This is a genomic window from Kribbella deserti (genome assembly GCF_042434725.1).
In the GTDB taxonomy this organism is placed as follows: domain Bacteria; phylum Actinomycetota; class Actinomycetes; order Propionibacteriales; family Kribbellaceae; genus Kribbella; species Kribbella deserti.
The window spans coordinates 114,697-170,879 of record NZ_JBHLTC010000002.1 but is presented as its reverse complement, the minus strand read 5'-3'; the positions used below and the strand labels follow the sequence as shown (position 1 = coordinate 170,879).

Below are 56,183 nucleotides of genomic sequence, written 5' to 3'. Positions count from 1 at the left end.
ATCAGAGCAGAGACGTTCGGCAAACGTCCTCTCATGCTGCGAATCGGGCGTTCTCGATCAACGCATACGCACGTACTTGCCCCCCAGCCTGTCCAGTCCCGCCGGGCCGCGAACGTCGGCGGCGCGGTGCGGGTCGGTGACCGGGTTTTGGGCTGACTACCGGGCTTTGGGATGGCCACTGCCGAGTTGTTTGACCGCTACCCGGTTGCAGCCGGGTAGTCGCACCAAAACCAGGTAGTCGTACGAAACCTCGGCAGCTGGTCCCTCCAACACCCTGCCGCCCGGGAAGCTGACGCACTGCCGCGCCCCTCAGACCCCGCCCGAGCCGTCGGGCGGGAGTTGGTGGCTGGTGCGCGCGGGTGATTTCCTGGCGGGTATGCATCTTGAGCAGTTCGCGTTGATCGTGGACGACTACGACACCGCTATCGAGTTCTTCGTTGCGGCCCTGGGGTTCGAGTTGGTGGAGGACTCACCGTCGCTCACCAACGACGGGCGCCCGAAGCGCTGGGTTGTCGTCCGTCCGCCGGGCGCGACCACCGCGATGCTGCTTGCCAAGGCCGACGGGGAGCGACAGGCCCGCGCGGTCGGAGAACAGTTCGCGGGCCGGGTAGGGCTGTTTCTGCGAGTGGACGATTTTCAGGTCAGCTACCACCGCATGCGCGACTGGGGAGTTGAGTTCGTCACCGAGCCGCGGCAGGAGCCGTATGGAGAGGTGGCGGTCTTCGTCGACATCGCCGGCAACCGCTGGGACCTGCTCGGCCCCAAACCACAGCCGTAGAGCCCGTCCGACCCAGCCCAGTGACCCTGGGCTGGGTGGTCGGGCAACAACTTCCTTCTCTGGGGTACCGCCTCTGGCGTACCAGTTGACTCACGGGCGGTCGAGCGCGATGACCTCGCGGACCGCCTCGGCGACGGCGCGGAAGTCCTTGCGCAGGATGGCGCCGTGATTGCTCGGGACCTTCGCGCTCACCTTGATGTACTCGTTGCGGGCGGTTACCTCCGTGAGGCCGGCGCGAATCCGTTCCTGTTCATCGCCCTTACTACCAAGGGAAGTGCCCGAGGCAACGACGTACCGCACGGGCACGGTGATGGCGTCCAGTACCGGACCGAGCTCGGCGACGGTGGCCAGCTTGCCGAGTTCGATATTGCTGTCGGCCATCTCGTCGGGGGTCATCCGCGGCAGCAGACCCGTCGGACGCAGCAGCGGCATGAGCCACCGCATCCGCCGGAACATCTTCCGGATCCGCAGTTCCATGGCGTCGTCGAGCCAGTCGAAGGGCTGCGCGCCGTCAACCAGCACCGCGCCGACGGTACGGTCCGGGTTCCGGTTGGCCCAGTGCGCCGCGACGTTCGCGCCGTACGACCAGCCGACCAGCACCGCCCGGTCCACTCCCCTGGCCGCGAGTACGGCGTCGACGTCTCGCACGGCCGCCTCGAACGAGTAGTCCGCCGAGCGCTTCGACTTCCGGCCGCGGGCCCGTTCGTCGTACGTGATGTGGCGCAGATCGGGGCCTAGTTCACCGATGACCCGTCGCCAGTATCCCTGGGTGGCGAACTGGCCGTTGAGGTAGACAACCGGGAGGCCCGGACCGCCGGTGTCCGTGACGGCGAGGGCGGTGTCGTCGACCTCCACCATGCCGGTCCACTTCGAGTCTGTCGTGGCGGCGTTGTTGTTCGTCATCTGGTCCTCTTCCTGCTGCGCTTGGGATTGCGGGATGGGCGGCGGGCTGCGGTTACAGGCTGCGGGCGGTGATGTCGCCGTACTCCGTGGTGGCGTGGATGGCCAGGGCCGCGTTGGCGCCGTCGGCGTTGTTGAGGCTGTTGCTGATCCGGCCGAAGCTGGTCTTGGCGTCGAGGGTGGCCGAGGCTCCGTGGGCGGCGGTGACGCTGACGTTGCCCAATTGAGTGCGCAGTACGACGCTGCCGGTGGTGGCCTCGGCGATGGTGATGTCGCCCTTCTGGGTGCTGATCTCGGCGGCACCGGCGAGGCGGCCGATCGTGACGTCGCCGGCGTCGGCGCTCAGCCGCACGCTCGCGGCCTCGTCGATCTTGATCTCGCCGTTCGCGCCGTCGCAGACCACTTCACCGAGCCGCCCGACACCACGGAACTCGGCGGCACCAGCCTTGGCCTCGACCTGCGAACCCGCGGGCAGTTGCACCGTGACCTCGATCGAGCCGGACGCGCCGAAGATCTGGTTCTTCTGCGCCGGACCCGTGATCGTCACGACCCCGTCGGTGAACTCGACCGTGGTCTGCTCGGCGGCCTTGGTGTCGCGGTCCTTGGTGAGGTCGGCGGGCCGGACCTCGACCACGGTGTCGGCCCGGTCGGCGGCGATGACCTGAATCCGGCCGGCGGCGATGTTCACGACGGCGGTGACGGCGGCGGGGGTGTCGAACTTCTGCATGATGTGCTCCTGTTTGAGTGTTTGTGGCGTTGGTTTCTGACAACGGAAACGCTACGTTGCGTTCGCACTTCCACGCAACCACTTCATTGCGCTGAACTGACAAATACGCAGGTCAGAGCGCATATTTCATTGCAACGTGCCTGATGCTAACGCAACGCAATAGATCCATCTCGTTGCATTGGAATGGCTGCGAACGCTACGACTGGACGTGAAAGCGGCCAGCCGCGACGACGCTCGGCCGCTGCTGTAGCGGCGACGGCGGGCGTGAGCAAAGGCGGCTTGCTCTACCACTTCGACAAGCAAGTCACCGCCGACCGGGGACGTATGCAGCGGTTGGGAAGGCGCGCAGGTCGGTTACGCAATCCGCGGCGCCTTGCGGCGTCCGGCTGGGCGACGAGCCGTTGCACTGGGGACACCTTGTGGGGGCCGAGCGCCTCAAACGGCGTCCTGGCAGGGTTATAAGCCCTGCCAGGACGCGGTTGCCCCTGCTAGGTGGCGAGACCACCCCTGCCAGGAAGCCGTTGCCCCTGCTAGGTGGCGACTAACCCTGCTAGCAAGCGGCTATCCGAAGGCGGTTGAAGGCCTTGGTAGCGGTCAGTGTGGGGAGGGCATCGGCGATGGACTTGGCGCAGCCTTCGGGGCTGGTGGTTGTGGTGTCTACGGCGATGTCGTGGTCGGCGTGGTCGAAGATCGACACCTGGGAGGTCGCCAGCCCGACCGGACGATCGCCCCGCGCGCGCTCGCGTCGTACCAGCTCGTCGGGTGAGCAATGGACGTGGACCAGCGTCACGTCGTACCCGTCGAGAACGTCGAGCAGATCGCGGAGGCGCCAACGTTCGCTGAGCGGGTAGTCCATGATGACGTCGTTGCCGACCGAGGCCAGTGCCGCGACGGCTCGGTGATACCCCAGCCGGGTCTTGCGCAACATCTCGGCGATCTCGGCATCGGTCAGTACGCGCGTGTGCTCGGTGGATCGCAGCGCACCCAGCGCGTCCACCGGCACGAAGAACCAAGGATCCGCCAGCAGCGGCAGCAACGCCCGTCCGATCGAGCTCTTGCCGGAACTGGACGCACCGTTGAGCAGAATCACCCGGCCGCGCCGTACTGGTTCGGTCATTCGACGACTCTAGCCAAGCCGATGGCGGTGGCCGGTTTTGCCCCGTATTCCGGGATCCGTAGCGATACGTAGTGCCCAGATACCTACCCATCTACGGATTGTTCTGGCAGATGGCGACGCCGACGATAGGGCCCAACCGCTGAGGCGCCCGCCAACTTCCGTCTCAGTGGTCCCGCCCACGACGGCTCAACGCGCGCGGCCGATCCCGACGCCCCTGCAGGGTCGGTCGCGCGCGCCGCCCGCCACTTCGCAGCTCCGGCCGGGCAGCCGTCGACTCCCCACCAGAGAGGCAGCACGATGACGAAGAGGTTCTTCCGGACATCGGCCGTGGTCGCCGTGGCCAGCGCGATCGCGATGTTCGCCGCACCGTCCACCTACGCGGCATACCCGGCGAACGAGGAAGGCCGGGCCGTGGTTCAACTGGCCCAGGTCGGCCATGACGACGACTCGCACGCCACCGAAGCGCATCCGACCGAGGCGATCGGCAAGCGGAAGGCAGCACCGGCGCCGACCCGGCTGGCCGGCTGGGACACGCCCACCGCGCGCAGCTACTACCTGACGTCCTCCTGCCGGAACTGGGCGTCGACGATCCGCCAAGGCGCTGCCGCCTGGAACCGGCTCACCGAAGGCGGTGGCACCCCGGTCGAATGCCGCAACGGCTACATCACCGACTGCGGTGGCGGTACCCGGGTGGTCGGCTGCAACTGGGGCCGTGGCCAGCGCATCGCGTTGTACATGGGTGGTGTCACGGATGGCGCGCTGCTCGCGGCGCACGAGTTCGGCCACGACTGGTACGGCCACTCGACGTACCGCTGCGCCGGCTGGAGCAGTCCCGCCCACGTCATGGCCCCGTCCATCTGCAACTAGCCCAACCGGGCGACCACCAGCAACACGTTGACACCGAAGGCCCTGCCGACCATGGCCGGCAGGGCCTTCGGCGCGTGTGCGTCAGCCCGGCGAGCCGGTGTAAGGGAACCGCGGCCCGGATAGAGTTTTGGGTATGAGAGTGGGTGAGGTGCGGGAGGTTCGGTTTACGACGCAGCCGCAGGCGAAGGCGGCGAAGTTCGCCGGCATTGAGGTGGCGCTGATCAGCCTCGCCCTGATGGCGATGCCGATCTTTGTGCCGATGCCGTGGTGGTCGATCCCGCTGATGATTCTGGGCGGGCTGTTCATGCTCGCGTTCGCCGCGCACCTGCGCTTCGGTGAGCCCGCGAGCGCGGCGGATACGACCCGGCTGGAGACCGAGGGACTTCTCGCGCGGGCCGAGATCACCGACTTCAGCGAGATCCCGGACGAGGGCATTCTCTACTCGATCTCGTACCGCCTGTACGTCGATGGGTTCGAGCCGATCGACGTACGCCACCGGTGCTGCAACGAGGTTTGCGTGCAGGCGGTCGACCGCCACGCCCGGGGCGAATCGGTCGCGCAGACAGCCTTCGTTTCAGCCGTCAACGGCGACTGGATGATCTCCCATCGCCGCTGAGCCTTCGCTGCAGCCGCGTCAAGCGTCTCGTTGCGTGAAGGCCGCCGCCGCTGCCAGGTGCGCGATCGCGAGCCACGCGAACAGTACGGCCGCTCCCCGCAAGAGATCCGGGCTGTCGTCGTACAGCCGCATTCCGGCTCGGCTCGGGAGGTAGTCGGCCCACCGGGTGATCGTGACCAGGACCGGCGGAACGACCATAGCGAGTGCAAGCGTGGCCACCATCGCGGCGATGAGCTGCCGAATGATGGTGGCCAGCGCCGCCGCGAACAACCCGATGAGCACCAGGTACGCCGCGGCGCCAACGAAAGTGCCCAGACCGGCCGGTCCCACCTCGGCCGGTCCCACGTCGGCCGGTTTGGCGCTCCGGGCTGCGACGTACGACGCGGCCACGGTGACCGCTGCCGCTACGGCGGCCACCGCGAGGTAGGTGACCGCCTTGCCCGCAAGCAGAAGAAGGCGGTTCGGCACGCTCACCAGCGAGGTGTGGATCTGGCTGCCGTCGTACTCGCTGGCGACGCTGAGCACGCCCAGCAGCACAAACCCGAGCTGCGCGTACTGGACACTCGCCCGGACCGCCTCCGCCGCGGTGGCATTGCCGGGCGGAGCAATGACCTGGAGCATCGCCACCCCCGCCGTGCCGAGGACGGTCAGTCCGATCGTGAGGGTCACCGCCCGCAGACCGCGCAGCTTGATCAGTTCCGCGGCACAAACGTTGACGACGGTGCTTTCCATCAGGCGTCCCGGCGGTGGAACGTCCAGCCCGCGACGGCGAGGAGTACCGCGGTCCAGCCGGCCATCACCAGACCACCGGCGAGCGGGTCGAGCATGTTCTCGGCGGCATAGTTGTACGCGAATGCCTGGGCGCCCGCGACATCAGGCAGGTATTTCGCCAGCGGTGTGACCTTGGTGAGCAGGTAGGACACGGACACGACCGTCGAGTTGACGATCACGAGGATCAACGGGATCACCCCGCTGCGGGTGACAACCGTGATGGCGAAGGTGATCAGGCCGGTACACACCCCATAGGCGATCGCCCCGGGGATCCGCCAACCGAGGTGGCCCAGCGCCTCGACGTACCCGGTGGCGCGGTCGCCGAGCACGACCTGCGCCACCAGCACCGTCGCCAGCACGACGATCGTCGCGAGGGCTCCGGTCAGGGCCGCGACTACCACGGCCTTGGCCGCGAACAGGCTGCCGCGCTGCGGAACGCTGGTCAGGCTCACGGCGATCTGCCGGCCGGCCCCGGCCTCCTTACTGTTGGGCGTGTACTCGCTGCTCATGATGAACACGGCGAGCACGACGATGCCGACCACGCACGCCGCTGCGACCTCGAAGCCGGCCGTATAGCTGGGCTCCTGACGAGAGGCCGAGTTGGCCGCCATCACGCCGAGACCGGCGATCGCGACGATGCTGAGCCCGATGGTGATGAGCACTGACGGCAGTGTGAGCGCCTTCCGGAACTCCGCCGCGACAGGGTTCACCATTTCCGCGCTCCCGGTTCCTGATTCGCGTCGGTGAGGGCGAAGAACGCGTCCTCCAGTGAGTCATGGCCCGCGGTGATCTGCTCGAGCGGGCCATCCGCGACCACGCGTCCTTCGGTGATGACGACCAGATCCGTAGCCGTACCGGCCATCTCGCTCATCAGGTGGCTCGACAACAGCACGGTACGGCCGTCAGCGGCGTACTCGGTGAGAAAGCGGCGGATCCAGCGAATGCCCTCCGGGTCCAACCCGTTCACCGGTTCGTCCAGTACCAGGAGCTCCGGCTCACCCAGCAAGGCCGTCGCGAGGCCGAGTCGTCGGCCCATGCCCAGCGAGTACTTGCCGATTCGCTTGCCTGCGGCATCGGTCAGTCCAGCCAGTTCAAGCACCTCGTCGATCCGGGACCGGCGAATTCCGTTGCTCTGGGCAACCCAAGACAGATGTGCGCGGGCGGTGCGGGCGCGATGGCCGCCACTTCCGTCCAGCAAGGAACCGACCGTCCGCAAGGGATTTCGCAACGATCGGTACGGACGTCCGTCGATCAGCGCGGTGCCGGCATCGGCCGAGTCGAGGCCGAGCAACACCCGCAAGGTTGAGGATTTCCCCGCGCCGTTGGGCCCGAGGAATCCGGTCACCCGGCCGGGCGCAACGGTGAAGCTGACGTTGTCCACGGCGACCTTCCGGCCGTGGCGCTTGGTCAGCGAGTTGATCTCGATCATGCGCAGTACTGTGCCCGGCCGGAGCCGGCTGCCGCATCGGCCAAAGGTTGACAGTCAGCGGCGAACGAAACCCGACTCGTACGCGAGAATCACCAGCTGGGTGCGATCCCGGACACCCAGCTTCGTGAACAACCGGCTCAGGTACGTCTTGACCGTCGCGCGGCTGAGAAACAACTCGGCGGCGATCTCCTCGTTCGACAGGCCCTGCACGATCGCGCCCACCACGTCGCGTTCCCGCTCGGTGAGTACGTCGAAAACCGCCGGGCCGGTGTCACCGGACTGCGCGGGCGGCAGTGCGAAGTTCGCGATCATTCGCCGGGTCACTTCCGGCGCCAGCATGGCGTTGCCCTCGTGAACGGTATGAATCGCCCGGAGAATTTCCGCGGCCGGCGCGTTCTTGAGCAGGAAGGCCGAGGCGCCACTTCGCAACGCCTCATAAACGTACTCGTCGAGGTCGAAGGTGGTGAGCACGACCACCTTCGTGTCCGGATGCCGCGCGCAGATCAAGCCGGTCGCGACCAGGCCGTCCAGCACCGGCATGCGGATATCCATCAACACCACGGCAGGGCGGAGCCGGTCAACCGCCTCCACGGCCTCGCGACCGTTGCGCGCCTCGCCCACGGCGGACAGCAGCGGGTCATCGTCGATCAACTCGCGCAGCGACGTACGCAGAAAGGTCTGGTCCTCCGCGACCAGCACTCCGATTCTGTCAGTCACCGAGCGACACCTTGCCTTCGATCGGGATCGTTGCCCGCACCCGGAAGCCGCCTTCGGGTCGAGGGCCGGCCTCGAACGTGCCACCGAGCAGGGCGACCCGTTCCTGCAAGCCCACCAGACCATAACCGGGCCCGGTTGCCGGCCCTTCCGGTGGTGGAGTACCGCTGCCGTCGTCGTTGATCTGCACCAGTACGTCGCGATCGCCGCGCGCGACGGAGACCGCGCACCGCGAACCAGGGGTGTGACGGCTGGTGTTGGTCAGGCCTTCCTGCACGATCCGGTAGACCGCCAGGCCGACGGCCGGGGGCAACTCGCCGAGGCCGTCCAGGTCCAGCGTCACCGGCGTTCCCGCGGCCGTCACCCGCTCCGCAAGTCCGGCCAGTTCGGCCACGCCGGGTTGAGGCCGACGCTCAGCGGGCTCGGCGTCGTCCCGGACCGAGCGCAGCGCCGCGTTCAGTTCGCCGAGCGCCTCCCGGCCGGTTCGCTCGATCCACTCCAGCTTCTCGCGCATCCGCGCCGAACCGTCGGCGTCGAGGCGGGCTCCGACCCCAGCGGCGATGGCGATCGTCCCGAGCGAGTGCGAGACGACATCGTGAACCTCCCGAGCCATCCGGAGTCGTTCGGCCGCTACCGCCCGGTCCTTCTCGGCGGAAAGCCTGCGCTCGGCCTCGACCAGCTCCCGCCGGGTGGCGGTGCCGAGGGCCCACGCGCCGGTCAGCACCAGCAAGCTCACGGTCAGGTAGCGAGCAGCGGCCGACCCGTCGGGAGCGCCGAGTACGACGACGGCCACCAGTACGACGCCGAAAGCCGTGGCACCGGCCGACGGGAACCGGTCAGCCGCTCTCTTGACCGCAAGCGGATACAGCGTCCAGGCGGCACCAATGAACGGGTCGTGCGTGATCTGAAGTGCAGCGCCGACGAACGTGACGGTCCCCACCAGGCCGAAGGCGACCTCCGGCGACCACGACCGCAACAACAGGCCGAACGTCACCAGCGCGATCAGGGCCACGTGAACCGGCACGGACCAGCTGGACCGATTGTCCACCGGCAACCAGAACACCACGACGTACACAGCGGTCGCCACCAACGGCAGCCCGCTTACCGCCCGAACCGACTTGAGCACCCCGCCACCTTAAGCATCTGTCCCGGCTGGGCGTCGGGATCTCGTCGAGCACTACTGCGGCGTTCTCTGGCGCCGGCCGGAAGTGGCCATTTGACCGTGTCCTAGGGGCACGGTCTGGAGTGGACTCGTGAACGAACGAGAGAGAGGACCGAAGATGCGTTATCGACGAGTCGCTCGCGCGGGTCTGGCGCTGGTGGTCACGGCTGGACTTGCTGGAACATTGTTTACCGCCGCTCCGGCGATCGCTGAAGAGGCCAGAACCTCCCTTGCCGCTGCCGAGCCCGTGAAGTTGGCCTGGGGCAAGTGCCCGGCGAGCGTGGCACCTGGGACGCCGCAGCTGCAGTGTGCGAAGGTGCCGGTGCCGCTGGACTACGCCGAGCCCAACGGCCGGAAGATCGAGGTCATGATCTCCCGGCTGGCCAGCCCGAAGCCGGCCGAACGGCGCGGTGTTCTGCTGCTCAACCCAGGCGGCCCGGGCGGATCAGGTTTGGCACAGCCCGCTGAACTGGTCGCGTTGGGACTACCGACGATCGTCTCCGCGGCGTACGACCTGATCGGTATGGATCCGCGCGGTGTTGGCCACTCGACCCCCGTGAGCTGCGGCTTCCTGGCCGATGACGAGTACGCCGCCAACATCCCGCCGTACGCCGAGAACTCGGCCGCCGTCGTCAAGCAGGCCAAGATCGCCAAGCGAGTGGCCGAACAGTGCGCGGCAAACGACAAGGACGGGTTACTGCCGCATATTTCGACGGCCAACACCGCCCGCGACATGGACCAGATCCGGATCGCGCTCGGTGAGCAGAAGATCAGCTTCTACGGAGCTTCCTACGGTTCGGCGCTGGGCTCGGCCTATGCCTCGCTGTTCCGCGAGCGGACCGACCGGATCGTGCTGGACAGCAACGCCGGCACCACCTCCTTGGATCGTGCCGCCGTGCGGCGGTTCGGGCTGGGCTTGGAGCTGCGATTCCCGGACTTCGCGAAGTTCGCGGCAAAGCGCCACGCCAGCTACGGCCTCGGCCGGACCACGGCCGAGGTGCGAAGGAACTTCTTCGCCCTTGCCGAACAGCTGAAGCGCAAGCCCGTCGACGGAATCGACGGCGCGACCTTCCGCTTCTACCTGTTCGCCAGCTCCTACGGCGATTCCGCCTTCCCCCTGATGGCCCAGATCTGGCAGTCGCTGGCCAGCTCCGACGACACCGCCGTCCGCCGCCAGCTCGCGGACAACCGGCTCGCGCTGCCTGGGTTGAGCGCAGCCAGTGAAGGCGCGGGGACGTCGCCGTACGACAACACCTTCTCCGCGTTCCTGGCCGTCACCTGCAACGACACGGCCTGGCCCACGGACGTCGCGACGTACCAGCGCGATGTCGCCAAGGATCGCAAGCGCTTCCCGATGTTCGGTGCCGCCAGCGCGAACATCACTCCCTGCGCCTATTGGCCACGGCCGGCCGAACCGCCGGTGCGGATCACGAAGGACGGACCCTCCAACGTCCTGCTCCTGCAGAACCTGCGTGACCCCGCCACCCCGCATCTCGGCGGAGTGCTGCTGCGGGAGGCTTTCGGGGATCGGGCCCGGCTGGTGAGCGTCGAGGAGGGTGGACACGGCGTTTACGTGTACGACGACAACCCCTGCGCGCTCAACCTCACCACGACCTACCTGGTCGACGGCACCATGCCCAGGCGGGACACGTTCTGCTCGGCTTCGAAGCGGTCGGGCCTGAACCTCGACGCGACGGCGCAACGGACGCGAGACGCCGTACTCGCGCGGCTGCATCGATGAACCAGTAGCGTCATCGTTGAGCCAGCAGCGTCATCGTTGAGCCGGTAGCGTCGAAGGCGAACGACGTACGGAAGGGATGAGCCGTGGCGTGGAGTACGCGTCAGGTCGCGGAGCTGGCCGGGACGACCGTGAAGGCTGTGCGGCACTACCACAAGGTCGGCCTGCTTGATGAGCCCGAGCGCGGCACCAACGGGTACAAGCGCTACGGCGTCACCCACCTGGTACGACTGCTGCGGATCCGGCGGCTCTCCGACCTCGGAGTTTCGTTGGCGCAAATCGCGGCGATGGGCGACGCCGACGAGCATCCGCAGGAGGCGTTGCGCCTGCTGGACGCCGAACTCGCCGCCGCGGTCGATCGAATCCAGCGCGTCCGGGCCGAACTGGCCTTGATCCTGCGCCAGAGCCTTCCCACCGATCTACCGGCCGACCTGGCAGCGACAGCGGCCAACTTCTCCGAGGCCGACCGCCAGCTGATGGTGGTGTACAGCCGCGTGGCCGGTCCGGCCGGTCTCGAGGCCTATCGACAGATGCTCGCCGAGTACGAACACGCTGCCGTCGATGCCGAGTTCGACCAGTTGCCGGCCGACGCCGACGAAGAGACCCGGCGCGACCTGACGGAACGGCTCCTCCCGCACATCGTCGACGTACTCGGCAAGCATCCCGACGTACTCAGCACTCAGCAGGAGGCACCCGGCGGGACCCGCCACCTGGCTCATACTCTGGCCACCGCGATGGCCGAGATCTACAACCCGGCACAGCTGGACATCATCATCCGGATCGGAAAGGAATTCGAGCAACGAGACAAGCGATAGCCCTCGTACGGTTCAGGTGGGTGGTTCGCCTGGCGCGCGGTCGTTGAGGATGCGCTGGTAGAGGTTGTTGTCGCCCCAGGATCCGTTGATGTGCAGGTAGTTCCGGGCGAATCCGTACTGCTCGAAGCCGTTCTTGGCGAGGACCCGTTGTGACGCGGTATTGTCGGGTTTTGTGCTTGCCGCGATCCGGTGCAGCAGCAATTCGGTGTCGGCGATCTCGCACACGGCCGCGACGGTGGCGGACGCCAGCCCGCGTCCTACCTCGGCCACGTCGACCCAGTAGCCGAGGTCGCCGCTGCGCCAGGCGCCGCCGACGATGTTCGACAACGTGGCCGTACCGATCACCCGGTCGTCGGCGATCAACACCCACGGCACGAGGTTGTCGCTGGAGCGCAGCTCCCGGAAGCGCGCCGTCTGGAAGTCCGGGTCGTACCACTCCATGTCGCGCTGAGGCTCCCAAGGAGCGCGTTGCTCCCGACTACGCCACTGCGCCTCGCAAAACGACGCGGCGTCACCTGGCTCCACAGGCCTGAGCAGCACGTCAGACGTCAACAACCGAGTCAGATCCACTAATGCATCCTACGATCGCCACCCCCAACAACCTGCCCAGTGTTTACCGGCTCAGGGTCGCGCCGATTGGTCCGGATGCACCCGCTTCCGTTGCCGGTCACCCCTGGCCGCCGTACGGAGGGGCGAGCGAATCCAGACCAATCGACGCAGCGTGGCGGACGTCTGCCGGCGGCGGGGGCCGAGGTCGGGTTTTGCCGTCGAAGTCCGACGTCGAATCGTGCCGCCTGCTCCTGGCGTCGAGTTCCCCCGTCGGGTTCAACATCGGGGTTGCCGCATCTGGTCGCGCCGTATCGGGTCACCACGTCGGGTTGCCGCGTCTGGTCGCGCCGTGTCGGGCTGCTACGTCTGGGTTGCCACATCTGGTCGCGCCGTGTCGGGCTGCTACGTCTGGTCGTGGCGTCGACGTCGAGTGATCGTGTCAGGTTTTGCAGCGTTCTGGCCGGGTGGTTGGCGGCGGACGGGTCGGCTGCCGACTTTTGGTACGACTACCCGGCTGCAACCGGGTAGCGGTCAAACAACTCGGCAGCGGGCACCCCAGAAACCGGTAGTCCGTCCGAAACCCGGTAGCCGCACGAAAACCCGGCATCCGCGCCCATCACACCGCCCCTGCGCGTGGCCAGCCATTGCGCCGGTGGGTTACCACCCCGGAATCCCAGGTGGTAACCCACCGTGCCCGTGGCCAGCCACGTCCCCGATTCCACGTCCAACCATCGCAAACTTCTCCACACCACCCAGGCGCGAGCAGTACCTAACTTTCCCGTGGTCGGACGCAGAATTCTGGGTCCGACCACGGGAAGGTTCTCCACACCCACCCCGGCGCGAGCGGTACCTAAGTTTCCCGTGGTCGGACGCGGAATTCTGCGTCCGACCACGGGAAAGTTTTCCACACCCACCCCGGCGCGAGCGGTACCTAAGTTTTCCGTGGTCGGACGCGGGATTCTGGGTCCGACCACGGGAAGGTTTTCCACGTCTGCTTGGGGGCGGGCGGTGGCTCGGTTTCCCGTGGTCGGGTCGGGGGCGGCGTTCGGTTGTTGGTGTTCTGCGGGGGCGAGGGGGCGGTGCGGGGCGGGTGGTTAGGTGGTGGTGAAGATGGGGTTGGTGTAGAACCAGAGGTCTTGCCAGGGGTCGGCGTTGGCGAGGGTGTCGATGACGGGGCCGTGGGGGTCTATGTGGGCGCCGTACGGGCCGGGGGTGGTGCGGTTGCCGTCGGTACCGCGGAGGCGGAAGTAGCAGGGGCCGTCGATTTTCATTGTGTGGGACAACTTCAGGGTTCCGGTGGTTTGGGTGACGTCCCAGGACTTGATGACGCGGGTGTCCGGTGCGGTCATCGTGTCGCGGTCGGCCACCGGTCCCGTCACCCTGCCCATGATGAGGTCGACCCGGCCGAGGCGTGGGCGCAGTTGCGCGTAGTTGGCGGTTTCGGTGAGCTCGATGTCGACGGACAGCCGGACCGACGAACCACGCCGGACGGTGGCCCGCCCGCCGATCGGGGTACCGGTGAGGTGACCGCCGGTCGGCGTACCGGTGAGGTGACCGCCGGTCGGCGTACCGGTGAGGTGGTCGCCGGTCGGCGTGCCGGTGAGGTGGTCGCCGGTCGGACGGCCCAGGTTGCCGGGGGTGTGCAGGCGGAAGTCGAGGCCGGAGATGAGATCGCCGTGGCAGACCCAGATCCGGCCGGCGCGGATGGCGTCCATGACGTGGCGATGGCCGCGGCCGGTCGTACCGAGCCAGGTCTTGGAGTAGGCGCCGGGCGGCAAGCCGCTGTAGTTGGTGACGGGTCTGCCCGCACCGACCGGATCGGGGAACCGGCCCGTCGTCATGAACGTGCGCCCGGTTTCGTCGTACGGCACCGTGTCGTACGAGCTCTGGTCGAGCTTATCGACCGGGTTGCGCACCCAGTCGCCGCAGGCCTGATGGCCGTCGGAGCTGACGGTGATCCAGAACGGCTTGCCTTCCGCGAGCATGCTGTCCCACACACCGCCCACGGTCGCGGTCATCCAGTCGAACCCGCCGTGCGTGCGGTACGCCTCGGCCGGTAGGCCCGGGAACGAGTACTTGCCCGGCCCTCCGTCGTACAAACCGCGGCCTCGCGCCATGCCGGGCGCGGGGAGACCCGCGGCCTGGTGGCCGGGCGCGCCTTCCATGCCGAGGACGATCTCGGGGGCGGTGTCACGCCAGGCGCGGAGTTCGTGCGGCGAGTCGATTCCCAGCCGGCTGGGGTGATTCGCCAGTACGAGCGCGTCGGGGATTCGCCCGTCACGCACACCGCGTCGCAGGAACCGGATCGCTTCGAGCGCGAGGGCCTCGTTCGCGGGGGTTCCGTCGCGCGTGTTGGTGACCCGGGCGTCGTACCGGCTGACGAACTGCTGCAGGAACGCGGCCTCACCCTTGCCGGGGGCAAGCATCAACGTGGCGTGCTCCGCGCCGGGCACGTTCCACTCCATGCCGAGGAAGACCAGGATGTCGCGGATGTTGGCATTCCGGGCCGCCCGGACGTCGGCGGCCAGCATCGGTACGCCGTACGACGAGAACGCGGTGTTGCCGTGGTCGGTGATCACCATCCAGTCGAGGCCGTGGCCGATCGCCCGCTGGACCTGGTCGTCCACCCGGAACATCGCGTCGTTGCTGTACTGGCTGTGCAGGTGATGATCGCCCGCCAGCCACAAATAGCCGCCCCGCCGCGACCGCCGCTGACCGGCCTCCGCCGTTGCTGACCCGGCTACGGGTGCTGCCGCGGCTGCGGGTGCTGCCGCGGACGCGGGTGCTGCCGCGGCTGCGGGTGCTGCCGCGACGGAAGGCGAACCGAGCACGGCCGCGGCGACGCCCGCGCCGGTCAGGCCCGCACCGCGCAGGAAACTCCGGCGCGGACTGCCGGCCTTGATCGAATTCGTCTGTTCACTCATGGCGTGTAGATCACCCCGAGCTTGTCCACGCCGTCACCCGAACGTCCGGTGAATCCCTTGATCTGCCAGCCCACCGGAGCCGTGAAGGTCACCTTGTCAGCGGTCGGCGTACCGGTCGAAAGGGTTCGGCCCGCGCTGGTGGTGAGCGCCGCCGAGAAGATCCTCGTGCGGCCGTTGTACTGGGCCCGGGTCAAGGTGATCGAGACCAGGCGCTCGTTCGCGTTGAGGATCAGCTCCTGCTCGGTCCCGCCAGTCCCACCGTGTGCCAGGACGGCGCCGTTGGCCAGAGTCAGCCCGATCTGGTCCAGGCGCGCACCGCCGCGCAGGCGAACGGACCGTACGCCGGTGGCGCCGGCCACCTGGTCGACGTCGGTGAACGGATTCCCATGCGGGCCGCCGAACTGGTCGCTCATCCGGATGCCGTCGTTGAGCGTCCAGTTGAACCGGACCAGGTGGGGGTAGTGATCCGACAACGGTTTGCCCGCGCTGTCGAGGAACTTCTGGTTCTCGTTGTTGTACTGGGTCGCGGTGAGGTTGATGAACTTGTTGCCGCGATAAAGCACTTTGTCGACCACCTCGCACGAGTTGGTCACCGCGGCGGGATCGCACACCAGCGCGGGACTGCCGGCGGGCGGCGCCTGGCCACCGCGAATCAGCTGCACCCAGGCGTCGGTCAGACCGGCGCCCGTGATCAGCGTGCGGATGTTGTCCTCGCTGCGCGTGTACCGGGTGTTGGTATCGCCCATGACGATCACGGCATTGCCGGCCGACTTGGTCGCGATGTACTGCGTGAGCTGGCTGATGTTGGCGCGGCGAGCCGCCAGGTCGGCCGTGGCAACGCCTGCGTTCGGGTGCAGGTTGTACATGTCCACGTACACGCCTTCGGCCAGCCGGAGCCGGTTGAGGCTGAACCCCTTGGGCGTAAGGCAGTCCGTGCCGTTGCAGTTCGACCACTTGATCCGGTCGAAGTCGTCGTACGGGAACCGCGACAACGTGTTGAGGCCGTCGCCGAACGCGGCACCACCGCTGGTCGGCGTCCGGTACGGGTGGTTGTCGCCCGCATAGAGAGCGGCGTGATAGTTGAAGTCCTCTTGTACGGCGACCACGTCGTATTCGGCCAACCGGGGACTGATCAGCGGGGTGTTCTTCTCCGGATCGCCAGAGGACAACCCCTCGGGCAGCCCGGCCACGTTGTAGGTCAGGACCGAAAACGAGCTCGCCGCCACCTGGGCCGACGCGGCCGACGCGGCCGGAACCGTTACCGTGCCGGCAGCCAGCAGGACGGCCGACAACCCGGCCAGGAGAATCGATTTATGCATAGGGCATCCCAGTGCTGGAAGGAATGTTAACGCAAACATCCTCACGTTAGCCGTCCTCCCCCGAGCCCACTATGTCTCGCAGGAAAACGCTGGATGTTGTTTCGGTTTCGCCAGGCTGAGCCGGGACGTTTCCCGCGCGGCCTTGCGGTTTGGCATGCTGGCGGTCCGGTCACCGCAGTGAGGGAGAACCGCATGGGTTCGAGCGTCGATGACACCGCCCGCGCCATTGCCGAAGGCAAGCAGCGGCGCGTACGCCGAAGGACTCTCGCGGCACTCACCGTTATGGCGATAGCCATCGTCGTCGCCGTTCTGACGGTCGTTCTCGACTGGGGCTGGGGCGCGTGGATCGCCGCCCTGGTGACCGCCGCGATCGCGCTGCTTGTCGCATCCCTGCGCCACCAGCCCGTACTGCGAGGTGCCGCGGTGGTTGCCGCCGTCGTGCTGGTCGGCGCCGGAGTGCTGGTGGTTCGCATTCCGCCGATCACCTCGGCCGGCTGGGAGCTCGAACCGGCCGCTCGCCTGATCGGGGCCACCGACACGATCGCCGTCACGCTGGCCCCGGCCACCGGCGAGGTGCAAGGCCGGGCGATCACCGATGGCCGCTCGCTGTGGAATACCAGCGTGGGCGGCTCCGGCAGAGTCGAAGCGATGCAGCTCGGAACGGATGCCGTACTGCTCTTCACCGACAGCGGTAGCTCCATGCGAGACAACCTCGCGGCGGTCGTATCGATCACCGACGGCAAGCTGCGCTGGAATCAGCCCGTCGGGCAGCAACGCCCGTTCGCGAACAACGACGGCGTGGTGGTTTTCGCCGGCGACAAAACGACAACTGGGATCGACCTCCAGACCGGCAAGAGCCTTTGGCGGTACGCCGGTGAAGCCACCGCCGGGTCAGGCGGGCGCAGCTCGTACGACCTGGGCCGCTGGATCTCCCGCGCCGACTGGATCGCCGTGAGCGACCCGGCCGGATCGAAGCCGGTCGCGGTGCTCGATGTACGGACTGGCCGGGTGGCCGCCAAGATTGGACCGGCGGGCAACGATTTCGTCATCGCGGGCAAGACCTTCGTCGAGTTCGGCTACCTCAAGAACGGCCGTCGGCTGGCCAAGGGGACTCCGCTCGCAGGCGGTCGATCCTGGCAGGTGGGTTTCGGGCGGTCCGCCAGCCAAGAGGTGCTGGACGTGGTCGACGGCCAGGCGAGAGCGCTGTACGACGCCAGGGCCGTCTACCTCAACGCCGATACCGGCGAGCTGCGGGAGGTTTCCTTCGAGGACCGCTGGTCCGTGAACTGGCGCGACAGCAACGTCGGCGGGCGCCATGTCGCGGTCCTGCAGCGCGACCGCGACAGACAGATCGCGGACCGGGCCGTCGTGGACGCCGCCACCGGCAAGCTGGTGGAGCTTCCCGGCCGCGGCCATCGGACCGCCTTGGAGATCGAGCACTTCTCAGGTGGTACGGCGATTGCGCACGCCACCATCGTTGACGCGGTGGGCGGTGAAAGCCATCGCTACGCGCGGATCACCGACGGCGCCGAACACGGCGAAGTCGCAACCACCGAAGGCAATTTCGCAGTCGCCGGTGACGTCGTTCAGGTAGGCCGGCGGATCGTTGCGCTCGGCAACGACTAACCTTCGGCCAGGCCGGGCAACGACCGTCCTGTTGCCGGTCCGGCGACAGCTCAGCCGGGGTCGTTCGCGTCTTGCCGTCCAGCGCAGGTCTAGTCGTCTTCCCAGGCCATGGCGCTCATCCGCCAGCCGGACGGCGTACGGACGAACTGGGTGGTTTTGCGGCCCGAGCCTTCGAACCATTCACCGGCGCGGGAACCGGACTTGCTGTACTCGCTGGCACGGTGCGCGACCGACCCGAGGATCTCGGTCGCCTCGGCGGTCTCCCATTCGGAGAACTCCGTCAAGGTGCCGTCCGTGAGCATCTTCGCCCGTGGCTCGATGAAGCTGTCGAGGTCGTAGATCACTGGGTTGTTCGCGACGTTGCTGATGATCACGCCGCGCGGAATGAACGTCTCGCGCACCACTTCGACGTTCGGCGTACTGCCGCCGGTGTTGGTGAACGCGCCGAGGAACCTGCGCATCAGCTCGTCGATCTCGGCTTTGGCCTCGAGGTCCTCGGCGAGCCCGGCGTTGGCGTCGTGGGCATCGTTGGCGTGGTTGGCTTCGGGCGGCGATGCGGACACGGGCAGCCTCACCTTCGTCGGTACATAACAAGCGTTCGGTATGTACCGTAGCACCATGGCACCCGCACCCGGAGATCGTGACGCCCGGCGGAAGGACGTCTCCCACGCTGTCTGGCAGGTCCTCGCCGAGAAGGGCTTCGGCGGGCTCACCCTGCGCGCGGTCGCCGCCGCGATGAACGTCTCCACGGGCATGCTCATGCACTACTTCCCGACCAAGCTGGCCTTGATCGCGCACGCGCTCGACCTGCTGGACAAGCGCACGGCGGAACGGCCCCGACGCGTGCGCGCCACCCCGGGCCTGGCGTCCGTACGGGCCATGTTGCTCGACATCCTCCCGCTGACTCCGGACGACACCGCCCGCAACCGGATCTGGGTCAGCTCGTGGGATCTGGCCCTCGCCGATGGTGACCTGGCCGCGGATCAGGCCGAGCGGTACGTTCGGCTGCGCGCGTCGATCCGGCCGCATTTCGAAGACGCGCGCGGTCTTGGCGAAGTGCCCGAAACCGCCGATCCGGTACAGCTCGCCGCCGGCGCGGTCGCGTTCACGCACGGCCTTGTCGTACAGGCGCTCTTCGATCCCGCGCGCTTCCCCAAGCGGGTGCAGACCGCTCTGCTGGACGACTATCTCGGCGCCCTCGCCCGGCCGGCTGATTTGACCGTTCGATCATGATGATCGGTGGGGTGCCGATCGCGGACCGCCTGCGTGCGGCGCGAGCCCTGCCCAAGGAGATGGTGCGGGCGTTTGTGGCCACCATCGATCCGTATCGGACCTTGCCGCCAGAAGAACTCGAAGGCGACATCACACGGATCACCGCGGTCAATATCCGGTTGTTCATCAACCTGCTCGAAACCGGCCAGCTGCCAACGGAACATGACCTGAACGAGATCGCGCTCTCGTCGGTACAGCGCGCCGAAGAAGGCATTCCACTCGATGCGGTGCTGTCGGCGTATCACGTGGGCATCCGTACCGGCTGGGAGGAAGTGACCGAACACGCTGGGCCGGAAGACGTCGCGACTCTTCGGCGTACGACGAGTTTGTTGATGCAGTACCTCCAGTTGATGACCGCGACGGCGACCGCTGCCTACCTGGCGCACCAACAGACCGTCGTCAACGAGCAGCACATCGCCCGGAGCGCTCTGGCCGCCGAACTGCTGCGAGGCGTGGCGTCGGCGGCCACCGCGGAACAGGCCGGTACCAGGCTTGCCGATCGGTACGTTGTGCTCTGCCTGGCGATCGGGCGGCATCCGGACGAGGAGAACGCGGACGTCGATCCAGCGATCGCGGGGCGGCGGAAGGTACGCCGGGTGCTGGCTGAGCTGGAGAAGGCCGCTCCGGCGACACCCCTGTCCGCCTTGCGGCCGGACGGTGGCACCGTGCTGATTCCGGGCTCGGCCGACGGCGCGCAGCTGGAATCGCTACTCACGCGGCTGACTGCGGCGGCGGGGACGGCCATCACTGCGGCGACTCAGCAGACCAGCCGTGACGATATTGCTGCGGCGGCGGAACAGCTGCCGCAGGTGCTCGAACTGGTTCAGGCGACCGGGCGGCCTCCGGGGCTGTACCGGCTGGCCGATGTGCTGCTGGAGTATCAGCTCACGCGTCCCGGTCAGGCCCGTCGTGACCTCGCGGCGTTGCTCGCGCCGCTGGACGATCACACCGAACTGCTGGAGACGTTGAAGCTGCACCTGGGCAACGACCTCAACCGTCGTCGTACGGCTGGTCAGCTGCACATCCACATCAACACCGTCGACTACCGCCTACGCCGCATCGCCGAACTCACCGGCCTCGACCCAGGCAAACGCACCGACCTCCGCTACCTGGAAGCCGCCCTCACCGCCCGCCAGCTCGAACACAACCAAAGCCGCCCCCACGACTAAGGCCGGCCCCACCTCCGGTTGGGCGGAGACCACCCACCCCGCGCCAACTCGAACCCGACGAATGCCGCCCACCTTGCATTCATCGGTCGCTCTTGACGAAATTAGAGATGTCTCTAAATATAGAGGCTCATCTAAGAAGTGGAGAACGCTATGTCGGCGACCACTGATACGGCGCAGCAGGGGTTGCGCGAGCGGCATAAGGTGGCACGGCGGGAGCGGATTCTCGCGGCGGCGCTTGAATTGTTGCGCGAGGCACCGGACGATCCACTGACCGCGGAGCGGATCGCCGAGCGCGCCGAGGTGGCGCCCGCAACCGTTTACAACCTGGTCGGACCACGGGACAAAATCTGGCAGGCCCTCGCCGGGTCCTTCCTCGATGACCTCGACCGGCGCCTCACCGAGGGCCGGTCGCGTGATGCCGTCGGACGCGCACGAGCGGTGGTGACGCACACGGTCGAGCTGTTCATCGAGAACGCCAGCATGTCACGGCGAATCTTGCTCGAATGGGAGCAGAGCGGCCTGATACTCAACCGCGGCCCACTCGGCCATTTGCGCCAGGCCCTAGCCGACGCACAGCGCCGCGGGTCGCTGCGCGACGACGTGGACGTGAACGCGTTGGCCGACGTCGTCGCGAGCGCGTGCGTCGGCGTGACCCATCAATGGATCGCCGGGCTCATCGACGAGAAGCAGTACTCCACCCAGGCTTTGCTCGCGCTCGACGTGGCACTCGCCGCGGGAGCTGTGGAGCAACAGCGCGGCCGGTTCCTGCGCCGGCTGAAGAACCGACGTTCGGCAAGGAGGGAAGCGCCGTGACCACGGATCAGGTACGAACGCCGCGCCGGTTCGAGGGTAGCGGCGGGATCACGCTCGTGGCGGACGAATGGGGCGAAGCCGATGCGCCGCCGATCGTTCTCCTGCACGGCGGCGGCCAGACTCGCGGTACCTGGAAGGTGGCCGGCCGAGTGCTCGCCGCACGCGGATGGCGGGTCATCGCTCCGGATCTGCGCGGGCATGGCGACAGCGACTGGTCGCCCGATGGCGCGTACGACGTCGACCTGTTCGCCGCTGATGTGCGCGCGCTGGTCGCCGTACTGGACGAGCCTCCCGTACTTGTTGGCGCTTCGCTTGGCGGTCTGAGTTCGTTGTTGGCCACGGGCGAGGCGCCGCGAGCCAGCGCCCGGGCCCTCGTACTGGTTGATGTGGCGCATCGCCCGGACCCCGCTGGTACCCGGCGGATCGTCGACTTCATGGCGGGCCGGGCGGACGGGTTCGCGAGTCTCGACGAAGCGGCTGACACCGTGGCGGCCTATCTGCCGCATCGCCCGCGACCGGAGGACCACGACGGTCTTCGCCGGAACCTGCGGAAGAAGGGCGATCGCTGGATCTGGCACTGGGATCCACTCCTGGTCGAACGCTTCGCCAACCGCATCCACACCGCCACCGACCCAGCCCGCTACCTCTCCGCCGCCCGCACCGCCGCCGCGCACACCACCCGCACTGCCGCTGGAGCAGGCCCTGCGGACGCCACCGCCCAGACCGCCGCTGCCACCGTGGGTGTCGGTGTACCGATCCTGCTGGTGCGGGGCGCGATCAGTGATGTCGTGTCCGAGAAGATCGCCGCCGAGTTCTGCGCGGCGGTCCCCGGTGTTCAACGCCTGGACGTCGCGGGCGCGGGCCACATGGTCGCCGGCGACCGCAACGAGCACTTCGTCGAGGCGATTCTCCCGTTCCTGGCTTCTCTCCGGGCAAGCCCCAACGATCGGGCCAGTGGGATCAGCTGATCCGGTTTGACCGTGGACGCCGAGGCCGGGCAGAGCACCAGCAGGCAGCTCTCCACCTTGACGTCATCGATCTTGCCAGTCGGTGGTCAGGGCGACGCCACCCGCCGGCACCGTCCACCCGCCGAACTGTTCACCCACCAGGTAATCACTCTCCGCAATCGCCGCCGGTCAGCGGCGTGGATCCCGGAGCGCCACGCTGGCATCGATCAAGCGCCTGCGGGTGCTCTAACTGGAACGCCGCGGTGACTGCCAGACCACCTTCGGGTTGAGCGGTGGTGGTGAGGCTGGCGTGGTGGGCTTGTGCGACGGCGTTGACGATGGCGAGGCCAAGGCCGTATCCGTCCCGGCGGCTGTGCCGGTCGGGCGCCAGTTTCTGGAAGGGCTGGAAGAGACGCTGGATCTCGTCGCGGGGAATGACCGGTCCGCTATTGACGACCGCGAAAATAGCCTGGGTGCCGGTGGTTCGTGTGCTGATCTCTACGTGTCCGCCCGGGTGGTTGTGGCTGATGGCGTTGTCGATCAGATTGGCGATGAGGCTTTCGATCAGTCGCGGATCGCCGACGATCGGCGCGGGCGCCAGCTGCTGAGTGAGATCGACGCCTGTCTCGATCAGCTGGTCGCGGCGGGAGGAGAGCACCGTCGCGACGACCTGCGCGAGATCGAGCGGCTCGCTGCGGGTGAAACCGCGTTCACTGGTGGCCAGGGCGAGTAGTGCCTGAATGAGCCGTTCCTGATGCCCGCTGAGAGCGAGTGCCTCCTGACAGGTCGAACGCAGCGTGTCAGCGTCGGCATCGGGGTCGGACAGAGCCACCTCGAGCAGAGTTCGCAAGCCCGCGATCGGGGTGCGCAGCTCGTGGGAGGCGTTGGCGACAAAGTGCCGTTGGGCGTCGAAGGAGGCTTCGAGGCGAGCGAAAAGATCATCCAGAACCGCGCCCAGCTCAGTCAGCTCGTCGGTTGGCTTACCGAGATCGAGGCGTTGGTGCAGGTTTCCGGCCGAGATGGCGGTGGCGGTGGCGGTGATGGCGCGCAGGGGCCGGAGGAATCGGCCGGCCACGAACCAGCCGATGGCGAGCGCGATGGGAATGAGAACGACAAGTGCCACGGCCGAGCCGGTAACAAGCTGCCGCGGGCCGATGCCCTGCCCGGTACCGGTGATCGCGCGTGGCGTCGAGCCGTCGACCGGCCCGGCCGATTGAAGGCCGGCAAGAGGGACCATCACGGCGGCAAGGACCACGGCCCCGGCGGCGAAGGTACCTGCGGCGTAGAACAGCGCGAGCCTGGTCCGCAGAGATCGACTGGCCCCTGACCCGGGATTGCTCATGCTGGTCCGATCCGGTAGCCGCCTTCGCGAATGGTCTGGATCACCGGCGGCTCGCCGAGCTTGGCTCGCAACCGGTGCATGGTGTGTTTGACCGCGGCGGTGAAGGGATCGGCGGCTTCGTCCCAGACCCGCTCGAGGAGTTCCTCGGCCGACAGCACCACGCCAGGCGAGGCCAGCAGGCATTCCAGCAGCGCGAACTCCTTCGGGCTGAGGTCGAGACGCCGGCCGGCCCGGCTGGCCACCCGGCGAGCCGGATCCAGGGTGATGTCCCCGCACGAAAGAGTGGGCGGAAGTGGTGGGCCGGCCCTGCGGCCCAGGGCACGGACCCGGGCGACCAACTCGGCGAAGGCGAACGGCTTGGGCAGGTAGTCGTCCGCGCCGAGGCTGAGCCCGTGCACGCGATCTTCGATCGTGCCCGCCGCGGTCAGCATCAGCACTCGGGTATCGCGACGGTCGTTCGCGAGCCGCCGGCAGATCTCGTCCCCGTGCACACCCGGCAGATCGCGATCGAGAACGGCCACGTCGTACCGCGTGCTGGCCAGCCGCTCCAGGGCACTGGTTCCGTCCAGCACGACATCGACGGCCATGCCCTCGCGGCGCAGCCCGGTTCCGATCGAGCGGGCGAGGACCTCGAAGTCCTCGACAACGAGCACCCTCATCGCCGCTCACCACCGATCGCCGTACGGGTGAAGCGGGATCGACAGGCCATGCCTCCACCATCCCAGATCCCCGGTCGCGGCCAGGTCGCAATCACCGCGACCGGGCTGAAACCGGTTGCCCCGTACAACTTTCCGGCATGACTCCATTTGCAGCAACGAGCCCCGCGGGTATCGTCGTCGCCGGCCTGCGCAAGCGGTACGGCGCCACCGCGGCCCTCGACGGCATGTCCTTCACGGTCCGCCCTGGGGTGGTGACCGGCTTCGTGGGACCGAACGGCGCGGGCAAGTCCACCACGATGCGGGTGATCCTGGGCCTGGACGCCGCAGACGAAGGCACCGCGCTTATCGCGGGACAGCCGTACCGGAGCCTGCGCCGCCCGTTGAGCCACGTCGGCTCGCTGCTGGACGCGGCCGCATTGCACCCCACGCGGAGCGGTCGTAACCACTTGCTTTGGCTGGCTCATTCGCAAGGCCTGACCGCTCGGCGGGTGGACCAGGTGATCGAGCAGGTCGGCCTGCCCTCGGCAGCACGGCGCAAAGCCGGCGGCTACTCGTTGGGCATGCGCCAGCGGCTTGGAATCGCCGGGGCACTGCTGGGAGATCCACCGGTGATCATGCTCGATGAGCCGTTCAACGGCATGGACCCCGACGGCATCATCTGGTTGCGTGGCTTCTTGCGGTCGCTGGCGGCCGAGGGCCGTGCCGTGCTGGTGTCCAGCCATCTGATGAGCGAGGTGCAGGACGCCGCGGATCACCTCGTGGTGGCCGGGCGCGGCAAAGTCATCGCCGACGCCGCCGTAACCGACCTGATCGCGGCTGTCTCCGGGGACCGGGTAGCGCTGCGGACCACGGCCGGTACGCAGGCGCTGGAGGTGCTCGGTGCCGCGGGCGCGACCGGCGTGATCACCGGCCCGGACACCATCAACGTCTCCGGCCTGCCCGCGGATCGAATCGTGCGGCTGCTGAGCGCAGGCGCGGTGCCGTTCTCCGAGGTATCGGCACACCGCGCCAGCCTCGAGGACGTCTACCTGGAACTCACCCGCGATGCCGTCGAGTACCGCGCCGCCACGCCCACGGAGGTACGACGGTGACGCCGTATCGCTCAGACCACCCGGCCGGGCCGTACGGCTTTGTCCAGTTGCTGCACGCGGAGTGGACCAAATTCCGGACGGTCGCGGGCTGGCCGGCCGGCATGCTGGCGGCGGCCCTCCTGGTGGTACTGGTCGCCCTGCTCGCCGGGGTCAGCAGCGATCAGAAAGGCTCACCGGCCGTTCCGATCGGACCGGGCGGTGAGCCGGTCACCGACAGCTTCTACTTCGTCCACCAGCCGCTGACCGAGAACGGCCGCATCACTGTCGCCGTTTCCGCGCTCAGAACCAGCATTCCCTCCGGGCCGGCGGCGCTTCGGCCAGGCATCGTCGACTGGTCGAAGGCCGGGCTCATCATCAAGCAGGGCGCCCGCCAGGGTTCGCCGTACGCGGCAATCATGGTGACCGGCGGCCACGGCGTACGAATGCAGAGCAACTACGTCAGCGATCTGGCCGGTCTGCCCGGCCCGGTCTCGCCCAAGTCGCCGCGGTGGCTCCGGCTGGAGCGTGCGGGCGACGCGATCACCGGCTACGCCTCGGCCGACGGCACGCACTGGGTGAAAGTTGGCACTGTGCGGGTGACCGGCCTAGGACCAATCGCTCGCGGCGGGTTGTTCGTCGCATCGCCGCCGGCGGTCGACGGCAAGGGCACGCGCGGCAGTGTCTCCACGGCCGTCTTCGGGCAGCTCCGGATTCAAGGGCAGCAGGCTGGTAGCGCCTGGACAGGTGAGCAGGTCGGAGCCGGATCGCCGACCTTCGCCGGCTACCCGCGGAACTCAGCCGGCTCGTTCCGGGAGGCCGATGGCAACGTCGTGGTGACCGGAGCCGGGGACATAGCGCCCGCCACTCGCGAGACCCTGCCGACCGGCGGCACCCTCGGAAGCATTCTCACCGGCACGTTCGCCGCGCTGATCGCGGTGATCGTCATAGGGACGGCCTACATCACCACGGAATACCGGCAGAACCTGATCCACGTCACCCTGGCTGCCACCCCGGGGCGCGGCGGCGTGCTGCTGGCCAAGGCGATCGTGTTGGGTGCGGTCAGCTTCGTTGCCGGGCTGGCGGGAGCGGCCATCGCGATTCCGCTCGGGGAACACCTCGCCCGGGCGAACGGCGTGTACGTCTTCCCCGTGACGCCTGCCAACGAACTGCGGATGGTGCTTGGTACCGCGGCACTGCTCGCGACGGCATCGGTTCTCGCGCTCGCCGTCGCCACCATCTTCCGGCACAGCGCCGGCGCGGTGACCACCGTCGTCGTGGCGATCGTGCTGCCCTACCTCCTGATCGCCAACCCGTTCATGCCTTCGGCTGTGGCGGACTGGCTGGCCCGGGTGACCCCGGCTGCCGGTTTCGCCGTTCACCAGACGCTGGTGCACTATCCCCAGGTCGCGAGCATCTATACGCCGTACAACGGCTACTACCCGCTGGCGCCGTGGGCCGGGCTGGCCGTCCTGGCCGGCTACGCGCTGGTCGGTCTTGCCGCGGCGGCCTTCCTTCTCCGCCGGAGGGACGCATGAGATCTGCACAGAAGGGGCGCATGAGGCCTGCTCTGCATGCGGAGTGGACGAAGCTACGGACCGTGCCCAGCCCTCACTGGCTGCTTCTCGGCATGATCGCGGCGACCGTCACCTTGAGCGCCGCGGCGATTTCGGTGCTGACTTGCACCCCCGCCGGCTGCGGTGGCGACCTGCCCAAGCTCAGCCTCATGGGTGTCGAACTCGGCCAGGCGGTTGTTGTTGTGCTGGCTGTGATCGTGGTCAGCGGCGAGTACAGCTCGGGCATGATCCGCACAACCCTCACGGCGGTGCCGCGGCGGACCACGGCCTTCGCGGCCAAGGCCATCACTGTGTCCGGCGTTGTGGCCATCGCCGGAACCATCGCGGTACTCGGGTCGCTTGTGGCCGGGCGGTTCATCCTGCCCGTCCACGGGGACGCGGCCCTGAGTGACGGGGCCACGCTGCGTGCGGCCGTCGGGTCGATCCTCTACCTCGTGCTGATCGCCCTGCTCAGTTTCGGGATCGCCGCTGTCGTACGGGACGCAGCGGCCAGCATCGGGACCGTTCTCGCCCTGCTCTACCTGGTCCCGATCCTTTCCCAGGTGATCGGTGATCCGCAGTGGCAGCGCCTGCTCCAGCAGGTCGGGCCGATGAGCGCCGGGCTCACCATCCAGGCCACCACCGATCTCGGCGATCTGCCGCTCAGCCCTTGGGCCGGTCTCGGCATCACCGCCGCTTGGGCCACCGCCGCGCTTGCCGCCGGCTGTCTGGCGCTCGGCAAACGCGATGCCTAGTGCACGAGGAGCGCGTCGGCATTATGGTCTTTCTTTGCGACCGACGGCTGGTTCTTGTTCGGGACCTGGAACGGAGTGACACGATGATCGTTCGGATCTGGCGGGGATGGGTGCATACCGACAAGGCCGAGGAGTACATCCGGTATGTCGAAGAGACCGGTATGGCCGAGTACCGCAAGACGCCGGGCAATCACGACGCGCAATTGCTCAGTCGCGATCTGGGCGACGGCCGTACCGAACTGCTGACGCTCAGCTGGTGGACCGATCTCGACGCGATCCGGGCCTTCGCCGGTGACGACCTCGAACGGGCGAAGTACTACCCCGAAGACGAGGGCTATCTGATCGACCAGGAGCTGACCGTCCAGCACTTCACCGTCGCCCCGCCCGCCCCCTGACCTCGCAAGACCCCACTTGCTACGAGTTGGCCGAGTCGTCCAGGAGGCGGTTGATCTGCTGGGCGACGGCCTGACGTTCGGCGAGAGTCAGGACTTCGCGGAAGCCGTTCGAACCGTGGAAGGCGTCCAGGTAGTTGACCAGGGCATCGAGCAGCGCGAAGCACTCGTGCGCGAACGGCGGTAGGTCCGGATCCGCGCGCCGTTCGTTGGCCCGGGCAACGGCCTCGCGTACCGTCTCGACGGTCCAGCCGGCGTCGGGGTTGCGCTGCCGCAGAATCAGGCCGGTACGGCGTTCGAAGAACTCCTCGACGCGCGCTGGATTGTTGCCGAGGGCATCAACGAAGGCGGCGATCTCGGCACATTCCGCCGGCGTGAGGAACTGGTCGAAGCCGTCCGGCGCGTGCAGCTCCTCGACGTAATTGGCGAGGGCCTCGGTGCATTCGATGATCGCGACGACCTGATCGTCCACGGTGGCCAGTGCCGTGTCGCTCACCCGCGCGGGGGTGTCGATCACCTCGTCGATGTCCAGGTCGAGGCCCGGAATCGTGCGCTGTCGTTCGCTGCCGCTCTGAGTCATCGATGGCCTATCGCTCATAGGTTGGTCCGGTCTGCGTCTTACCGCGATCGAGGTGCGCGGGTCGTTGCCCCTGCCCGGCAGCCGTCACGCCCTGCCCGGCCGACGCACCCCGCCCAGCCGTCGACCCCACCTGCGGGGCTGTCGTACCCAATTGCTTCGGCGCCGTACCCAGCTGCTGGGCCGGGGCGCCGGCCTGCAGGATGTGCGCCACGGATCCGCTGGGCGGACGGTTGGCCATGATCCATGGCGCCGTGCCCGGGTTGTTGAACGCGAGCCCGCCACCGGGGGTCTCGTGCACGATGTCCTTCGCCACCAGGCTGGTCCGAACGGCCTCGAAGTCGTCCCGGTGCCGCGCCGTCATATGCGCCCGTACGGCGGCGGCGTCGACCGGGCCGCGGCCGACCGCGGCGATGGACTGTGTCATCGACTGCTCCGGCGCGGAAAGGGCCTGCCAATTGACCGCGTGGACCTGGCGGTCGAGTTTCTCCGTCGCCCGGCCGATTCCAGCGGTGGCGGCGTCGACCGTGATGGTCTGCTTGTTGGACGGCAGCGCCGTCCACGCTTCGTGGGCCGCGAGCTGGAGCCGGTCGGGATGGCCTTGGGAGAACTTCAGCAACTGTTCGCCGGCCGCAGGCTCGATCACGCCATCGCGAACAGCAGCGGTGTCGATGAGAACCGCGGCCGACTCTTGCGGCGTGAGCGGTTCGATCGTCGCCGCATCGAAGGCGCGGGTACGGTCGACCTTGGTCAGCTCGATCGCGCCCCTGGGCAGACTGGTCGCGATCACGCCGACGGGATGACCGGCTTCGGAGCACGCGTCGAGCCCTTCGCACAAACCACGCAGGTCGTCGGCGGACCAGTCGTGCAGGTCGTCGATGAGAACCACCGCCGGCTGGGAGGTCTCCCGCGCGTGCACACCAGCGTCGGCGATCCGGGCCGCGATGTCCTCCGCACCTTGCGGACGTCCCAGCTCGACGGTGGCGCTCGGGCCTTCGAGCCCGATCGAGATGCTGCCGCCCTTGACGGATCCGCGGAGCCGCTGGAGCTTGTCGCGGACGCGCGATGCCATCCCCCGCATACCGGCCGAGTCCATGGTCTGCCCGAGCGCGCGGCCGGGATCCCGCGGATCGGCTTTACTGATCATGGCAACGCGCCACCCGCGCTCTTGCATCATGACGGCCACGCTGCTCAACAGGGTCGACTTGCCGATACCCGCCGTTCCCGTCAGTAGCAGCCCGTTGGAACTGCTGACCGGCGAATGCGCGACCTGCTGGGCGAAATTCCGCACGATGTCCAGTTCGCGAGCGCGCCCCCGCGGGCAGGCCGGCAGCTGGCCTGGTTTGGGCGAGAACGGACTCCCGTGCGCCATTCCACCTCCTCGCTCACCGGCCCCGGACGCCTAACTCTAGGTCCCGACCCGTCCGGACCCGCCTCAATCCGCCCGCTTTTCACCTTCCTGCAAGAACTCGCCGGTTCGAACCGGACCGCACCTAAGGTGACACCCGTGCGTGTTATCGGGCCGTCGCCGTGAGCTGGTAAAGGCTGCCCTTCTCACTCGGCCCGTCGGTGGGAAGCGGGGGCGTGTGAGAATCGGCGGGTGCAGATCGGGATTCTTGGGCCATTCGAGGTTCGCACGGACGGCGGCGGGTTGGCCGACGTACCGGGCGCCCGGTTGCGGGCACTACTGATCGCATTGGCGCTTGAGCCGGGTCGAGTGGTCTCGAAGTCGGCGCTGGTCGACTGGATCTGGGGTGAGCAGCCGCCGGCGGATGCGGCGAATGCCCTGCAACGCTTGGCCTCCCGGCTTCGCAAGGTACTTCCGCCCGGAGTGGTCGAGGGCCTGACCGGCGGTTACCGGTTGATGGTCGAGCCGGATGCGGTCGACGCCTTGCGGTTCGAGCAGCTCGTCGGTCAGGCCCACAAGGTGGACGGCCCGCGGCGGGTTTCGCTGCTACGCGAGGCCCTGGGGTTGTGGCGTGGTACGGCGTTGCAGGACGTCGGTTTGGAAGACAGCGAGGCGTTCGAAGCCGCGGTGACCCGGCTCGAGCGGTTGCGCCTGACCGCGATGGAGGACCGGTTCGACGCGGAGGTCGCGCTCGGCCAGGGCGTGGAGCTGATCCCGGAACTGACCGACGTGGTGGCCGCCCATCCGGTCCGGGAGCGGCTGGCGGGCGCGTTGATGCGGGCCCTGGTCGCGGCCGGTCGCGGTACCGAGGCGCTGCAGGTGTACGAGCGTACGCGGGAGGCGCTGGCCGAAGCCCTGGGCTCCGATCCGTCGCCGGAGTTGTCGGCTTTGCACGTCGCGTTGTTGCGAGGCGAGGTGGGACAGCGCGAGGAGACCCGGAAGACCAACGTACGGGCCGAGCTGACGAGCTTTGTCGGCCGCGAGGCGGACGTCGCCGCGGTCCGCGACCTCATCACCGCACATCGGCTGACCACCTTGATCGGGCCAGGTGGTTCGGGCAAGACCAGGCTGGCCACGGAGACCGCGCGCACGATCGTTGGCGACCTGCCGGACGGCGTTTGGCTGGTCGAGTTCGCCCCGATCGGCACCGACGGCGACGTCGCGCAAACAGCCTTGGCCGGGTTGGGGCTTCGCGATGCGCTGGTCGGCACTTCACCGAGTGCGGATCCGGTGGACGGCTTGATCGCGGCGGTTCGTGATCGGGAGATGCTGCTGATCCTGGACAACTGCGAGCACGTGATCGAGTCGGTGGCTGAACTGGCCGAGCGCGTACTCGGCGAATGCCGGCGGCTACGCATCCTCGCGACCAGCCGCGAACCGCTCGGCATCACCGGCGAGGCGCTGTGGCAGGTCGAGCCGCTCGCGCTACCAACCGAAGCCGCGACCCCAGGAGCCGCCGGAGCTGGGACCAAAGCTGCCGGGACCACGAGGGCCGGGACTGCCAGGGCTGGGGCCGCTTCGTCGCCAGCGTTGACGTTGCTGCGGGACCGGGCCAGCGCCGTACGCCGGGACCTCGGCACCGACGACCACACCCAGGCGTTGATGGTACGGATCTGCCGGGCGCTCGACGGCATGCCGCTCGCGATCGAACTCGCCGCCGCCCGGTTGCGCACGATGACCATCGAGCAGCTCGCGAACCGCCTCGACGACCGGTTCCGCCTGCTGACCAGTGGCAGCCGTACGGCGCTGCCGCGGCACAAGACGTTGCGCGCGGTGGTCGACTGGAGCTGGGAGTTGCTCACCGATGCCGAACGGGCGGTGCTGCGCAGGCTGTCGGTGTTCTCGGGCGGCGCAGGTCTGGAGGCGGCCGAGCACGTTTGCCTGGGCGCTGAGGTGGCCCAGGACGACGTACTGGAGTTGCTCACTTCGCTGGCCGAGAAGTCGCTGCTGGTCCCCGTGGGCGATGACGCCCCGCGCTACCGGATGCTCACCACGATCAAGGAGTACGCCGCGGACCGGCTCGCCGAAGCGGGCGAGGCCCACCGGACCCGGCAGGCGCATCTCACCTACTTCACCGAGCTGGCCGAAACGGCGGAGCCACATCTGCGCCGGGCCGAGCAACTGGCATGGCTCGCGACACTCGAGGCGGACCACGACAACCTGAGCGCCGCACTGCGAGGGGCGATCGCGGCCGGAGACGCCCAGGCGGCAATGCGGCTCGCATCCGCCACCGGTTGGTACTGGTGGCTCGGCGGGCGCCGGACCGAAGGCCTTGAGCTGCTGCTTGCCGCCGCCAACCTTCCCGGCGAGGTCACCGACAGCATCCGCGCCACGACGTACGGGCTGGTGGTGCTCTACGTGACCTCTGGGCGCGGTGACGAAACCCTTGGCGCGGAATGGATTCACAAGGCCTACCGGTTCAGTCAGCTCAGCGAGCATGACAATCCGATGCTGGCCTTCGCGGCCCCGCTGGAAAGGTTGCTGCAGGCACCGGAGGAAGCCGCGACCGCTTTCGACCCGCTGCTGGACAGCCCTGATCCGTGGGTGCGAGCGATGGGCCGGTGGCAAGGCGCCAAGATGCGCAGCATGTTCGGCCAGGGGGGCCGCGAGGTCCAGGCCCAGGTGGAGCTGGCACTCGCGGAGTTCCGCGCAATCGGCGAACGGTTCGGGATGTTCCTGACTCTGTCCGAGCTGGCCGGCCACCTGGCCCAGCGAGGCGAGCTCACCGGCGCTTGCGAGTACTACGAGCAGGCCGTTGTCGTGTGCAGCGAGATCGGCGCCGTCGAGGATGTCATCGAGGTGCGGACCCAGCAGGCCCTGCTGCACTGGCTGAACGGCAACCACGAGGCCAGCGCGGCCGCGATCGCCGATGCCGAGCGCATGGCCGAAAGCGTCACCTGGCCGTACGCGCTGATCGATCTCGCGCTCGCGAAGTCGAAGCTGGCCCGCCTTGCCGGTGACCCCGCGGAGGCCCGCCGGCAGGTGGGCGTCGCCACCGTGTTGCTGGGCGAGGCCGCGGAACTGCCCACCGTGCGCGCGGAGATCCATGACGTGCTCGGATACCTGGCCGACGATGTTCGCGAATCCCGGACCCATCGCGTGGCCGCGTGGCAGGCGGCGTCCGAGACCGGAGCCCCGATGATGATCGCCCAGATCCTGGTGGGTGTGGCGGATCTGGCTCTTCGACTCGATGAGTACGAGCAGGCGGCGCGGCTACTCGGGGCCAGCGCGGGTGTCCGCGGGCTGGCGGACCAGTCCCATCCCGATGCGAACAGGATCAGGCAGACAGCGCGACGTCACCTCGGCGACGCGCGGTTCGCCGAGGTGACGCAGGAGGGTTCGTTGACGAATTGGACCGAGCTGATCGAGGTCACGCTCGCGTCGTGATCAGCTCGCCGCCCGCTGAATGGTGACGTCGCCGTGCCGGGTGCGGGCGTAGAGCGAGACCCTCGCGTCGGCCGGGCCCGGCTTCGCGTGCGACAAGACGAAGTTGTGTACGGCGCCGCGCTCGCTGTCGGCGTCCACGGAGACCGCCGTACCCTCGCTGATGCCGACCTCGATGTTGCCGGAGGCGTTCTTCAGCTTGGCCTGGCCGTTGGTCATCCGGCCGATCCGGATCGCGCCGCTGGCGGTCGAGGCGTTGACGCTGCCGTCGGCCCGGTCGATGGCGAAGTCACCGCTGGCGCTGTTGAGCTCGAGGTCGCCGCTGGCATGCCCGATCCAGGTCTGCCCGCCCGCGCTGGAGATGCCGACGGTGCCGGCGATCTCGCCGATCCGCATCCCGAACGCCGCGCCGTCGATCTCCGCGTGGCCGGCGATGTGCCCGATCGCGACCTGACCGGAGGCCAGACTCGCCTTCAGGCTGCCGACGTGGTCCAGGTCGACCCGGCCGGACGCCAGGTGCAGCTCACTGGCACCGAGTGAGCCCTCGGTGTGCAACTCGGAGAAGGCCAGGTGCGCGACCAGGCCCGATCCGGTGGGCAGGTCGATCGTGATGGTGACCGAGCCGCTCTTGTCCCCGGCGGTTTTCGTCTTGACCTGGAGCTCGCCGTCGGCGTACTCGATCTTGGTGTTCTCGGCGACCTTGACGTGCTTGCGGTTGGCCGGGTCGATCGGTTCGACCAGCACGCGGGTGTCGGTCCGGTCGGTCGCGGTGACTCGAACCTGAGCTCCGGCGACCTCGACAGCGGCGGCAATGGGCTGGGGAGTGACAAAAGTGGGCATAGCGGGTTCTCCTCCGAATGGTCGATGGCTCAGGTGGGACCGCACGACCCCGGGCGGCGGTGACCGCCGCCCGGGAAGGTCAGGCGCGCTTCTTGAAGGTGGAACCGGCCCAGAGATATCCGGCCACGGCGATACCGACGCACCAGGCGATGGCGACGAGCGCGTCGCTGGAGGAGGGAGTGCCGTTGAGCAGGCCGCGCAAGGTCTCGATGACCGGCGTGAACGGCTGGTACTCGGCGAACTGCTTCAGGCCGGGGCCCATCTTGTCGGCCGGCACGATCGCGCTGCTGAAGAACGGCAGCATGACCAGCGGTACCGCCGCCATACCCGCGGTCTCCGGCGTCTTCGCCGCGAGGCCCAGGGCGATCGTCATCCAGCCGGTCGCGGTACCGAGCAGGACGACCATGCCCACCACGCCCAGCCAGTCGACCAGACCCGCCGCCGGGTCGAAGCCCAGCAGGAAGGCCACGCCGAGCAGGGCCGCGATGGCGATCAGGTTGATCAGCACGCTGGCGACAACGTGGCCGTTGAGCACCGCGCTGCGGGACACGTCCATCACCTTGAACCGGTTGATGATGCCCTTGGTCATGTCGGAGTTGACCGCGATCGCCGTACCGCCGAGGCCGTAGCAGACGGCCAGCAGCAGCAGACCGGGGGTCGCGTAGTCGATGTAGTCGACGCCAACGCTGAAGGCGTCTCCCATCATGTAGACGAACATCAGCATGACGACGATCGGCATCACCACCGCGTTGAACGCCGACGTGGGGTTGCGGGCGAGGTGCTTGAAGTTGCGGCGCAACATCACCATCGAGTGGGACTTGGTGCTCATTTGGCTGCCTCCGTGCTGGTACGGCCGGTGAGGGCCAGGAAAACGTCATCGAGGTCCGGCGTGTGCACGGAGAACTCCTCGACGTCGATGGAGTTGTCGTCAAGCTGGTTCAGCAGGCCGCGGACCGACTTGGCCCCGCCGTCGCTGGGAATCCGCAGCACCAGGTCCTCTTCCTCCCGGGTCGCCCCGGACAGGACCCGCGCCGCCGCGTCGAACTCGTCGCCACCGGCGAAGCGGAGCCGAACGTGGCTGCCGGGGATCTGGCGCTTGAGCTCGGCCGGCGTACCCTGCGCGACCAACCGGCCCTGATCGAGTACGGCGATCTGGTTCGCGAGGCGGTCGGCCTCTTCGAGGTACTGGGTGGTGAGGAAGATCGTGACGCCCTCGGCCACCAGCCCGCGGGTGATGTCCCACATCGTGCGGCGGCTGCGCGGGTCCAGCCCGGTGGTCGGCTCGTCCAGGAAGATGATCTTCGGATTACCGACCAGCGTCATGGCCAGATCCAGCTTCCGGCGCATGCCGCCGGAGTAGGTCGCCACCGGCTTCTGCGCGGCGGCGGTCAGTTCGAACCGCTCGAGCAGGTCCGCGAGCAGCCGCTTGGCCTCGCCGGAACCCAGACCCTTGAGGTCCGCCATCAGCTGGAGGTTCTCCTGGCCGGTCAGCAGCTCGTCCACCGCCGCGAACTGGCCGGTGACACCGATCGCGGCCCGAACCGCCTTCGTCGCGGTCGCCGCGTCGTGCCCAGCCACCCGGATCGTGCCGGCGTCGGGCTTCATCAAGGTGGTGAGCAGGTTCACCGTGGTGGTCTTGCCGGCGCCGTTCGGGCCGAGCAGGGAGAACACGGTTCCGGCGGCGACATCCAAGTCGATGCCGTCGAGAACGATCTTGTCCCCGAACGTCTTTCGCAGCCCCGAGGCCGCAATCGCTGAAGTGGTCATGGGTCAACCATCAAGGCCCCCTCCGCCACCCCCCTGACACCGCCCTGACACGCCCTCTGACACCCCGACGGCATCCCGGCCACGCCGCAGCCAAGGCGCCGTACGCCCCTGGCTGAACCGGACACCCGCGGCGTACAACTCGCCACCGTCCAATGGTACGGCGGGGGATTCGGTCGACCGGGTGGTGTGGTCGGGGAAGGTGGTGGCGTGGAGATCCGGGTTCGGTTTGAGGTTGATGATGTGGAGTTGTCCGCGTTGCACGCGCTGGCGTTCGGCTCGGGCGTACAGGTGCAGCCGTGGGGTGCGCGGCTGGAACGGCATGCGCTCACGTGGATCGGCGCGTTCAGCGACGATCGGCTGGTCGGGTTCGTGCAGGTCTGCTGGGACGGCGGCGCGCACGCGTTTGTGCTCGATACCGCGGTTCATCCCGATCACGGCCGCCAGGGCATCGGCGTACGGCTGGTGCGGGCGGCGACCGATGAGGCGAGGGCGGCGGGCTGCGAGTGGCTGCACGTCGACTTCGAACCGCATCTCGCCGGCTTCTACCTGGACGCCTGCGGCTTCTCCCCCACCGACGCCGGCCTGCTCGAACTCCGCGGCTAGCCCGTGCGCGCCGAGGCCGGACCGCCGGTAGACACTGGCGATCCGGCCCGGCGATCAGCTGACGCCCGTGGGCGCAAGGTTGGATCCACTGGCGGACAAGGTGCCCTCGTGCCGCTTGCACCGCAAGGTGTTGAGGTGCAGGAGATACAAGGTCATCGCCTCGTACTGCTCGACGTACATGGTGTCCGTCGTCGGGAAGCTATGCGTGCCGCTGCCGTCGGTGCCGAGCAGAGGGCGGTCGAACGCCGGACGCCACTTGGTCTTACGAACCACGCGTCGCTTTATTTGGCACACTCGTGCTACATTGTTGTAGTAGCACAGGCGTGTTAGATAAATCAGGAGGGACTATGCGCGTTCTCGGCATCGCATTGGCGTTGGTACTCGGATTTGCCCCGGTCGGCTCGACGGCCACTACAGCAACCTCCGCCGAGGTGTCCGGCGGACCACGGGTGAAGGTCGACGGCGGGGAGGTGGAGGGCGTTCGGACCGGTCGGGTCGAGAGGTACAACGGGATTCCGTTCGCCGCTCCCCCGCTCGGGCCGCGACGATGGCGTGCACCTCAACCCGCGCCGGCCTGGTCCGGCGTACGGTCCGGCCGCGACGCCCGGCCCAACTGCCTGCAGGACCCGCACGACGGCGTGCCCGGGCCGCAGTCGGAGGACTGCCTCTATCTCAATGTCACCACCCCGGCCCGCAAATCGCGCGAGCCGCTGCCGGTGATGGTCTGGCTGTACGGCGGTGGGTTCTTCCAGGGCGCGGGCAACGACTACGACCCGGCGCGACTGGTTGCCGACGGCAACGTCATCGTGGTGACGCCGAACTACCGGCTCGGCACGTTCGGATTTCTGGCCATGCCGGACCTGCCGGACGCCGGTTCGTTCGGCCTGCTCGATCAGCGTGCCGCCCTGCGCTGGGTTCAGCGCAACGCGAAGTCCTTCGGCGGCGATCCGGGCAAGGTCACGCTCTTCGGCGAATCAGCGGGCGGAATGAGCACCTGTGCCCTGCTCACGTCACCGCAGACAAAAGGACTCTTCCACCGGGCGATCATGCAGAGCGGCACCTGCGATACCGAATGGCCCGCGTATCTGCCGAAGGGCCTCGGCCCCTTCCAGCGCGTCGACGAGCTTCGGCGCCAGGGCCTCGCTTTCGCCAAGGAGCTGGGCTGTACGACGATCGCCTGCCTGCGGGCCAAACCGGCGGACCTGCTCCAGACCGGGATGAAGACCTTCGGCCCGGCGTACGGCACCTCGCTGCTGCCGCTCGAGCCGTCCGAGGCACTACGACGTGGCACGTTCCATCGCGTGCCTACCCTCGTGGGTACGACGCGCGACGAGAGCCGGTTGTCGATCGCCTTCGCAGTGCCGAGACCCCTCACTCCACAGGGCTATCGCGATCTCCTTGCCGAGGACTACGGCCCGGACGCGGCGCGGGTGGTGAAGCGGTATCCGCCGGTGCAAGGCGATAACGGCATGAACTACGCCGATCTCAGCACCGACCGGACCTGGGCCTTCACCACTCGCCGGACGCAGGACGCCCTGGCCGGACGCACGCCGCTTTACGCGTACGAGTTCGCCGACCGGAATGCGCCGGCTTTCAAAGGAATGCCCAATCCCGGCTATCCGTACGGCGCCTTCCACGGGTCCGAACTGAACTACCTGTTCGAGATCCTCGGGGAGAAGCCGGCCTTCACTCCGGCCCAACGGGACTTGGCCGCGGCGATGGTCCAGGTCTGGACCACCTTCGCTGCCACCGGAAGGCCCGGCTGGCCGGCGTACGGCGCGACCGGGCGCGTGCAGTCATTTGCCCCGGGCAACATCGGTCCGACGAACTACGTGCGGAACCACCAGCTGGACTTCTGGTCGGACCTCCACGGGCGCTGACTCTGTTCGAGCTCAAGCGGTCAAGGCGTCGAGGTGTTCCCGTAGGGCCGCCCGCGCCTTGTCGGGCTTGAGCCTGCCCGGCGAGCTCACCCCGTGCAGCGCGAGACCATCTATGAGCGCATGCAGGCGGTCGGCCTGAGCTTCGAGCTCGGGCCGATCGCCCAGCAGGTCGCGGAGCAGATCGCGCAACAGGTCGTGCACGGCGGCGTAGCTCTCGTCACCGAGCGCGCGCAGTGCCGGATTGGTGAGCGTGGCCGCGGTGAAGGCCACCCAGACCTCGACCTCAGCGAACCGGTCGGGGTCGAGCGGCAACAGCTCGAGCGCGACAAGCTCCAGTACGCCGCGGGCGTCCGCGGGGTATTCGAGTTGCCGCAGCCGCTCGGTCACCCGCTCCCCCACGGCGCGGAGGGAGAACTGCAGCAGCTCGTCCTGGGTGGTGAAGTAGTGGCGCAGCGAGCCCATCGACAGCCCCGCCTCGGTCGCCACCTTGCGGACCGAGGCGTGCGGCAGGCCCTCGCGCCGAATCACCCGCCAGACCGCCTCGACAAGGTCCTGGCGACGGGCTTCGGCATCAACAACTCGCGGCATGCGTCTTTCATAACACGCGCGTGCTAGACCGACCGCCCACGCGCGTCAGCCCTCACTTGGCTTTCCGGCCGGCTGAAGGCCCGGAGCGATCAGATGGCTTTGACGGCTAGCACCGGGCAGGTTGCGTTCAGGAGGATGCGCTGGGCGGCTGAGCCGAGGATGAGCTTGCCCACCGGAGTCCGGTGGCGAAGGCCGATGACCAGCATCGTGACTTGTTCGGCCTCGGCCAGTTCCACCAGTTGGTCGGCCGCGTCGCCGCCGCCAACCAGCTGGCGTACTTCGAAGTCGAGGCCGAGTTCGCTGAGATCACGCCGGACGATGTCCAGGTCCCGCTGCTGCGCCAGCCGGGGATCGGCGTACGCGTCACCCCGGGAGGTGTTGAGCACCAGCAGCTTCTCGTTCCTGCGGCGCACCTCGGCGACTCCGGCGGCCAATGCGGCCTCACCTTCGCGGGTCGGCACGTATCCCACCAGTACGGTCATACCGCCACCTTCTCCCGGTTCGGCCTGCGAACGAAACGGCGCAGCAACGGCCACACCATCACACCGATGATCAGCAGGTAGATCAGGTACGAAACGGGACCGCCGATCAGGCCCGACACCTCACCACCGGACAGCTGCAGCGACATCCTGGCCTGGCGCTCCGCGATCGGCCCGAGGATCACGCCGATGATCAACGGCAGCACCGGAAGCCCGAACCGGCGCATCGCGAATCCGATCAGCCCGAGTACTAGCAGCAGGACCAGGTCGACCGGCTGAGCGTTCACCACGTAGGCGCCCATCGACGCGAAGAACAGGATCCCGGCGTACAGGTATGGCCTGGGGATCTGCAACAGCTTCGCCCACGCCGGCGCCAGCGGCAGGTTCAGAACCAGCAGGAGCAGGTTCCCGATGAAGAGGCTGGCGATCAACGTCCAGACCAGCGACGACTCCCGCTCGAACAGCAACGGCCCAGGCTGGATGCCGTACGAAACGAACGCCGCCAGCATCACTGCGGCCGTGGCATTGGTCGGTAGGCCGAGCGCCAGCATCGGGACAAGCGTGCCGGCCGCGGACGCGTTGTTCGCTGCCTCCGGCCCGGCGACTCCCTCGATCGCGCCCTTGCCGAACTCCTCCGGGTGTTTCGACAGCTTCTTCTCCGTCGCGTACGACAGGAAGGTCGGGATCTCCGCTCCGCCCGCGGGCATCGCGCCGAACGGGAATCCCAGGGCCGTACCACGCAGCCACGGTTTCCAGGAGCGCCGGAAGTCGGACTTGCTCATCCACGGACGCCCGACCGGAATCACCTCACCGGCCTTCCGCCGCAGATGCGCCGCCACCCAGAGGGCCTCGCCGACCGCGAAAATGGCGACGGCCACGATCACCACGTCGATACCGTCGGCCAGCTGCGGAATACCGAAGGTCAGGCGCTGCTGGCCGGTCACCTTGTCGATGCCGACCAGACCGATCACCAGGCCGAGCAGCAAGGCGGCGACCCCCCGGATCCGCGAGGCCCCGAGCACGGCGGTCGCGCCGACAAACGCCAGCAACATGATCGCGAGGTAGTCCGGCGCCCCAAGGCTGATCGCGAAGCGCACCACCTGCGGCGCGACCAGTACCAGCGCGATCGTGCCGAGCAGTCCGGCCACGAACGAGCCGATCGCAGCCGTCGCGAGAGCCTGGGCGGCCCGGCCGGATCGGGCCATCTTGTTGCCCTCGATCGCCGTCACCACCGAGGCGGACTCGCCTGGCGTGTTCAGCAGGATCGAGGTGGTCGAGCCGCCGTACATGCCGCCATAGAAGATGCCGGCGAACATGATGAACGCCTGGGTGGCCTCCATGCCGTAGGTGATCGGCAGCAGCATTGCGATCGTCATCGCCGGGCCGATCCCCGGCAGCACGCCGACCGCCGTTCCGACGATGACGCCGAGCAGCGCCACCAGCAGGTTGATCGGCGTCAGCACGTCGCCGAAACCGGTGATCAGATTGCCGAAGTTCTCCATTACAGAATCCCCTGCAGTACGCCGGCCGGCAGGTTGACGCCGAGACCGATCGCGAACCCGTAGAACGTTGCCAACGACAACCCGATGGCGATCGCCAGGTTGCGCACATAGTGACGGTTGCCCAGGGCAAAGGCCGAACCCCAGAACAGCAAGGTTCCACTGATCACCCAGCCGAGCCGCTCGATCAGTACGACGTTCACCAGGAACGCCGCGAGCAGCAGGCCGACCGTGCGCCAGTCGATCGGTGAGGTCGGATCAACGTCCTCACCGGCCTCGGCCTCTCCCTCGCCACCGCGCGCGACGTCAACTGCGTAGAACACGGCAACAACCAGCAACAGCGCGCCCAGCAGAACCGGCACGGCCTTCGGCCCGATCGGGTCGTTCGTCACCGTCGTCTCGCCGAGCCGCAAGGCGTCCACGATGACGAGAATGCCAAGCAGCGCAAGGAATCCGCAGACTCCGTACTGCGCCCGATCGCCCGTGCGGGCTTCGCCTTGCTGGCTCACGCCGGCCTGCTGACTCACGTGGCCAGCCCGAGTTCCTTGAGCAGGTCGGCAACGGCCTTGTCCTGCTCGGTGAGGAACGCGCCGAAGTCGTCACCGGTCATGAAGGCGTCGGTCCAGCCGCGCTTGGCCAGCTCGGCCTTCCAGCCCTCCGAGTCGTGCATCTTCGTCAGCGCGTCGATCCAGACCAACTTGTCCGCGTCGCTGATTTCGGGCGGCGCCACGATGCCGCGCCAGTTCGTGAAGACCAGGTCGATACCGGCCGACTTCAGCGTGGGAACATCCTTCAGCGCCTCGACCGGCTTCTCGCTGGTCACCGCGAGGACGCGCACCGACTTGTTCTCGACCTGGTCGCTGAACTCGCCGAATCCGCTGGCACCAAAGGCGATCTTGCTGCCGAGCAAGGCCGGAAGCAGCTCGCCACCACCGTCGTACGACACGTAGTTGACCTGCTTCGGCTCGATGCCGACGGCCTGCGCGAGCCGCATCGGCAGCAGGTGGTCCGGCCCGCCGGGGGAAGAACCGCCACCGACCGCAAGGGCCTTCGGGTCGGCCTTCCAGGCGGCGACAAGATCACCGATCGTCTTGTACGGCGAGTCCTTGGGCACAACGATCGCGCCGGCCTCTTCGATCATCTTGGCCAGCGGTGTGGTCTGGGTCAGCGTGGCCTTCGACTTCGAGGTGTACGACGCGCCCACCACGCCGAGGCCCATCTGCATGGCGAGCTTGCCATTGCCCTTCTCGTTCACCGTGCGCTGGAGGCCGATCGTGCCGCCCGCGCCGGGCAGGTTGAACACCTGAATACCGGCGGCGATCTTCGCGTCCTCCATCACCTTGGCCGCCGTGCGCGCGGTGGTGTCGTAACCACCACCAGCGGCGTTCGGCACCATGATCCGCAGGCCGGTGACGGGCTTGCCGTCCGCGGCGGGCGCATCGCTCGCGCCCTTTTCGGCCGTCGCGCCACAGGCGCTCAGCGCCACCATCGACAGCGCCACACCGGCGCTGAGAAGTGCTTTGGTCCGCGATCTCATGGTGGGACTCTCTTTCGCTTTACGGGCTTTCGCTTTGCGGGACACGGCGCGATGATCTTGACTGAACGGCAGGCGTCTCGTCTGCCTTGTGTCAGCAGCGAAGGTTGAGTTCATTGTGGTCATGAAGGCTTCCCGCCGGGTCACGCTCGCGGGCCAGCTCCTGGTACTCCAGCTTGCGGTGATCGTGCTGGTGTTGCTGGCTGTAGCCGCGGTGTCACTGGCGCAGTCGGCGGCCACGTTCAACCGGGTCGAAGGCCGTCGCGTCACCGCGCTGGCCGAACAGCTCGCGGGCAGCGCCCTGCTACGCCAGCAGATCCTCGCGCCCGCGGCGGACCAAGTACTTGCCCCACACCTGCAATCCACCATCACCGAAGCCGAGGACACCGCCGTAGTAGTTGCCGACATCAACGGTCGCGTACTGGCCGCCACCGACCCGAGGGAGATCGACTCCCGCCTGGTGTACGGCGATCCGGGCGTCGCGCGCGGCCGGAGCTGGACCGGCGATCAGGAGCCGGCCGGCCGGGAACGGCTGGTCGCGCAGGTGCCGGTTTTCGGAGGCGAGCGAACCGACCCGAACACCGGGCAGATCACCACACCCGCCCGGTTGATCGGCACGGTGGCGGTGAGCCAGCCGGTACCGTCCACCTGGCAACGGTTGCGCGGTGCGTCGTACCTGCTGACGTATCTCGGTATCGCCTGCGCGATCGGATTGATCGGGTCGTGGTTGCTGGCAAGGCGGATCAAGCGGCAGACGTTCGGGCTGGAACCGCGCGAGATCGCCGGACTGGCCGAACACCGGGAGGCGATGCTGTCCGGCCTGGCCGAAGGCGTCATCGCGCTCGACCCGCAGCAGCGGATCACCCTGGTGAACGACGTCGGCCGCCGATTGCTGGATCTGCCCGAGCACAGCGTCGGCATGAGCCTGGCCGACCTGCGGATCGAGGGGCGCCTGTACGACGTACTCGCGGGCGTCGCCGGTCGTCCGGACGACTCGACTCGGGTGGATGATGCGCGGGACGCGGTCGTCGTACGGCGTGGGCGGGTGCTGGTGATGAACCGGATGGACGTCACCAAGGACGGCCGGCGGCTCGGTTCGGTGACCACGTTGCGGGATCGAACGGAACTGGCGGAGCTCGAACGCGAACTGGGCTCGTTCCGCAGTTCGACCGACCTGCTGCGGGCGCAGGCACACGAGTTCGCGAACCAGCTGCATACGATCTCCGGGCTGATCCAGATCGGCGACCACCAGGAGGTCGTGCGGTATGTCGAAGGACTGAGCCGGCGTCGCGCCTCGCTCGATCTCACGTTGACCAGCCGGGTCCACGACACCGCCGTCGCCGCCCTGCTGATGGCGAAGTCCGCGTTCGCGGCCGAGCGCCGGGTCGAACTGCGGATCTCCGAACGCACTTCGCTGGACAGGCTCGAACCCGAGGACTCCGCCGACGTCGCCACCGTGGTCGGCAACCTGGTCGACAACGCGATCGACGCCGCGGCCGGCTCCGGCACCCCGCTGGCTCCGGCCTGGGTCGAGGTGGAGATCCAGCAAGACGCCACCAGCATCGAGATCGTGGTCCGCGACTCGGGACCAGGCGTGGCCCCCGAGCTGGCGCAGGAGGTGTTCGCCAATGGGTTCACCACCAAGGCGGCCAAGGAAGGCGAGCGCGGCATCGGCCTCGCCCTCACCCGGCTAGTCTGCAACGGCCGGGGCGGGGAGATCGCGGTGACCAACACCCCCGAAGGCGCCATGTTCACCGCCAGCCTCTCCGTCAGCCCTTCCACCGGGTCGTCGGGCGGTCCGTCGGGCGGTCCGTCGGGCGGTCCGTCGGGCGGTCCGTCGGGGGCGGGCGTCGGCTTGTCAGGTAGTGCCGTTCGGTGGGAGTCCCTGTGATCGAGGTACTGATCGTGGACGACGACTTTCATGTGGCACGGATCCACTCCGGCTTCGTCGGCAACGTGCCGGGCTTCGAAGTTGTCGGCGTCGCGCACACCGGCGCCGATGCGCTCGCCCAGGTCGAGGCGCTCGCACCGGATTTGGTCTTGCTGGATCTGTATCTGCCGGACATGTTCGGGCTGGAGGTCGTGACGCAGCTACGAGCGGCCGGCCACGATTGCGACGTACTCGTCATCACTGCTTCACGCGAGGCCGAGGCGGTGCGGGCCGCCGTACGGCACGGAGTGGTCAACTACCTGCTCAAACCGTTCAGCTTCGACGATCTACGCGTCCGCCTCGATACGTACGCCGCGCAGCGCCGGGAACTACCCGAAGAGTCCGTGACCGGCCAAGCCGACATCGACCGCGTTCTCAACCGCGGTACGACGCCCGCGACCGCCACGCGGTTACCGAAAGGCCTCGGCCAGGAAACCGCAACGCTGGTGGAACGCGCGCTCCGCGAAACCGAAACCACCCTGTCCGCGGCCGAATGCGCCGAACGCGTCGGCATCTCCCGCGTCAGCGCGCGCCGCTATCTCGAACACTTCTGCAAAACCGGCCAAGCCGACGTCTCCCTCCGCTACGGCACCACCGGCCGCCCCGAACGCCGCTACCGCTGGACCTGACCCACCGCCTCACCCAAGTGGCCCGAGTCCTCACGGCCCTGCCCGAGTGGTCCTGACGCTGCCTCGGGGCCCGAGGGCGGCTGCTTCTTTGCCTGCCCGCTGCGGGTACCGCGAGTTACCGAAATATTTCGGAATTACTCCGCCAACATTGGCGATCATGACGACCTTCGAAAAGTATCGGACTCCCTACTGGATAAAGGGATGGCTGACCACGGCGGCCCGAAAATGTTTCGAGAATAATTCGGGAATTCGCTCTTGATTTATCGGTTTCGCATGCCCACGATCACTGCGTGACGTCACTCGCTATCTGACCGCCCCAGAAAAGGTGAGCTGCATGATCAGAAGAAGTCTGGCGGCCTTGGCCGCCGGTGCCCTGGCCGCGACCGGCCTGTCCGTACTCGTCCCGGCCTCCGCGGAAGCCGCCACCACTCTCGGTGCGTCGGCGGCCCAGACCGGCCGGTACTTCGGTACCGCGATCAGCGCCGGCAAGCTCGGCGACTCGACCTATACGACCATCGCCAACCGTGAATTCGACATGGTGACCGCCGAGAACGAGATGAAACTCGACGCCACCGAGCCCAACCAGAACCAGTTCAACTACACCGCCGGTGACCGGGTCGCGAACTGGGCGACCAGCAACGGCAAACGCCTGCGGGGCCACACTCTCGCGTGGCACTCTCAGCAGCCGGGCTGGATGCAGAACATGAGCGGCACCGCGTTGCGCAACGCGATGCTGAACCACGTCACCCAGGTCGCCACCCACTACCGCGGCAAGATCTACGCCTGGGACGTGGTCAACGAGGCCTTCGAGGACGGCGGTTCGGGCGCCCGGCGTGACTCGAACCTGCAGCGCACCGGCAACGACTGGATCGAGGCCGCCTTCCGGGCGGCCCGGGCCGCCGATCCGGGCGCCAAGCTCTGCTACAACGACTACAACATCGACAACCCCGACCACGCGAAGACCAAGGCCGTCGTGGCGATGGTCCGTGACTTCAAGAACCGCGGCGTCCCGATCGACTGCGTCGGCCTGCAGGCACACTTCAACAGTGGCAATCCGGTGCCGAGCAACTTCCAGACCACGCTGTCGACCTTCGCCGGGCTGGGTGTCGACGTACAGATCACTGAGCTCGACATCCAGGGCTCCGGCACCGACCAGGCGAACAAGTACCGCCTGGTGACGAACGCCTGCCTGGCGATCTCCCGCTGCAACGGCATCACCGTGTGGGGCGTGCGGGATACCGACTCCTGGCGGCCCGGTGACACACCCCTGCTGTTCGACGGCAACGGCAACAAGAAGCCGGCGTACACGGCAACGCTGGACGCTCTCAATGCAGGATCTCCACCGTCCGATTGCCGCAACGGGTACGTCGCGCTGACGTTCGACGACGGGCCGAACCCCGGTAACACCCCTGCCTTGCTCAACGCGCTGCGGACGGCCGGAGTGCGGGCGACATTGTTCAACACCGGGCAGAACGCTGCGGCCAACCCGTCTCTGGTCGCTGCTCAGGCAAGTGCGGGGATGTGGATCGCCAACCACAGCTACACCCATCCGCACATGCTCACCCTGAGCACGACCGCGATGTCATCCGAGCTGTCCCGCACCCAGACGGCCATCCAGAACGCCGGCGGCGGTACGCCGAAACTGTTCCGGCCACCGTACGGCGAAACGAACGCCACCCTCGAGTCGGTCGCGTCCGGTCTCGGGCTGAAGACGATCACCTGGGACGTCGACTCCCGGGACTGGGACGGCGCCACCACCGCGCAGATCGTCCAAGCCGCCGAACGGCTCACGAGCGGCCAGATCATCCTCATGCACGACCAGTACGCGGCCACCGTCGCCGCAGTACCGCAGATCGTCTCGGGTCTGCGCAGCCGTGGCTTGTGCGCCGGGATGATCTCCCCGACGACCGGCCGCGCCGTCGCCCCGGACGCCATCGACCCGCCGCCCGGCGGCGGTTGCACCGCGACGTACTCCGACGGCCAGTCCTGGCCCGACCGCTTCAACGGCCAGGTCGCGGTGACCGGCTCCAGCAACTGGACCGTCACCGTCACCGTCCGCGCCCCGCAGAGGATCATCGCCACCTGGAACGCCGCTGTCAGTTGGGACAGCAGCGGAAACGTCATGACCGCCCGGCCCAACGGCAGCGGTAACACCTTCGGATTCACCGTGCTCCACGGCGGCAACCAAACCCGTCCGGCCGTGACCTGCACCGCCACCTGATCCGCTTACTCCCTCCCAGGTGGCGGGTCGTCGCCCCGGTCGCTACCGACCGGGGCGACTGCAGCATCTTGTTGATCCGGCGACGTTGCCCCGTGGGCTGAGAGTATTCGTGGAGATCAATCCGGAGCTTTCCTGTACCCGAGCCTTTCTGTACGTGAGCTGCTGAACCTGAATCGCCGCCGAGAGCACGACGGAGCCGCGCATGACCGACAACACGGTCAACCCCGACATCGATCCCGACCTGGCCACTCGGCGGCTGGCGAACCAGTCCGTGCACGACGACGATCCGACCGGGTGGTTCGAACGGCTCTACGCGGCGGCCGACGAGGGCCTTGCGGTGGTGCCCTGGGATCGCGGTACGGCGCATGGGTTGTTGACCGAATGGGTGGACACGGCTCAGCCGGACGGTACTGGGCGACGGGCCATCGTGGTTGGCGCTGGTACCGGGTGGGACGCTGAGTTGGTTGCGAATCTCGGGTACCGGACGATCGCGTTCGACATTTCGCCTTCGGCGGTTGAGGCGGCACGGCGTACGCATCCGGGTTCGGAGGTCGAGTACGTGACGGCGGATCTGCTCGATCCGCCCGCGGAGTGGAACCGGGCGTTTGAGCTGGTGGTGGAGATCTACACCGTGCAGGCCTTGCCGGCGCCGCTGCAGGAGACCGCGACCAAGCAGATCAGCGAACTGGTCGGCCCGGGCGGCACCCTGGTGGTCATCGCGATGGTCCGCCAGGACGGCCAATCGGTGGAAGGCCCGCCATGGCCCCTCAGCAAATCCGCCATGCAAGCCTTCGCCACGGACGGCTTGCAACTAATCCAACTCGACCACCTCACCACCACCCCCACTCCCCACTGGCGCGCCGAATACCTCCGCACCGCCTAACAGTGATGAGGCGAGTCCATCGCCACCACTCGGTCAGCGGCGGGAAGAGGACCGAAATGGTAGAGTGTTAGCGCTAACATCATCCATCGCAAGGCCCCGAGGTGCGGCGTTGGTGGGGGTGTGGGTGGTGGGGTGGCAGAATTCGGGGCGAGTCGATGATGGGAGACATGGGCGTGTCCACTGGGTCCGAAGCCAAGTCCCTGTCCGAGGCGGCGAATGTGGTCGCTAGGCGGCATCCGAGCTTGGCCGATGTTGCCGCGGCAGCAGGCGTTTCGCATATGACGGTGTCGCGGGTCATCAACGACACCGGAATTGTCCGGCCGGCCACGCGGGATCGGGTGCTGGCCGCGATCGAGGATCTCGGGTACCGGCCGAACGCCGCCGCTCGCGCCCTTGCCACCGGCCGTACCGCCACGCTCGGCGTGGTCACGCTGGACTCCACGCTGTACGGCCCGGCCAGCACGTTGTACGGCATCGAGCGCGCGGCCCGGGCGGCCGGATTCTCGATCAGCGTCTCCAGCGTGGGCCGGCCCGATCGCGCCTCGATCGAGGAGGCCATCGAAACGCTCAAGGGTCAGGCCGTCGAAGGCATCGTCGTGATCGCGCCGCATGTCGCGACGACCGAGGCGCTGAACTACGCGCCCCACGACATCCCGCTCGTCGCCGTCAGTGGCGCGGCAACGGCTGTGCCCGTGGTCGCCGTACACCAGGCCGAGGGTGCCCGCCTCGCGACGGAACACCTCTTGTCACTCGGCCACGAAACCGTGTGGCACGTCGCCGGTCCGCTGGACTGGCTCGAAGCGGGCGAGCGCGAGCGAGGCTGGCGCGAAACTCTCGAGAAGCACGGGATCAGACCACCCCGGGTGACGCGCGGCGATTGGAGTCCCCAGTCGGGGTACGACGCGGGCAAGTCGCTTGCGCGCGAGGCGAACCTCAGCGCGGTGTTCGTCGCAAACGACCAGATGGCGCTCGGGTTGCTCCGGGCATTCGCCGAGGCCGGGATCAACGTGCCAGGCGACGTCCACGTGGTCGGGTTCGACGACGTGCCCGAGGCCGAGTTCTTCAGCCCGCCGCTGACCACCGTTCGGCAGGACTTCGCCGCCACGGGCCGTCATACGTTCGCATTGCTGGCCGAGTTGATGAACGGCGCGAGCAAAGTGCAGAGCCAGCTGATCCCGCCGACCCTGGTGGTCCGCGAAAGCACACTGAACGGTCAACCCAAGGCACCGGCCAAGAAGGCGGCAACTCGCACCCGCAAAAGCCCCCGCAGCTGAACGAAGCAGCAGAAAAACGGCCAACCGCCCTGGAGCCCGGATGTTCCAGGGCGGTTGGCCCGTTTCAGGCCTGGCGGCGGGTGAGGAACCGCTGGATCAGCACGAAGACCAGCAGCAATACGCCGATGGAGATCTTGGTCCACCAGGAGCTCAGCGTGCCGTCGAACGAGATGAAGGTCTGGATGGTGCCGAGCAGCAGAACGCCCAGCATCGTGCCGAGTACGAGGCCGCGGCCGCCGGTGAGCAGCGTGCCGCCGATGACCACCGCGGCGATGGCGTCCAGCTCCATGCCGACCGCATGCAGGCTGTACCCCGACAGCATGTAGACCGAGAACAGCAGTCCGGCGAGCGCCGAGCAGAGCCCACTGATCGCGTACACCCCGACCTTGACCATGGCGACGCGCAGACCCATCAGGTGGGCCGAGCTCTCGCTGCCGCCGACGGCGTACACCGTGCGGCCGAAGCGGGTCATGTGCAGCACCCACGCCGCGACGCCGACGATCACCAGCGCCAGTACGACGCTCGGGGTGATCCGGTAACCGCCGGGCAGGGTGATCGTGCCCTGCGCGAAGGAGGAGAAGGTGGTATTGCGGATCGGGATCGACTCGACGCTGATCAGGTAGCAAAGACCGCGGGCGAGGAACATGCCGGCGAGCGTGGCTATGAAGGGCTGCACGTCGAAGTAGTGAATGACCAGGCCCATCAACGTACCGAGCAGGGTCCCGCAGATCAGCACCGTGATAACACTGGCGAACGCGGGCCAGCCGGCCTCAAGAGTCGAAGCGGCGATCATCGTGGACAACGCGACCACCGAACCGACGCTCAGGTCGATACCGCCGGTGAGAATCACAAACGTCATACCGACGCCGAGCACCAGCAGGAACGCGTTGTCGACGAACAGGTTCAGGATCACCTGCGGATCGGCGAATCCCTCGTACCGCAGAGAACCCGCGCCGAACATGCTGATCAGCAGCACAAACGTCGCGATGACCGGCAGGTACTTGGCCGGCGGGCTGTAACTGCGCGCCCGGGTGGACCAGTTGGTCACCATCGTGGAGGTGCTCATACCGCATCGGCCTTCGCGCTCGGGTGGACGGGAATCGGTGCGGTCCGGCGTCGCCTCAGCGCGGCGCGCGCCTTGGGCGACTGCAGCAGGCAGACCGCGACCACCACAACGGCTTTGAACAGGTAATTCGCCTCGGCCGGAATTCCGATGGTCGGAATCGTGGTGGCCAGCGTCTGGATGAACATTGCCCCGAGCAACGTTCCGGTCAGCGAGAACTTGCCGCCGGCAAGTGACGTACCACCGATCACGACGGCCAGGATGGCGTCCAGCTCGATCCAGAGCCCGGCGTTGTTGGCGTCGGCGGCGCTGGTGTTCGACGCGATCATCAGCCCGGCGATCCCCGCACAGAAAGCGGCGAACGCGTACGCCGTCCAGGTGATCGTGCGCGCGCGGACACCGGCCAGGCGGCTCGCCTCCGGGTTGATGCCGACCGACTCGATCAGCATGCCCAGCGCCGTACGACGGGCGAGCACGGCGGTGATCGCGAACACGGCGAGCGCGATCAGGATCGCGAGCGGCAAAGTGCCGACAAAGCCCGCGCCGAGCATCTTGAAGGTCGGGTTGACCACGGTGGTGATCTGGCCATCCGTGACCAGCATGGCCAGGCCGCGGCCCGCGGTCATCAGGACCAGCGTCGCGATGATCGGCTGAATACCCATCACGGAAACCAGGAAGCCGTTCCACAAACCGAGCAGCAGGCAACAACCCAGCGCCAGGAAGATCGCGGTGATCGCGGTGGCGGCGGTGCCCTGCTCGGGCGAACCCGCGATGTAGACACAGGCCACCGCACCGGCGATCGCCGCGACCGCGCCGACCGAAAGGTCGATGCCTCGCGTGGCGATCACCAGGGTCATGCCCAGGGCCACCAGCAGTACGGGCGCGCCGTTGCGCAGGATGTCGATCAGGCTGCCGAACAAGTGGCCGTCCTGCATCCGGATGGCGAGGAAGGACGGCGTGATGGCCGTGTTCAACGCGATCAGCAGCAGTAACGCCAGCGCGGGCCAGAACAAGGGCTTACGCAGGACCTCACGCATGGTGCTTTTCCTCCACTGCGGCGGGTGCATCGGCGGTGGATCCACCGGCGGCGATGGTTTCGAGAATGGTGGCCACGCTGACGCTCTCGTCGTTGACCCGGTCCGCGATCTTGGCGCGGTCCCGCATCACGACCACGCGGTCGCTGAGCCGGAGGACTTCTTCCAGTTCGGCCGAGATGAACACGACGGACATGCCCTCGCCCGCCAGCTTCGAGACGAGCTGCTGGATCTGGGTCTTGGCGCCGATGTCGATACCGCGCGTCGGCTCGTCGAGAATCAGCAGCCGCGGCTGGGTGATCAGCCACCTGGCCAGCAACACCTTCTGCTGGTTGCCGCCCGACAGGTTCCGCATCAGGGCTTCGGGATTGGCCGGGCGAATGCCCAGCGCGTCGATGTACTGCTTGACGAGCTTCTCCCGCACGCGTGGCGCGATGGGCCGGAGCCAGCCGCGCGACGCCTGCAGGGTGAGCAGCATATTGTCCGCGACCGAGAGATCTTCGATCACGCCTTCGCTGCGGCGGTTCTCGCTCGAGAAGGCCACCTTCGCGGCGATGGCCTGCCGCGGCGAACGGAGCTTGCGTCGTACGCCCTGGATCTCGATCGTGCCGGTGTCGGCCGTATCGGCGCCGAACAACAGACGCGCCAGCTCGGTCCGGCCGGAGCCGAGCAGGCCGGCGATACCGATCACTTCGCCTTGATAGACGTCGAGATCGACCGCCTCGAGCGTTCCCTTGCGGCCGAGGCCGAGCACCTGCAGCACGCGCTCGCCGCGTTCGTCGACCGAATCGGGGGCGACGTGGTGTTCGAGCTTGACCAGCGTTTCCAGCTCGCGGCCGATCATGGCCTCGACGATCTGGAGCTGGGTAACGTCCTCGGTGCGGTATTCGCCGACCAGCTTGCCGTTGCGCAGGACGGTCATCCGGTCGGAGATGTCGAAGACCTGGTCCAGGAAGTGCGAGACGAACAACAGCGCCACGCCTTCGTCCCGCAGGGTCTTCATCACGACGAACAGCTTGGCCACCTCTTCGGCGTCCAGACTCGAAGTCGGCTCGTCGAGAATGAGCACCTTCGCGTCGACGGCCACGGCCCGGCCGATCGCGACCAGCTGCTGGATCGCGATCGGGTGGTCACCCAGCAACGAACCCGGATCGATGCATACGCCGAGCCGGTCCAGCACCTCGGCGGCCCGGTCCTTCATCGCCCGTACGTCGATGCGCCCGAACCGGCGTGGTTCCCGGCCGAGCAACATGTTCTCGGCGACGGTGAGGTTCGGGCAGAGGTTGACCTCTTGGTAAACGGTGCTGATCCCGGCCGCCTGCGAATCGGCCGGGGAGTCGAACCGCTGGGCGCGCCCCTCGACCGTGACCGAGCCACTGTCGATCGTATAAACGCCGGTGAGTGCCTTGATCAGCGTCGACTTGCCGGCGCCGTTCTCACCCATCAGGGCGTGCACTTCACCGGGATGAAGCCGAAAGTCCACGTCCTCCAGGGCTTTCACGCCCGGGAAGCTGATGCAGATACCCCGCATCTCGACGACCGCCGCCGCTGTTCGGGACAGCGAGCCGGAAGTGGTCACCTGGGTCATCGGAGATTCCTTTGAGTGGAATGTGCCGGAGGGTTCGCGGAAAGCAGCGTTCCCTCCGGCACAGAACGGGGTGGATCCGGATCAGTACTGGCGGGTGGGCAGCGCTTCCTTGGCCGCGGCCTGGTCGAAGGCCGTCTCCTCGGTCACGACCCGGGCCGGCACCTCTTCGCCGGCCACAACCTTCTTGGCCAGATCCATCAGTTGCGGGCCGAGCAGCGGGTTGCACTCGACGATGTAGTCGATCTTGCCGGCGGCCAGCGCGGTCATACCGTCCTTCACCGCGTCGATCGTGATGATCTTGATGTCCTTGCCCGGCTTGCGCCCGGCGGCCTCGATCGCCTCGATCGCGCCCAGCCCCATGTCGTCGTTGTGCGCGTACACGACGTCGATGTCCTTCTGGGCGTTCAGGAACGACTCCATCACCTTCTTGCCACCGTCGCGGGTGAAGTCACCGGTCTGCGAGGCGGCCACGGAGATCTTCGGGTTCGCGGCGATCGCGTCCTCGAAGCCCTTCTTCCGGTCGATCGCCGGTGCGGCACCGGTGGTGCCCTGCAGCTCGACGACCTTGATCGCGCCGTCACCGTTCACGTCGGCGGTGGCGGCCTGCTTGACCAGCCAGTCCCCGGCCTTCTTGCCTTCCTCAACGAAGTCCGAGCCGAGGAACGTCTTGTACAGCGAGGTGTCCTTCGAGTCGACCGCGCGGTCGGTCAGGATCACCGGGATGTTCGCGCGCTTGGCCTCCAGCAGCACCGTGTCCCAGCCGGTCTGCACGACCGGGCTGAACGCGATCACGTCCACCTTCTGCTGGATATAGGAGCGGATCGCCTTGATCTGGTTCTCCTGCTTCTGCTGCGCGTCGGAGAACTTCAGCTCGACCCCGGCCGTTTTCGCGGTCTCCTGGATCGACTTGGTGTTCGCCGTGCGCCAGCCGCTCTCGGCGCCGACCTGGGCGAAGCCCATCACGATCTTGTCGTCGCCCCCACCGCCGCCACCGGCCGCGGGCGCCTCGTTCTCCCCGCAAGCGGTAAGCGCAGCGACCGTCACCAGGCCGGTCGTGACCGCCATCAGTTTCTTCAACACAGCAGTTCCTCCATCTTCGGATCTTTCTCGGCCGACGGCCCAGTTGCGGCCACCCCCGGAATGCCTCGAGCCGGCGATACCGGCGAGCGACGGGCCGGAGCTGCGCACGGCAAAAATGTTAGCGCTAACTTTTCGCACGTCAACCCCCAAACGACAACGCTTTTGTTATCCGCCAGCTGCGCCGCTCAAGTTGCTTTCTGCCCGATCTGGCCGGATCCCCGTTGCGCGGCGCGACACCCGCTCGCCGTTCTCATCTCCTCAAGACCCCGCCCGGTCCCGTGCGGCATGCTGGGATCTCGATTTCCCGCGCCTGGCAGGCCCGATGATCAACACAACGATGGGCTCGGCAAGCGTCGTACCAGAGCTGGTGTACGACGACGTCGGCGCCGTGGTGGACTGGCTTCGGCTTCACCGAGAGGTGGCGGGCCGGCAACCACCGCGCGCGGATCCGGCTGCGCAACGGGATCGTCGTCGTCGTGGCGGACGGCGACCCGGCGAACGGCTGGAAGTCGCCCGATCCCGGCGACGACGCGCAGGCCTGGCCCCAGCGGACGGGGCGGCGTCGGGATGGCTGGCCATCGGAGAGGTGGGTTACCACCTCGGAATCCCAGGTGGTAACCCACCTTGCGGGTGGCCAGCCACTGCCAGGCGCCAGACCGATCACCCACTGCCGCTCGCTGGACGTTGGACCGCATAGCCGCGGCTCGCGGTGGGGCCGGACCGGTTGGGGGATAGCGTGGGACGGGCGCGTTCACTCGCGGCGGGGAAGCAATTGGTAGGGCGGGTTTGCCGCGGCGGTACGGCGTTGGAGAGGGCAGGTAATGGGCGAGGTGGACGCGGACCTCGGTAACCCCGGGCACGCCGGCAGACGACGCGGCAAACGGGTGTCGATGGCGGACGTCGCCGAGCTCGCCGGAGTCTCCTCGCAAACGGTGTCACGGGTTTCGAACGGCCAGCCCGGTGTCATCGACAGCACCCGCCAGCAGGTGCTGAACGCGATGCGCGAACTCGGGTACCGGCCGAACAGCGCGGCGCGTGCGCTCAAGCGCGGCGAGTTCCGCGCGATCGGGGTGATCCTGTTCTCGTTGTCGAGTACGGGCAACAGCCGCACGCTCGAGGCGATCGCGAACCACGCCCGGACCAAGGGCTACGCGATCACGTTGATCCCGGTGGCGATGCCGACCGAGGGCGCGGTGATCGGCGCGTTCAGCCGGCTGGAGGAACTCGCCGTCGACGCGATCATCGTGATCATGGAGGTCCACCTGCTCGACGCGGCCGTGGTCACGCTGCCGCCGGGAGTGCACGTGGTCGTGGTCGACTCGGACGCGGGCGATCGCTACAGCGTGGTCGATACCGATCAGGCCGACGGCGCACGGCAGGCCGTTCGCCATCTGCTCGACCTCGGGCACGAAACGGTTTGGCACTTGGCCGGACCAGAGGACTCCTTCGCCAGCCAGCGTCGCACCTGGGCCTGGCGAACCACGCTGGCAGAAGCGGGCTGCCCAGTGCCGGAGTTGCTGCGCGGCGACTGGTCCGCGATCTCGGGGTACGACGCGGGGCTGAGGTTGGCCGATGAGCCCTGTACGGCGGTGTTCGCGGCGAACGACCAGATGGCGCTCGGCCTGCTGCGGGCGTTCTCGGAGCAGGGCCGGGCTGTTCCCGGGGACGTGAGTGTGGTCGGGTTCGACGACATTCCCGAGGCGGCGTCGTTCATTCCGCCGCTGACCACGATCCACCAGGACTTCGCCGAGGTCGGCCGTCGTTGTGTGGAGGGCGTTCTTCGCCAGTTGCACGAGACCGGCGCCCAGGCCGGCACGGACCTCGTACCGACGCGACTCGTCGTACGGCAGAGCACGGGCCGGCCACCGCGCCGCTGACGCGCTGGGTGGCCGGGCGCA

52 protein-coding genes are annotated in these 56,183 nt (G+C 67.8%); 23 read left to right on the top strand and 29 right to left on the bottom strand.

The window, feature by feature from the left end:
• The first annotated feature begins 376 nt into the window (after nt 1–376).
• On the top strand, nt 377–778 hold the full coding sequence (locus ACFFGN_RS03530; RefSeq protein WP_380043808.1) for a VOC family protein: 402 nt from the start codon (nt 377–379) through the stop codon (nt 776–778).
• 90 nt (nt 779–868) lie between these two features.
• Here the strand turns inward: ACFFGN_RS03530 and ACFFGN_RS03525 are convergent, their stop codons facing one another.
• From ACFFGN_RS03525 to ACFFGN_RS03515, 3 genes are all read right to left on the bottom strand, one after another.
• Nucleotides 869–1,681 (bottom strand): alpha/beta fold hydrolase, encoded by an 813-nt coding sequence (locus tag ACFFGN_RS03525; protein WP_380043807.1) that lies wholly within the window; start codon nt 1,679–1,681, stop codon nt 869–871.
• 52 nt (nt 1,682–1,733) lie between these two features.
• The gene (locus ACFFGN_RS03520; RefSeq protein ID WP_380043806.1) at nt 1,734–2,405 is read right to left on the bottom strand and encodes a DUF4097 family beta strand repeat-containing protein; all 672 of its coding nucleotides are present in this window, start codon (nt 2,403–2,405) and stop codon (nt 1,734–1,736) included.
• Nucleotides 2,406–2,955: 550 nt separating this feature from the next.
• Complete coding sequence (locus tag ACFFGN_RS03515; protein ID WP_380043805.1) at nt 2,956–3,522, bottom strand: chloramphenicol phosphotransferase CPT family protein; 567 nt, start codon at nt 3,520–3,522, stop codon at nt 2,956–2,958.
• A 297-nt stretch (nt 3,523–3,819) separates the two neighbouring features.
• Here ACFFGN_RS03515 and ACFFGN_RS03510 point away from each other — a divergent pair, with 297 nt between their 5' ends.
• On the top strand, nt 3,820–4,389 hold the full coding sequence (locus ACFFGN_RS03510; RefSeq protein WP_380043804.1) for a hypothetical protein: 570 nt from the start codon (nt 3,820–3,822) through the stop codon (nt 4,387–4,389).
• 133 nt (nt 4,390–4,522) lie between these two features.
• Nucleotides 4,523–5,005 (top strand): hypothetical protein, encoded by a 483-nt coding sequence (locus ACFFGN_RS03505; protein ID WP_380043803.1) that lies wholly within the window; start codon nt 4,523–4,525, stop codon nt 5,003–5,005.
• An 18-nt stretch (nt 5,006–5,023) separates the two neighbouring features.
• Here ACFFGN_RS03505 and ACFFGN_RS03500 read toward each other — a convergent pair whose 3' ends face one another.
• Genes ACFFGN_RS03500 through ACFFGN_RS03480 form a run of 5 tightly spaced genes read right to left on the bottom strand, consistent with a single transcriptional unit; the run spans nt 5,024 to nt 9,045 of the window.
• Nucleotides 5,024–5,737 carry a hypothetical protein gene (locus ACFFGN_RS03500; RefSeq protein WP_380043802.1) on the bottom strand — a complete coding sequence of 238 codons (714 nt, stop codon included), beginning with the start codon at nt 5,735–5,737 and terminating at the stop codon, nt 5,024–5,026.
• Nucleotides 5,737–6,489 carry a hypothetical protein gene (locus ACFFGN_RS03495; protein WP_380043801.1) on the bottom strand — a complete coding sequence of 251 codons (753 nt, stop codon included), beginning with the start codon at nt 6,487–6,489 and terminating at the stop codon, nt 5,737–5,739. The genes ACFFGN_RS03500 and ACFFGN_RS03495 overlap by 1 nt, the downstream gene beginning before the upstream one ends.
• Nucleotides 6,483–7,205, bottom strand: a complete 723-nt coding sequence (locus tag ACFFGN_RS03490; protein ID WP_380043800.1) for an ABC transporter ATP-binding protein — start codon at nt 7,203–7,205, stop codon at nt 6,483–6,485. Before ACFFGN_RS03490 ends, ACFFGN_RS03495 begins: the two co-directional genes overlap by 7 nt.
• 54 nt (nt 7,206–7,259) lie before the next feature.
• Nucleotides 7,260–7,922, bottom strand: coding sequence for a response regulator transcription factor (locus ACFFGN_RS03485; protein ID WP_380043799.1), 663 nt, complete (start codon nt 7,920–7,922; stop codon nt 7,260–7,262).
• Entirely contained in the window at nt 7,915–9,045 is a 1,131-nt protein-coding gene (locus tag ACFFGN_RS03480) for a sensor histidine kinase (RefSeq protein ID WP_380043798.1), read from the bottom strand. Before ACFFGN_RS03480 ends, ACFFGN_RS03485 begins: the two co-directional genes overlap by 8 nt.
• 154 nt (nt 9,046–9,199) lie before the next feature.
• Here ACFFGN_RS03480 and ACFFGN_RS03475 point away from each other — a divergent pair, with 154 nt between their 5' ends.
• Nucleotides 9,200–10,822 (top strand): alpha/beta hydrolase, encoded by a 1,623-nt coding sequence (locus ACFFGN_RS03475; protein ID WP_380043797.1) that lies wholly within the window; start codon nt 9,200–9,202, stop codon nt 10,820–10,822.
• A gap of 83 nt (nt 10,823–10,905) precedes the next feature.
• Nucleotides 10,906–11,634 carry a helix-turn-helix domain-containing protein gene (locus ACFFGN_RS03470; RefSeq protein ID WP_380043796.1) on the top strand — a complete coding sequence of 243 codons (729 nt, stop codon included), beginning with the start codon at nt 10,906–10,908 and terminating at the stop codon, nt 11,632–11,634.
• Between the two features lie 12 nt (nt 11,635–11,646).
• On the opposite strand, the gene ACFFGN_RS03465 is transcribed toward ACFFGN_RS03470, so the two are convergent.
• From ACFFGN_RS03465 to ACFFGN_RS03455, 3 genes are all read right to left on the bottom strand, one after another.
• Entirely contained in the window at nt 11,647–12,174 is a 528-nt protein-coding gene (locus ACFFGN_RS03465; protein WP_380043884.1) for a GNAT family N-acetyltransferase, read from the bottom strand.
• A gap of 1,103 nt (nt 12,175–13,277) precedes the next feature.
• Nucleotides 13,278–15,107, bottom strand: coding sequence for a PHP domain-containing protein (locus ACFFGN_RS03460; protein ID WP_380043795.1), 1,830 nt, complete (start codon nt 15,105–15,107; stop codon nt 13,278–13,280).
• Nucleotides 15,104–16,426, bottom strand: a complete 1,323-nt coding sequence (locus tag ACFFGN_RS03455; protein WP_380043794.1) for a jacalin-like lectin — start codon at nt 16,424–16,426, stop codon at nt 15,104–15,106. The genes ACFFGN_RS03460 and ACFFGN_RS03455 overlap by 4 nt, the downstream gene beginning before the upstream one ends.
• Before the next feature lie 192 nt (nt 16,427–16,618).
• On the opposite strand from ACFFGN_RS03455, the gene ACFFGN_RS03450 reads away from it, so the two are divergent.
• The gene (locus ACFFGN_RS03450; RefSeq protein WP_380043793.1) at nt 16,619–18,052 is read left to right on the top strand and encodes an outer membrane protein assembly factor BamB family protein; all 1,434 of its coding nucleotides are present in this window, start codon (nt 16,619–16,621) and stop codon (nt 18,050–18,052) included.
• Nucleotides 18,053–18,141: 89 nt separating this feature from the next.
• On the opposite strand, the gene ACFFGN_RS03445 is transcribed toward ACFFGN_RS03450, so the two are convergent.
• Nucleotides 18,142–18,615, bottom strand: coding sequence for a hypothetical protein (locus ACFFGN_RS03445; protein ID WP_380043792.1), 474 nt, complete (start codon nt 18,613–18,615; stop codon nt 18,142–18,144).
• Between the two features lie 55 nt (nt 18,616–18,670).
• On the opposite strand from ACFFGN_RS03445, the gene ACFFGN_RS03440 reads away from it, so the two are divergent.
• The 4 genes from ACFFGN_RS03440 (at nt 18,671) to ACFFGN_RS03425 (ending at nt 22,274) form a co-directional block, all read left to right on the top strand.
• Nucleotides 18,671–19,285, top strand: coding sequence for a TetR/AcrR family transcriptional regulator (locus tag ACFFGN_RS03440; RefSeq protein ID WP_380043791.1), 615 nt, complete (start codon nt 18,671–18,673; stop codon nt 19,283–19,285).
• On the top strand, nt 19,282–20,493 hold the full coding sequence (locus tag ACFFGN_RS03435; RefSeq protein ID WP_380043789.1) for a PucR family transcriptional regulator: 1,212 nt from the start codon (nt 19,282–19,284) through the stop codon (nt 20,491–20,493). The genes ACFFGN_RS03440 and ACFFGN_RS03435 overlap by 4 nt, the downstream gene beginning before the upstream one ends.
• A gap of 150 nt (nt 20,494–20,643) precedes the next feature.
• Nucleotides 20,644–21,306, top strand: a complete 663-nt coding sequence (locus tag ACFFGN_RS03430; RefSeq protein WP_380043788.1) for a TetR/AcrR family transcriptional regulator — start codon at nt 20,644–20,646, stop codon at nt 21,304–21,306.
• Complete coding sequence (locus ACFFGN_RS03425) at nt 21,303–22,274, top strand: alpha/beta fold hydrolase (RefSeq protein WP_380043787.1); 972 nt, start codon at nt 21,303–21,305, stop codon at nt 22,272–22,274. The genes ACFFGN_RS03430 and ACFFGN_RS03425 overlap by 4 nt, the downstream gene beginning before the upstream one ends.
• A gap of 145 nt (nt 22,275–22,419) precedes the next feature.
• On the opposite strand, the gene ACFFGN_RS03420 is transcribed toward ACFFGN_RS03425, so the two are convergent.
• The gene (locus tag ACFFGN_RS03420) at nt 22,420–23,328 is read right to left on the bottom strand and encodes a sensor histidine kinase (RefSeq protein WP_380043786.1); all 909 of its coding nucleotides are present in this window, start codon (nt 23,326–23,328) and stop codon (nt 22,420–22,422) included.
• Nucleotides 23,329–23,591: 263 nt separating this feature from the next.
• The gene (locus ACFFGN_RS03415; protein WP_380043785.1) at nt 23,592–24,254 is read right to left on the bottom strand and encodes a response regulator transcription factor; all 663 of its coding nucleotides are present in this window, start codon (nt 24,252–24,254) and stop codon (nt 23,592–23,594) included.
• Nucleotides 24,255–24,391: 137 nt separating this feature from the next.
• Here ACFFGN_RS03415 and ACFFGN_RS03410 point away from each other — a divergent pair, with 137 nt between their 5' ends.
• The 4 genes from ACFFGN_RS03410 (at nt 24,392) to ACFFGN_RS03395 (ending at nt 28,027) form a co-directional block, all read left to right on the top strand.
• Nucleotides 24,392–25,345, top strand: coding sequence for an ABC transporter ATP-binding protein (locus ACFFGN_RS03410; RefSeq protein WP_380043783.1), 954 nt, complete (start codon nt 24,392–24,394; stop codon nt 25,343–25,345).
• Entirely contained in the window at nt 25,342–26,859 is a 1,518-nt protein-coding gene (locus ACFFGN_RS03405) for an ABC transporter permease subunit (RefSeq protein ID WP_380043782.1), read from the top strand. The genes ACFFGN_RS03410 and ACFFGN_RS03405 overlap by 4 nt, the downstream gene beginning before the upstream one ends.
• 20 nt (nt 26,860–26,879) lie before the next feature.
• On the top strand, nt 26,880–27,632 hold the full coding sequence (locus tag ACFFGN_RS03400; protein ID WP_380043781.1) for an ABC transporter permease subunit: 753 nt from the start codon (nt 26,880–26,882) through the stop codon (nt 27,630–27,632).
• Between the two features lie 83 nt (nt 27,633–27,715).
• Complete coding sequence (locus ACFFGN_RS03395) at nt 27,716–28,027, top strand: antibiotic biosynthesis monooxygenase family protein (protein WP_380043780.1); 312 nt, start codon at nt 27,716–27,718, stop codon at nt 28,025–28,027.
• A gap of 19 nt (nt 28,028–28,046) precedes the next feature.
• On the opposite strand, the gene ACFFGN_RS03390 is transcribed toward ACFFGN_RS03395, so the two are convergent.
• Nucleotides 28,047–28,604 (bottom strand): hypothetical protein, encoded by a 558-nt coding sequence (locus ACFFGN_RS03390; protein ID WP_380043779.1) that lies wholly within the window; start codon nt 28,602–28,604, stop codon nt 28,047–28,049.
• Between the two features lie 7 nt (nt 28,605–28,611).
• Nucleotides 28,612–29,973, bottom strand: coding sequence for an ATP-binding protein (locus tag ACFFGN_RS03385; protein WP_380043778.1), 1,362 nt, complete (start codon nt 29,971–29,973; stop codon nt 28,612–28,614).
• A gap of 228 nt (nt 29,974–30,201) precedes the next feature.
• On the opposite strand from ACFFGN_RS03385, the gene ACFFGN_RS03380 reads away from it, so the two are divergent.
• Nucleotides 30,202–33,396, top strand: a complete 3,195-nt coding sequence (locus tag ACFFGN_RS03380; RefSeq protein ID WP_380043777.1) for an AfsR/SARP family transcriptional regulator — start codon at nt 30,202–30,204, stop codon at nt 33,394–33,396.
• Here the strand turns inward: ACFFGN_RS03380 and ACFFGN_RS03375 are convergent, their stop codons facing one another.
• The 3 genes from ACFFGN_RS03375 to ACFFGN_RS03365 all read right to left on the bottom strand — a co-directional run bounded on the left by ACFFGN_RS03375 (nt 33,397) and on the right by ACFFGN_RS03365 (nt 36,000).
• Nucleotides 33,397–34,233 carry a DUF4097 family beta strand repeat-containing protein gene (locus ACFFGN_RS03375; RefSeq protein ID WP_380043776.1) on the bottom strand — a complete coding sequence of 279 codons (837 nt, stop codon included), beginning with the start codon at nt 34,231–34,233 and terminating at the stop codon, nt 33,397–33,399.
• Between the two features lie 79 nt (nt 34,234–34,312).
• Nucleotides 34,313–35,062, bottom strand: a complete 750-nt coding sequence (locus ACFFGN_RS03370; protein WP_380043775.1) for an ABC transporter permease — start codon at nt 35,060–35,062, stop codon at nt 34,313–34,315.
• Nucleotides 35,059–36,000: an ATP-binding cassette domain-containing protein gene (locus ACFFGN_RS03365; protein WP_380043774.1), complete on the bottom strand. Its 942-nt coding sequence runs from the start codon at nt 35,998–36,000 to the stop codon at nt 35,059–35,061. The genes ACFFGN_RS03370 and ACFFGN_RS03365 overlap by 4 nt, the downstream gene beginning before the upstream one ends.
• A gap of 207 nt (nt 36,001–36,207) precedes the next feature.
• Between ACFFGN_RS03365 and ACFFGN_RS03360 the strand changes: the two genes are divergently transcribed.
• A complete protein-coding gene (locus tag ACFFGN_RS03360) occupies nt 36,208–36,603 on the top strand; it encodes a GNAT family N-acetyltransferase (protein WP_380043773.1) in 396 nt (131 codons plus the stop codon).
• Between the two features lie 54 nt (nt 36,604–36,657).
• Here the strand turns inward: ACFFGN_RS03360 and ACFFGN_RS03355 are convergent, their stop codons facing one another.
• Nucleotides 36,658–36,876: a hypothetical protein gene (locus ACFFGN_RS03355; protein WP_380043772.1), complete on the bottom strand. Its 219-nt coding sequence runs from the start codon at nt 36,874–36,876 to the stop codon at nt 36,658–36,660.
• A 74-nt stretch (nt 36,877–36,950) separates the two neighbouring features.
• On the opposite strand from ACFFGN_RS03355, the gene ACFFGN_RS03350 reads away from it, so the two are divergent.
• Nucleotides 36,951–38,483, top strand: coding sequence for a carboxylesterase/lipase family protein (locus ACFFGN_RS03350; RefSeq protein WP_380043771.1), 1,533 nt, complete (start codon nt 36,951–36,953; stop codon nt 38,481–38,483).
• Nucleotides 38,484–38,495: 12 nt separating this feature from the next.
• On the opposite strand, the gene ACFFGN_RS03345 is transcribed toward ACFFGN_RS03350, so the two are convergent.
• The 5 genes from ACFFGN_RS03345 to ACFFGN_RS03325 all read right to left on the bottom strand — a co-directional run bounded on the left by ACFFGN_RS03345 (nt 38,496) and on the right by ACFFGN_RS03325 (nt 42,586).
• Nucleotides 38,496–39,071 carry a TetR/AcrR family transcriptional regulator gene (locus ACFFGN_RS03345; RefSeq protein ID WP_380043770.1) on the bottom strand — a complete coding sequence of 192 codons (576 nt, stop codon included), beginning with the start codon at nt 39,069–39,071 and terminating at the stop codon, nt 38,496–38,498.
• A gap of 89 nt (nt 39,072–39,160) precedes the next feature.
• Nucleotides 39,161–39,553 carry a universal stress protein gene (locus ACFFGN_RS03340; RefSeq protein ID WP_380043769.1) on the bottom strand — a complete coding sequence of 131 codons (393 nt, stop codon included), beginning with the start codon at nt 39,551–39,553 and terminating at the stop codon, nt 39,161–39,163.
• Nucleotides 39,550–41,052, bottom strand: coding sequence for a tripartite tricarboxylate transporter permease (locus tag ACFFGN_RS03335; RefSeq protein WP_380043768.1), 1,503 nt, complete (start codon nt 41,050–41,052; stop codon nt 39,550–39,552). The genes ACFFGN_RS03340 and ACFFGN_RS03335 overlap by 4 nt, the downstream gene beginning before the upstream one ends.
• Nucleotides 41,052–41,576, bottom strand: coding sequence for a tripartite tricarboxylate transporter TctB family protein (locus tag ACFFGN_RS03330; protein ID WP_380043767.1), 525 nt, complete (start codon nt 41,574–41,576; stop codon nt 41,052–41,054). The genes ACFFGN_RS03335 and ACFFGN_RS03330 overlap by 1 nt, the downstream gene beginning before the upstream one ends.
• Nucleotides 41,573–42,586: a Bug family tripartite tricarboxylate transporter substrate binding protein gene (locus ACFFGN_RS03325; RefSeq protein ID WP_380043766.1), complete on the bottom strand. Its 1,014-nt coding sequence runs from the start codon at nt 42,584–42,586 to the stop codon at nt 41,573–41,575. The genes ACFFGN_RS03330 and ACFFGN_RS03325 overlap by 4 nt, the downstream gene beginning before the upstream one ends.
• A 121-nt stretch (nt 42,587–42,707) precedes the next feature.
• Between ACFFGN_RS03325 and ACFFGN_RS03320 the strand changes: the two genes are divergently transcribed.
• The 5 genes from ACFFGN_RS03320 (at nt 42,708) to ACFFGN_RS03300 (ending at nt 49,520) form a co-directional block, all read left to right on the top strand.
• The gene (locus ACFFGN_RS03320) at nt 42,708–44,474 is read left to right on the top strand and encodes a sensor histidine kinase (protein WP_380043765.1); all 1,767 of its coding nucleotides are present in this window, start codon (nt 42,708–42,710) and stop codon (nt 44,472–44,474) included.
• Complete coding sequence (locus ACFFGN_RS03315) at nt 44,471–45,142, top strand: response regulator (RefSeq protein ID WP_380043764.1); 672 nt, start codon at nt 44,471–44,473, stop codon at nt 45,140–45,142. The genes ACFFGN_RS03320 and ACFFGN_RS03315 overlap by 4 nt, the downstream gene beginning before the upstream one ends.
• A 334-nt stretch (nt 45,143–45,476) precedes the next feature.
• Nucleotides 45,477–47,363 carry an endo-1,4-beta-xylanase gene (locus ACFFGN_RS03310; protein WP_380043763.1) on the top strand — a complete coding sequence of 629 codons (1,887 nt, stop codon included), beginning with the start codon at nt 45,477–45,479 and terminating at the stop codon, nt 47,361–47,363.
• 202 nt (nt 47,364–47,565) lie between these two features.
• Nucleotides 47,566–48,246 carry a class I SAM-dependent methyltransferase gene (locus tag ACFFGN_RS03305; RefSeq protein WP_380043762.1) on the top strand — a complete coding sequence of 227 codons (681 nt, stop codon included), beginning with the start codon at nt 47,566–47,568 and terminating at the stop codon, nt 48,244–48,246.
• Nucleotides 48,247–48,419: 173 nt separating this feature from the next.
• Nucleotides 48,420–49,520, top strand: a complete 1,101-nt coding sequence (locus ACFFGN_RS03300) for a LacI family DNA-binding transcriptional regulator (RefSeq protein ID WP_380043761.1) — start codon at nt 48,420–48,422, stop codon at nt 49,518–49,520.
• A 64-nt stretch (nt 49,521–49,584) separates the two neighbouring features.
• Here the strand turns inward: ACFFGN_RS03300 and yjfF are convergent, their stop codons facing one another.
• The 4 genes from yjfF to ACFFGN_RS03280 form a co-directional block, all read right to left on the bottom strand.
• Complete coding sequence (gene yjfF / locus ACFFGN_RS03295; protein ID WP_380043760.1) at nt 49,585–50,586, bottom strand: galactofuranose ABC transporter, permease protein YjfF; 1,002 nt, start codon at nt 50,584–50,586, stop codon at nt 49,585–49,587.
• Complete coding sequence (locus tag ACFFGN_RS03290; protein WP_380043759.1) at nt 50,583–51,620, bottom strand: ABC transporter permease; 1,038 nt, start codon at nt 51,618–51,620, stop codon at nt 50,583–50,585. Before ACFFGN_RS03290 ends, yjfF begins: the two co-directional genes overlap by 4 nt.
• Entirely contained in the window at nt 51,613–53,205 is a 1,593-nt protein-coding gene (locus ACFFGN_RS03285) for a sugar ABC transporter ATP-binding protein (protein WP_380043758.1), read from the bottom strand. The genes ACFFGN_RS03290 and ACFFGN_RS03285 overlap by 8 nt, the downstream gene beginning before the upstream one ends.
• A gap of 81 nt (nt 53,206–53,286) precedes the next feature.
• Entirely contained in the window at nt 53,287–54,285 is a 999-nt protein-coding gene (locus ACFFGN_RS03280) for an ABC transporter substrate-binding protein (RefSeq protein ID WP_380043757.1), read from the bottom strand.
• A gap of 821 nt (nt 54,286–55,106) precedes the next feature.
• On the opposite strand from ACFFGN_RS03280, the gene ACFFGN_RS03275 reads away from it, so the two are divergent.
• Nucleotides 55,107–56,162 carry a LacI family DNA-binding transcriptional regulator gene (locus ACFFGN_RS03275; protein WP_380043756.1) on the top strand — a complete coding sequence of 352 codons (1,056 nt, stop codon included), beginning with the start codon at nt 55,107–55,109 and terminating at the stop codon, nt 56,160–56,162.
• Nucleotides 56,163–56,183: the final 21 nt, after the last annotated feature.

Excerpts from the sequence above, each read along its gene's own strand:
- ACFFGN_RS03325 (WP_380043766.1), bottom strand. The coding sequence starts at position 42,586 with ATGAGATCGCGGACCAAAGCACTTCTCAGCGCCGGTGTGGCGCTGTCG.
- ACFFGN_RS03505 (WP_380043803.1), top strand. The coding sequence starts at position 4,523 with ATGAGAGTGGGTGAGGTGCGGGAGGTTCGGTTTACGACGCAGCCGCAG.
- ACFFGN_RS03530 (WP_380043808.1), top strand. The coding sequence starts at position 377 with ATGCATCTTGAGCAGTTCGCGTTGATCGTGGACGACTACGACACCGCT.
- ACFFGN_RS03415 (WP_380043785.1), bottom strand. The coding sequence starts at position 24,254 with ATGAGGGTGCTCGTTGTCGAGGACTTCGAGGTCCTCGCCCGCTCGATC.
- ACFFGN_RS03410 (WP_380043783.1), top strand. The coding sequence starts at position 24,392 with ATGACTCCATTTGCAGCAACGAGCCCCGCGGGTATCGTCGTCGCCGGC.
- ACFFGN_RS03490 (WP_380043800.1), bottom strand. The coding sequence starts at position 7,205 with ATGATCGAGATCAACTCGCTGACCAAGCGCCACGGCCGGAAGGTCGCC.
- ACFFGN_RS03520 (WP_380043806.1), bottom strand. The coding sequence starts at position 2,405 with ATGCAGAAGTTCGACACCCCCGCCGCCGTCACCGCCGTCGTGAACATC.
- ACFFGN_RS03365 (WP_380043774.1), bottom strand. The coding sequence starts at position 36,000 with ATGACCACTTCAGCGATTGCGGCCTCGGGGCTGCGAAAGACGTTCGGG.
- ACFFGN_RS03305 (WP_380043762.1), top strand. The coding sequence starts at position 47,566 with ATGACCGACAACACGGTCAACCCCGACATCGATCCCGACCTGGCCACT.
- ACFFGN_RS03435 (WP_380043789.1), top strand. The coding sequence starts at position 19,282 with ATGATGATCGGTGGGGTGCCGATCGCGGACCGCCTGCGTGCGGCGCGA.
- ACFFGN_RS03395 (WP_380043780.1), top strand. The coding sequence starts at position 27,716 with ATGATCGTTCGGATCTGGCGGGGATGGGTGCATACCGACAAGGCCGAG.
- ACFFGN_RS03495 (WP_380043801.1), bottom strand. The coding sequence starts at position 6,489 with ATGGTGAACCCTGTCGCGGCGGAGTTCCGGAAGGCGCTCACACTGCCG.
- ACFFGN_RS03450 (WP_380043793.1), top strand. The coding sequence starts at position 16,619 with ATGGGTTCGAGCGTCGATGACACCGCCCGCGCCATTGCCGAAGGCAAG.
- ACFFGN_RS03455 (WP_380043794.1), bottom strand. The coding sequence starts at position 16,426 with ATGCATAAATCGATTCTCCTGGCCGGGTTGTCGGCCGTCCTGCTGGCT.
- ACFFGN_RS03375 (WP_380043776.1), bottom strand. The coding sequence starts at position 34,233 with ATGCCCACTTTTGTCACTCCCCAGCCCATTGCCGCCGCTGTCGAGGTC.
- ACFFGN_RS03460 (WP_380043795.1), bottom strand. The coding sequence starts at position 15,107 with ATGAGTGAACAGACGAATTCGATCAAGGCCGGCAGTCCGCGCCGGAGT.
- ACFFGN_RS03500 (WP_380043802.1), bottom strand. The coding sequence starts at position 5,737 with ATGGAAAGCACCGTCGTCAACGTTTGTGCCGCGGAACTGATCAAGCTG.
- ACFFGN_RS03370 (WP_380043775.1), bottom strand. The coding sequence starts at position 35,062 with ATGAGCACCAAGTCCCACTCGATGGTGATGTTGCGCCGCAACTTCAAG.
- ACFFGN_RS03350 (WP_380043771.1), top strand. The coding sequence starts at position 36,951 with ATGCGCGTTCTCGGCATCGCATTGGCGTTGGTACTCGGATTTGCCCCG.
- ACFFGN_RS03400 (WP_380043781.1), top strand. The coding sequence starts at position 26,880 with ATGAGGCCTGCTCTGCATGCGGAGTGGACGAAGCTACGGACCGTGCCC.
- ACFFGN_RS03340 (WP_380043769.1), bottom strand. The coding sequence starts at position 39,553 with ATGACCGTACTGGTGGGATACGTGCCGACCCGCGAAGGTGAGGCCGCA.
- ACFFGN_RS03390 (WP_380043779.1), bottom strand. The coding sequence starts at position 28,604 with ATGACTCAGAGCGGCAGCGAACGACAGCGCACGATTCCGGGCCTCGAC.
- ACFFGN_RS03475 (WP_380043797.1), top strand. The coding sequence starts at position 9,200 with ATGCGTTATCGACGAGTCGCTCGCGCGGGTCTGGCGCTGGTGGTCACG.
- ACFFGN_RS03290 (WP_380043759.1), bottom strand. The coding sequence starts at position 51,620 with ATGCGTGAGGTCCTGCGTAAGCCCTTGTTCTGGCCCGCGCTGGCGTTA.
- ACFFGN_RS03525 (WP_380043807.1), bottom strand. The coding sequence starts at position 1,681 with ATGACGAACAACAACGCCGCCACGACAGACTCGAAGTGGACCGGCATG.
- ACFFGN_RS03285 (WP_380043758.1), bottom strand. The coding sequence starts at position 53,205 with ATGACCCAGGTGACCACTTCCGGCTCGCTGTCCCGAACAGCGGCGGCG.
- ACFFGN_RS03345 (WP_380043770.1), bottom strand. The coding sequence starts at position 39,071 with ATGCCGCGAGTTGTTGATGCCGAAGCCCGTCGCCAGGACCTTGTCGAG.
- ACFFGN_RS03515 (WP_380043805.1), bottom strand. The coding sequence starts at position 3,522 with ATGACCGAACCAGTACGGCGCGGCCGGGTGATTCTGCTCAACGGTGCG.
- ACFFGN_RS03310 (WP_380043763.1), top strand. The coding sequence starts at position 45,477 with ATGATCAGAAGAAGTCTGGCGGCCTTGGCCGCCGGTGCCCTGGCCGCG.
- ACFFGN_RS03335 (WP_380043768.1), bottom strand. The coding sequence starts at position 41,052 with ATGGAGAACTTCGGCAATCTGATCACCGGTTTCGGCGACGTGCTGACG.
- ACFFGN_RS03320 (WP_380043765.1), top strand. The coding sequence starts at position 42,708 with ATGAAGGCTTCCCGCCGGGTCACGCTCGCGGGCCAGCTCCTGGTACTC.
- ACFFGN_RS03510 (WP_380043804.1), top strand. The coding sequence starts at position 3,820 with ATGACGAAGAGGTTCTTCCGGACATCGGCCGTGGTCGCCGTGGCCAGC.
- ACFFGN_RS03275 (WP_380043756.1), top strand. The coding sequence starts at position 55,107 with ATGGGCGAGGTGGACGCGGACCTCGGTAACCCCGGGCACGCCGGCAGA.
- ACFFGN_RS03440 (WP_380043791.1), top strand. The coding sequence starts at position 18,671 with ATGGCACCCGCACCCGGAGATCGTGACGCCCGGCGGAAGGACGTCTCC.
- ACFFGN_RS03430 (WP_380043788.1), top strand. The coding sequence starts at position 20,644 with ATGTCGGCGACCACTGATACGGCGCAGCAGGGGTTGCGCGAGCGGCAT.
- ACFFGN_RS03385 (WP_380043778.1), bottom strand. The coding sequence starts at position 29,973 with ATGGCGCACGGGAGTCCGTTCTCGCCCAAACCAGGCCAGCTGCCGGCC.
- yjfF (WP_380043760.1), bottom strand. The coding sequence starts at position 50,586 with ATGAGCACCTCCACGATGGTGACCAACTGGTCCACCCGGGCGCGCAGT.